At 72.1% G+C, this 56,796-nt stretch carries 47 protein-coding genes (1 of these 47 only partly in view); 17 read left to right on the top strand and 30 right to left on the bottom strand.

What is annotated here, in order from left to right; genetic code table 11:
* The 11 genes in view from ABZ484_RS10390 to ABZ484_RS10340 are tightly spaced (at most 58 nt apart) and all read right to left on the bottom strand, a layout consistent with a single transcriptional unit that may run on beyond the window.
* Window positions 1–193: the 5' portion of a GvpL/GvpF family gas vesicle protein gene (locus ABZ484_RS10390; RefSeq protein ID WP_358865473.1), read on the bottom strand. It extends 584 nt beyond the left edge of the window; 193 of the gene's 777 nt are visible here — the first part of the coding sequence; the start codon lies at window positions 191–193; its stop codon lies beyond the left edge, outside the window.
* Entirely contained in the window at window positions 190–546 is a 357-nt protein-coding gene (locus ABZ484_RS10385; protein WP_358865472.1) for a gas vesicle protein, read from the bottom strand. Before ABZ484_RS10385 ends, ABZ484_RS10390 begins: the two co-directional genes overlap by 4 nt.
* Window positions 543–1,730, bottom strand: a complete 1,188-nt coding sequence (locus ABZ484_RS10380) for an SRPBCC family protein (protein WP_358865471.1) — start codon at window positions 1,728–1,730, stop codon at window positions 543–545. Before ABZ484_RS10380 ends, ABZ484_RS10385 begins: the two co-directional genes overlap by 4 nt.
* Before the next feature lie 3 nt (window positions 1,731–1,733).
* Window positions 1,734–2,510 (bottom strand): hypothetical protein, encoded by a 777-nt coding sequence (locus ABZ484_RS10375; RefSeq protein WP_358865470.1) that lies wholly within the window; start codon window positions 2,508–2,510, stop codon window positions 1,734–1,736.
* Window positions 2,507–2,770, bottom strand: coding sequence for a gas vesicle protein GvpG (locus ABZ484_RS10370; RefSeq protein ID WP_358865469.1), 264 nt, complete (start codon window positions 2,768–2,770; stop codon window positions 2,507–2,509). Before ABZ484_RS10370 ends, ABZ484_RS10375 begins: the two co-directional genes overlap by 4 nt.
* Before the next feature lie 4 nt (window positions 2,771–2,774).
* A complete protein-coding gene (locus tag ABZ484_RS10365; RefSeq protein WP_358865468.1) occupies window positions 2,775–3,545 on the bottom strand; it encodes a GvpL/GvpF family gas vesicle protein in 771 nt (256 codons plus the stop codon).
* Window positions 3,542–3,976 (bottom strand): gas vesicle structural protein GvpA, encoded by a 435-nt coding sequence (locus tag ABZ484_RS10360; RefSeq protein ID WP_358865467.1) that lies wholly within the window; start codon window positions 3,974–3,976, stop codon window positions 3,542–3,544. The genes ABZ484_RS10365 and ABZ484_RS10360 overlap by 4 nt, the downstream gene beginning before the upstream one ends.
* Window positions 3,977–4,034: 58 nt before the next feature.
* Complete coding sequence (locus ABZ484_RS10355; protein ID WP_358865466.1) at window positions 4,035–4,481, bottom strand: gas vesicle protein; 447 nt, start codon at window positions 4,479–4,481, stop codon at window positions 4,035–4,037.
* Window positions 4,482–4,533: 52 nt separating this feature from the next.
* Window positions 4,534–5,511, bottom strand: coding sequence for a non-homologous end-joining DNA ligase (gene ligD, locus ABZ484_RS10350; RefSeq protein WP_358865465.1), 978 nt, complete (start codon window positions 5,509–5,511; stop codon window positions 4,534–4,536).
* Window positions 5,508–7,355, bottom strand: coding sequence for a transketolase (locus tag ABZ484_RS10345; RefSeq protein ID WP_358865464.1), 1,848 nt, complete (start codon window positions 7,353–7,355; stop codon window positions 5,508–5,510). Before ABZ484_RS10345 ends, ligD begins: the two co-directional genes overlap by 4 nt.
* Window positions 7,352–9,049: an FAD-dependent oxidoreductase gene (locus tag ABZ484_RS10340; protein ID WP_358865463.1), complete on the bottom strand. Its 1,698-nt coding sequence runs from the start codon at window positions 9,047–9,049 to the stop codon at window positions 7,352–7,354. The genes ABZ484_RS10345 and ABZ484_RS10340 overlap by 4 nt, the downstream gene beginning before the upstream one ends.
* A gap of 255 nt (window positions 9,050–9,304) precedes the next feature.
* Here ABZ484_RS10340 and ABZ484_RS10335 point away from each other — a divergent pair, with 255 nt between their 5' ends.
* Entirely contained in the window at window positions 9,305–10,261 is a 957-nt protein-coding gene (locus ABZ484_RS10335; protein WP_358865462.1) for an LLM class F420-dependent oxidoreductase, read from the top strand.
* Between the two features lie 26 nt (window positions 10,262–10,287).
* The gene (locus ABZ484_RS10330; RefSeq protein ID WP_358865461.1) at window positions 10,288–10,635 is read left to right on the top strand and encodes a VOC family protein; all 348 of its coding nucleotides are present in this window, start codon (window positions 10,288–10,290) and stop codon (window positions 10,633–10,635) included.
* Window positions 10,636–10,658: 23 nt separating this feature from the next.
* On the opposite strand, the gene ABZ484_RS10325 is transcribed toward ABZ484_RS10330, so the two are convergent.
* Complete coding sequence (locus ABZ484_RS10325; RefSeq protein WP_358865460.1) at window positions 10,659–12,623, bottom strand: DUF5107 domain-containing protein; 1,965 nt, start codon at window positions 12,621–12,623, stop codon at window positions 10,659–10,661.
* Between the two features lie 184 nt (window positions 12,624–12,807).
* On the opposite strand from ABZ484_RS10325, the gene ABZ484_RS10320 reads away from it, so the two are divergent.
* Entirely contained in the window at window positions 12,808–13,155 is a 348-nt protein-coding gene (locus ABZ484_RS10320; RefSeq protein ID WP_358865503.1) for a DUF6204 family protein, read from the top strand.
* On the opposite strand, the gene ABZ484_RS10315 is transcribed toward ABZ484_RS10320, so the two are convergent.
* The 7 genes from ABZ484_RS10315 to ABZ484_RS10285 all read right to left on the bottom strand — a co-directional run bounded on the left by ABZ484_RS10315 (window position 13,127) and on the right by ABZ484_RS10285 (window position 22,320).
* Entirely contained in the window at window positions 13,127–13,678 is a 552-nt protein-coding gene (locus ABZ484_RS10315) for a GNAT family protein (protein ID WP_358865459.1), read from the bottom strand. The two genes, ABZ484_RS10320 and ABZ484_RS10315, sit on opposite strands and share 29 nt — an antisense overlap.
* A 34-nt stretch (window positions 13,679–13,712) precedes the next feature.
* The gene (locus ABZ484_RS10310) at window positions 13,713–15,482 is read right to left on the bottom strand and encodes a CocE/NonD family hydrolase (protein WP_358865458.1); all 1,770 of its coding nucleotides are present in this window, start codon (window positions 15,480–15,482) and stop codon (window positions 13,713–13,715) included.
* A gap of 215 nt (window positions 15,483–15,697) precedes the next feature.
* Window positions 15,698–16,621, bottom strand: a complete 924-nt coding sequence (locus ABZ484_RS10305; protein ID WP_358865457.1) for an LD-carboxypeptidase — start codon at window positions 16,619–16,621, stop codon at window positions 15,698–15,700.
* The gene (locus tag ABZ484_RS10300; protein ID WP_358865456.1) at window positions 16,618–18,597 is read right to left on the bottom strand and encodes a prolyl oligopeptidase family serine peptidase; all 1,980 of its coding nucleotides are present in this window, start codon (window positions 18,595–18,597) and stop codon (window positions 16,618–16,620) included. Before ABZ484_RS10300 ends, ABZ484_RS10305 begins: the two co-directional genes overlap by 4 nt.
* A 4-nt stretch (window positions 18,598–18,601) precedes the next feature.
* Entirely contained in the window at window positions 18,602–19,906 is a 1,305-nt protein-coding gene (locus tag ABZ484_RS10295) for a M20/M25/M40 family metallo-hydrolase (RefSeq protein ID WP_358865455.1), read from the bottom strand.
* Window positions 19,899–20,732 (bottom strand): M55 family metallopeptidase, encoded by an 834-nt coding sequence (locus ABZ484_RS10290; protein ID WP_358865454.1) that lies wholly within the window; start codon window positions 20,730–20,732, stop codon window positions 19,899–19,901. The genes ABZ484_RS10295 and ABZ484_RS10290 overlap by 8 nt, the downstream gene beginning before the upstream one ends.
* Window positions 20,733–20,970: 238 nt before the next feature.
* Window positions 20,971–22,320 (bottom strand): PLP-dependent aminotransferase family protein, encoded by a 1,350-nt coding sequence (locus tag ABZ484_RS10285; protein WP_358865453.1) that lies wholly within the window; start codon window positions 22,318–22,320, stop codon window positions 20,971–20,973.
* Between the two features lie 203 nt (window positions 22,321–22,523).
* Between ABZ484_RS10285 and ABZ484_RS10280 the strand changes: the two genes are divergently transcribed.
* Complete coding sequence (locus ABZ484_RS10280) at window positions 22,524–23,171, top strand: LysE family translocator (protein ID WP_358865452.1); 648 nt, start codon at window positions 22,524–22,526, stop codon at window positions 23,169–23,171.
* Between the two features lie 50 nt (window positions 23,172–23,221).
* On the opposite strand, the gene ABZ484_RS10275 is transcribed toward ABZ484_RS10280, so the two are convergent.
* The 8 genes from ABZ484_RS10275 to ABZ484_RS10240 all read right to left on the bottom strand — a co-directional run bounded on the left by ABZ484_RS10275 (window position 23,222) and on the right by ABZ484_RS10240 (window position 37,351).
* Window positions 23,222–24,091, bottom strand: coding sequence for a class II glutamine amidotransferase (locus ABZ484_RS10275; RefSeq protein ID WP_358865451.1), 870 nt, complete (start codon window positions 24,089–24,091; stop codon window positions 23,222–23,224).
* A 15-nt stretch (window positions 24,092–24,106) separates the two neighbouring features.
* On the bottom strand, window positions 24,107–25,537 hold the full coding sequence (locus tag ABZ484_RS10270; RefSeq protein WP_358865450.1) for a glutamate decarboxylase: 1,431 nt from the start codon (window positions 25,535–25,537) through the stop codon (window positions 24,107–24,109).
* An 82-nt stretch (window positions 25,538–25,619) separates the two neighbouring features.
* Complete coding sequence (locus tag ABZ484_RS10265) at window positions 25,620–26,750, bottom strand: glycosyltransferase (RefSeq protein WP_358865449.1); 1,131 nt, start codon at window positions 26,748–26,750, stop codon at window positions 25,620–25,622.
* The gene (locus ABZ484_RS10260; protein WP_358865448.1) at window positions 26,747–29,623 is read right to left on the bottom strand and encodes a bifunctional glycosyltransferase family 2 protein/CDP-glycerol:glycerophosphate glycerophosphotransferase; all 2,877 of its coding nucleotides are present in this window, start codon (window positions 29,621–29,623) and stop codon (window positions 26,747–26,749) included. The genes ABZ484_RS10265 and ABZ484_RS10260 overlap by 4 nt, the downstream gene beginning before the upstream one ends.
* A gap of 159 nt (window positions 29,624–29,782) precedes the next feature.
* On the bottom strand, window positions 29,783–30,508 hold the full coding sequence (locus ABZ484_RS10255; RefSeq protein WP_358865447.1) for a methyltransferase domain-containing protein: 726 nt from the start codon (window positions 30,506–30,508) through the stop codon (window positions 29,783–29,785).
* Window positions 30,509–30,823: 315 nt separating this feature from the next.
* Window positions 30,824–33,316 carry a SpoIIE family protein phosphatase gene (locus ABZ484_RS10250; protein WP_358865446.1) on the bottom strand — a complete coding sequence of 831 codons (2,493 nt, stop codon included), beginning with the start codon at window positions 33,314–33,316 and terminating at the stop codon, window positions 30,824–30,826.
* Between the two features lie 950 nt (window positions 33,317–34,266).
* A complete protein-coding gene (locus ABZ484_RS10245; protein WP_358865445.1) occupies window positions 34,267–36,747 on the bottom strand; it encodes an MFS transporter in 2,481 nt (826 codons plus the stop codon).
* Window positions 36,748–36,907: 160 nt separating this feature from the next.
* Window positions 36,908–37,351, bottom strand: a complete 444-nt coding sequence (locus tag ABZ484_RS10240) for an SRPBCC family protein (protein ID WP_358865444.1) — start codon at window positions 37,349–37,351, stop codon at window positions 36,908–36,910.
* A gap of 198 nt (window positions 37,352–37,549) precedes the next feature.
* Here ABZ484_RS10240 and ABZ484_RS10235 point away from each other — a divergent pair, with 198 nt between their 5' ends.
* The 3 genes from ABZ484_RS10235 to ABZ484_RS10225 all read left to right on the top strand — a co-directional run bounded on the left by ABZ484_RS10235 (window position 37,550) and on the right by ABZ484_RS10225 (window position 40,807).
* Window positions 37,550–38,620 (top strand): Rv2578c family radical SAM protein, encoded by a 1,071-nt coding sequence (locus ABZ484_RS10235; RefSeq protein WP_358865502.1) that lies wholly within the window; start codon window positions 37,550–37,552, stop codon window positions 38,618–38,620.
* 135 nt (window positions 38,621–38,755) lie between these two features.
* Window positions 38,756–40,348 (top strand): alpha/beta hydrolase, encoded by a 1,593-nt coding sequence (locus tag ABZ484_RS10230; protein ID WP_358865443.1) that lies wholly within the window; start codon window positions 38,756–38,758, stop codon window positions 40,346–40,348.
* 60 nt (window positions 40,349–40,408) lie between these two features.
* Window positions 40,409–40,807: a RidA family protein gene (locus tag ABZ484_RS10225; protein ID WP_358865442.1), complete on the top strand. Its 399-nt coding sequence runs from the start codon at window positions 40,409–40,411 to the stop codon at window positions 40,805–40,807.
* A 44-nt stretch (window positions 40,808–40,851) separates the two neighbouring features.
* Here ABZ484_RS10225 and ABZ484_RS10220 read toward each other — a convergent pair whose 3' ends face one another.
* The gene (locus tag ABZ484_RS10220; RefSeq protein ID WP_358865441.1) at window positions 40,852–41,427 is read right to left on the bottom strand and encodes an adenylosuccinate lyase; all 576 of its coding nucleotides are present in this window, start codon (window positions 41,425–41,427) and stop codon (window positions 40,852–40,854) included.
* Window positions 41,428–41,802: 375 nt separating this feature from the next.
* Between ABZ484_RS10220 and ABZ484_RS10215 the strand changes: the two genes are divergently transcribed.
* The 9 genes from ABZ484_RS10215 to pssA all read left to right on the top strand — a co-directional run bounded on the left by ABZ484_RS10215 (window position 41,803) and on the right by pssA (window position 52,819).
* Window positions 41,803–43,608 (top strand): 3-hydroxybutyryl-CoA dehydrogenase, encoded by a 1,806-nt coding sequence (locus ABZ484_RS10215; RefSeq protein ID WP_358865440.1) that lies wholly within the window; start codon window positions 41,803–41,805, stop codon window positions 43,606–43,608.
* Window positions 43,609–43,744: 136 nt separating this feature from the next.
* A complete protein-coding gene (locus tag ABZ484_RS10210; RefSeq protein WP_358865439.1) occupies window positions 43,745–44,563 on the top strand; it encodes a TetR family transcriptional regulator in 819 nt (272 codons plus the stop codon).
* 475 nt (window positions 44,564–45,038) lie between these two features.
* Window positions 45,039–46,376, top strand: a complete 1,338-nt coding sequence (gene ccrA / locus ABZ484_RS10205) for a crotonyl-CoA carboxylase/reductase (protein ID WP_358865501.1) — start codon at window positions 45,039–45,041, stop codon at window positions 46,374–46,376.
* A 9-nt stretch (window positions 46,377–46,385) separates the two neighbouring features.
* Complete coding sequence (locus ABZ484_RS10200) at window positions 46,386–48,443, top strand: protein meaA (protein ID WP_358865438.1); 2,058 nt, start codon at window positions 46,386–46,388, stop codon at window positions 48,441–48,443.
* Window positions 48,440–49,414: a CoA ester lyase gene (locus ABZ484_RS10195; RefSeq protein ID WP_358865437.1), complete on the top strand. Its 975-nt coding sequence runs from the start codon at window positions 48,440–48,442 to the stop codon at window positions 49,412–49,414. The genes ABZ484_RS10200 and ABZ484_RS10195 overlap by 4 nt, the downstream gene beginning before the upstream one ends.
* Window positions 49,415–49,429: 15 nt before the next feature.
* A complete protein-coding gene (locus tag ABZ484_RS10190; RefSeq protein WP_358865436.1) occupies window positions 49,430–49,942 on the top strand; it encodes a MaoC family dehydratase in 513 nt (170 codons plus the stop codon).
* Between the two features lie 4 nt (window positions 49,943–49,946).
* On the top strand, window positions 49,947–51,152 hold the full coding sequence (locus ABZ484_RS10185) for an acyl-CoA dehydrogenase family protein (RefSeq protein WP_189899955.1): 1,206 nt from the start codon (window positions 49,947–49,949) through the stop codon (window positions 51,150–51,152).
* A 169-nt stretch (window positions 51,153–51,321) separates the two neighbouring features.
* Window positions 51,322–51,978: a phosphatidylserine decarboxylase gene (locus ABZ484_RS10180; RefSeq protein ID WP_358865435.1), complete on the top strand. Its 657-nt coding sequence runs from the start codon at window positions 51,322–51,324 to the stop codon at window positions 51,976–51,978.
* 22 nt (window positions 51,979–52,000) lie between these two features.
* On the top strand, window positions 52,001–52,819 hold the full coding sequence (gene pssA / locus ABZ484_RS10175; RefSeq protein ID WP_030170580.1) for a CDP-diacylglycerol--serine O-phosphatidyltransferase: 819 nt from the start codon (window positions 52,001–52,003) through the stop codon (window positions 52,817–52,819).
* A gap of 40 nt (window positions 52,820–52,859) precedes the next feature.
* Here the strand turns inward: pssA and ABZ484_RS10170 are convergent, their stop codons facing one another.
* The gene (locus ABZ484_RS10170; protein WP_358865434.1) at window positions 52,860–53,789 is read right to left on the bottom strand and encodes a helix-turn-helix transcriptional regulator; all 930 of its coding nucleotides are present in this window, start codon (window positions 53,787–53,789) and stop codon (window positions 52,860–52,862) included.
* Window positions 53,790–53,930: 141 nt separating this feature from the next.
* On the opposite strand from ABZ484_RS10170, the gene ABZ484_RS10165 reads away from it, so the two are divergent.
* Entirely contained in the window at window positions 53,931–54,797 is an 867-nt protein-coding gene (locus ABZ484_RS10165) for an oxidoreductase (protein ID WP_358865433.1), read from the top strand.
* Between the two features lie 561 nt (window positions 54,798–55,358).
* Here ABZ484_RS10165 and ABZ484_RS10160 read toward each other — a convergent pair.
* Window positions 55,359–56,510, bottom strand: a complete 1,152-nt coding sequence (locus ABZ484_RS10160) for a glycerate kinase (RefSeq protein WP_358865432.1) — start codon at window positions 56,508–56,510, stop codon at window positions 55,359–55,361.
* Window positions 56,511–56,796 lie beyond the last annotated feature (286 nt).

Genomic DNA, 56,796 nt, shown 5'->3' with positions numbered 1-56,796 from the left:
GCCAGTCCAGGTCCTCCAGATGGGCGCGCAGCGGCTCCTCGGCGAAGTCCCGTTCCGGCACCTCGCTGACGACGGCGATCAGGCCGTGGTGGGGCAGTTGCTTCACCGGCGCGCCGAGGACACCGGTCAGCTGTGCCTGGAGGGGCGCGCCGAGGGGGCGGCAGACGGCGTAGACGTACCGCAGTCCGGTCATGGTGCCTCCTTCGGGTGGACGCGGCCGCGAGTACGGTCGCCGCCCTGCTCCAGTTCCTCCAGCCGGGCCAGGCGCTCGCGCAACTCGGCGTTCTCCCTGGCGAGTTCGTCACGACGGGCCCGGGAGGAGAGCGCAGGGTCGCTCTCCCACCAGTCGATACCCATCTCCTTGGCCTTGTCGACCGAGGCGACGATGAGCCGGAGCTTGACGGTGAGCAGTTCGATGTCGAGCAGGTTGATCCGGATGTCGCCCGCGATGACGATTCCCTTGTCGAGCACCCGTTCGAGGATGTCGGCGAGGTTGGCGCCACTGCTCGGGCCGTACGGTTCGGGCAGCCGGCTCGGCGTCGTCATCGGCGGCTCCCGCCCTCGGCGTACTCCTCTTCCTCTTCCTCTTCCTCGTACTCCTCGTCGCTCCCGTCGTCGTCCTCGGGATACTCGTCGTCCGCGTACGTCCCTCGGCCCCTGGTCTCCTCCTGACCTTCGTCCTCCTCGTCCTCGTCCTCGTCCTCGTCTTCGTCCTCGTCCTCGTCTTCGTCCTCGTCTTCGTCCTCGTCCTTGTGTTCGTCCTCGTGTTCGTCCTCTTCCTCGTACTCGCCGTTCTCTTGGTCCTCTTCCCGGTCCTCTTCTTCCTCGTGCTCCCTCTCCTCCTCGGCGACCGCGTCCTCGTGGCTGCGCACGACCTCGCCGTCGCGGATCTCTCCGCGCCAGCTGTCCTCCGCCTCTCCCTTGAGGGTGATGAAGCGGGCGAAGTGCTTCAGGTCGAGCCGGACACGGCGGCCCTGGGCACGCCAGATGTTGCCGGTCTTCTCGAAGAAGCCGCTCGGGTAGTACTCCATGACCAGCAGGACGCGGGTGAGGTTCTCCTCCAGCCGGTGGAAGGAGACGACGCCCTTCGTGCTGCCCTTCGCGCCCTCCGACGTCCACTGGATGCGGTAGTCGGGTACCTGCTCGGTCGTCGTGGCCTTCCAGCTGCGGCTGGACCACCAGATCTTGGCCTGCCAGTCGGACGTGGTGTCGTCGGCGCGGCTCGCGCTCTTGACGCCCTTGGCGAAGGTGCTGAAGTCCTGGAACTGGGTCCACTGGTCGTAGGCGGTGCGCAGCGGCACGCCGACATCGATGTACTCCATGATGACGGTGGGCTTGTTGCCTCCGCGTCCCTTGCGCTTGCCCTTGCCGCCCCCGAGGCCTTTCAGCGCGCCCATGACGCTGTCCTTGGCGCGCGAGGCCCCGAGCTCCAGCACCGAGCGCACCGGACTCTTGCCTTCGGCGAGCTTGCGGCCGGCGTCGAGGGCGAGCTTGGCGAAGCCCGGGCTGTTGCCCTCGGCGATGTCGTTCAGTTTGCCGGTGGCATCACCGAGCTTGTGGCCGAAGCCGGCCAGCAGCCGCTCGGCCTGGGCGGCGACGTACTCCTGCGCCTCCGCCTTGAGCCGGTCGGCGGCCTCGCTGTGGGCCAGGCCCGCCAGCGGGCTCTCCTTCGTCGCCGCACCGGCCGCGCGGCCGGCGGCGTTCCTCGCGGAACCGAGGGTCTCGGTCATCGGTCACCGCCCTCCTTCGGCCTTCCGGGACCGCTCGGAGCGGCGTGCGCCACCGGCCGCGGCGGTCTCCTTCGCGGCCGGCTTCTTGCCGGCCGTCCCGCGAGCCGGGGCCTTCTTGGCCGCGCTCGCCGCCTTCTCACCGGGGGCCTTCTGCGCCGGCTTCCTGCCGGGCGCGCGGGCCCGGGCCTTCTGGGCGGTCTCCTTCGCCGGAGCCTTCCGCGTGCGCTGCCGCCGCGGCCCGCCGGACTCATCGGCCTCGCCGGACTCGCCGGACTCTTCGGCGGCCTCCGCCTCCTGGTCGGCCTCGCGGCCCTCCCGGTCGTCGTACTCGTCGTCGGACTCGTCCTCGTGCTCCGCCTCGGCCCCTTCCTCATGCTCGTTCTCGGGGTACTCGTCCTCGTGCCCGCGGTCCCGGGCCGCCCGCTCACCGCCGCGCCGCTTCCCCTCGCCGGAGTCGGGCACGACGCCGGCCAGCTCGTCGCGGACCTGTGCGGTTCGGCCGTGCAACCGGTCGGCGAGCGAGGTCATCTGCCGTTCGACCATGGCGCCGGAGGCGGCCTTGCCGACGCCCTGCAGATCCTGGCGCAGCTGGTCGCCGATCTCCTTGAACTGGGGGTTGTCCTTCAGCTGCTGGGTGACCAGGTCCGCCACCGCGCGCGGGCCGAGGTTCAGCTTCTTGCCCGCCACCAGGCTGCCCACGGCGACGGCCAGCTTCAGTTTCCTCGTACGTCCCAACAGGTATCCGGCCCCTACCGCGAGGCCGAGTCCCATCCTGTTCATCGTGCCGTCCCCTCACCTGTCCCAGGTCCCCCGCGCATGCCGACCTCCAGCCGGTCCAGAAGCTCGTCCTCCTGGCGGTCGAACTCCTCCTCCGTGATCTCGCCCGCTTCCAGCCGCTCTTCCAACCGTGCGAGTTCGGCCCGGACGGTGGCCGGGTCGTAGTAGACGCGCTCCGCCTCGCGCAGCACCTGCTTGATCGCCCAGCCGGCGCCGCGTGCCGGGGCGAGCGGCAGCAGCAGCACCTCCGAGATCAGTCCCATGGCGTCACCCCGCTCCCGCGTCGGCTCCCGCCGTGCTGGCCGCCGGCTCGGACGGGCCGGGCTCGACGAAGCTGTAGGGCGGCAGCGGCCCGTTGACCCGCACTTCCAGGTGGGGCATGTCCCTGCGAACCTGTTCGGCGGCGTCCAGGAACGACGCCGCCGCGTCCCGGTCGACCAGGAACGACGCGTTGACCAGCCAGCCGGTGGACTCCGGGCCCGAGCTGACCGCGGCCGCCACGGGCTCCAGCGCGCGCACGACCTGAGCGCCGTCCTCGCCCTCACGGGCCTTGACCGCGCCGGCGACCATCTCGCCGAGCCGCAGCCTGTCGTCGTAACTGCCGCCGCCCGCCTTCCGGTTGGCCTCGGCCTGCGCCCTGATGTCCGGGTTCTCGGCCATCACGAGGTGCAGTACGGCCTCCTCGACATGGCTGGCCTTGACGTTGTACTCGACCTTGCCGTCCAGCGCCCGCAGACGCTCGGTGTAGTGCTCGGCGCGTTCGGTGAGCACCCCGGTGACGCCGGCGTCGTCCGGGGCGACGCTGCCGAAGCGCATGGGCAGCACGCAGCCGGTGGCGCCGACCTCGCTGAGCACGTTCTGGTGGGCGAGCAGGTCCCTGCGCTTGGGCCGCAGATCCTCGGGGGCATCGCTGACGACGGCCGCCAGTTCGCCCGCCTTCAGCACGCGGACCGGCCGCGGCGGCTCGCCGACACCGGTCGTGTCCTGCGGCAGCGAAGGGTGCGAGGCGGCCGTGATTCCGTAGACGTACGTGCTCACTCCTGTTCCTCCCTCCTGCGCGACGGCGTCGCCTTACGGGCCCGCGGCCTGGACTCCTCCTCCTCGCCCGAGTGCTCCGACCGGGCCTGCTTGAAGGCGTCCGAAACGGTCTGGGCGGCGCCGGACAGCGCCCCCTTGGACTTGCCGCGCGCACCGGACTCGGTGACTTCGCCGACGATCTCAGGCAGGCCCGGGGTCTTGTGGGGGCCCGCTTCCAGGTCGAGCCGGTTGACGGCCTCGGCGAAGCGCAGATAGGTGTCCACACTGGCCACGACGACGCGTACGTCGATCTTCAGGATCTCGATGCCGACCAGGGAGACCCTCACGAACGCGTCGATCACCAGCCCCCTGTCGAGGACGAGTTCCAGTACGTCGTAGAGGCCGCTGCTGCCGCCTCCGCCACCGGACGTCTGTGCCGGGACAACGGTCATGCCGACCGTGCCTCCTTCTCTGAGTGTGGGATGGGTGATGTCCTCGCGTGCGGGCGGCCTAGCGGCCGCCGGACCGGTGCGCGTCGGCCCGGCCCCGTTCGTAGCGGCGCCCGCGCCGGTAGCCGGTGAGCTGACCCTCGGTGTCGAGTTCGACCTGGTAGCTCGCCATCAGGCTCATGGTGTCGGGCACACGGGCGAGTTCCAGGACCTCGACCTCCAGCGACCAGCCGTCCTCCGTCTGCTCGAAGGTCGTCACGGACTCGGCCGCCAGGCCGGTCAGCTCCTCGAACTGGGCGCGTGCCTCGCGCAGCACCTCCATGGGCCGAGGCCGGTGCGGGGCCGCACGGTGGTCGTTCGCACGCGTGTCGTTCTCGGTGTTGGTGCGTGGCTCCTGGGGTTCTTGAGATTCTTGTGGTTCTTGTGTTTTCTGCGAATGCTTCGGCTTTGCGGTGTCATGCGCTGAGTCGTGCGCCGCGTCGTGCGCTGTGTCGTCCTTGTTCGCCATGGCCACCTCTCCCCCTCCGTGTGGCCGCAGCTTCCCCGGCCAAACCTGCCCATCAGCCGCGCAGTGCGTCCAGGCGCCGTCGTGCCGGGCCCAGGGAACGGCCGCGGGTGGGCAGTCGGGCCCAGGGGCGGGTCCGGGCCTGGTCGACGGCGTCGGCGACGGTCCAGCGCCGCGGGCCGAGGTCCGGGGCGTCGAGCTGGTCCCAGGACAGGGGTACGGCGACGGGCGCGCCGGGCCGGGCGCGGACGGTGTAGGGGGCGACCGCGGTCTGGGCGTAGCCGTTGCGCTGCACGTCGAGGTAGAGGCGGTCGCCGCGGTCCTTCTTGCGGGCGGCCGTGGTGAACCGCTCGGGGTGACCGGCGGCCAGCAGCTCGGCGACGTCCCGGGCGAACTCCTGCACCTCGTCGAAGCCGTGGCGGCCGTCGAGGGGGACGACCACGTGCAGTCCGCGCGAGCCGGTCGTCATCGGCGCAGAGGGCAGTTCCAGCGTGTCGAGGAGCTCGCCCAGCCGCCGGGCCGCCTCCCGCACCGGTCCGAAGTCGTCGTCGGCGGGGTCGAGGTCGAAGACCATGCGGTCCGGCCGGTCGGGGTGCCCCGCGCGGGACAGCCAGCGATGCAGGGTCAGACAGGCCTGGTCCGCGAGGTAGACGAGGGTGGCGGTGTCGTCGCAGACGGTGTGCGTGACCGTGCCGCCCTCCTTGGCGACCTCGGCCCTTGTGATCCAGTCGGGGTAGTGCTCCGGGGTGTTCTTCTGCATGAACACCGGCCCGTCCAGGCCGTCCGGGTGCCGCTCCAGCATCAGTGGCCGGCCGCGCAGATGCGGCAGCAGGTACCGCGCGACCGACCGGTAGTAGTCGACGAGGTCGGCCTTCGTGTACTCCTTCGCGTGCTCCCCCTCCTTGTCGTTTCCCTCGGCGTCCTCACCGCCGTCGCCGTCGCGGCCGTCGCCGCCCGGGAAGAGGACCTTGTCCGGCCGGTGCACCTGCACGGTGCGCCGGCCGGCCCGTACCGCGCGGGCATCGCCGCTCACGGCACCACCGCCTCCTCCACCAGCAGCCGGGCGGAGGCCGCGATCGACTCGGCGTCGATGCCGGCCGCGTGCAGCTGCTCGGCCGGCGAGGCCGAGCCGGGCATCGTACGGACGGCGAGCCGGACCAGGCGCGGCGCCGGGCGCCCGTCGAGGAAGGCGTCGAGGACCGCGTCGCCGAGGCCGCCCTCCTCGCGGTGGTCCTCGACCGTGAGCAGGCAGCCGGTGTCCTGGGCGGCCTGCCGCAAGGTGGCCCGGTCGACGGGCTTGACGGAGTACAGGTCGATCACGCGGACCGCGATGCCCTCGCCGGCCAGGGCGTCGGCGGCGGCCAGCGCCTCGTGCAGGGTGACGCCGGCGGCGACGATCGTCAGCCGGTCCGCGGCGGAGGAGCGCAGCACCTTGCTGCCGCCGACGGGGAACTCCTCGTCCGGACCGTAGATCACCGGGCTCTCCCCGCGCGAGGTGCGCAGATAGCGGATGCCGTCCAGGCCGGCCATCTCGGCGACGAGTTTCGCGGCCTGGTTGGCGTCGCTCGGGTACAGCACGGTCGAGCCGTGCATCGCCCGCATCATCGCCAGGTCCTCCAGGCCCATCTGGCTGGGCCCGTCCTGGCCGATCGCGACGCCCGCGTGGGAGCCGTTGAGGTTGATGCCGGATCCGCTGACGGAGGCCATCCGCACGAAGTCGTAGGCCCGGGTGAGGAAGGCGGCGAAGGTGGAGGCGTACGGCACCCAGCCGCGCCGGGCGAAGCCGACCGCCGTCGCGATCATCTGCTGTTCGGCGATGTAGCACTCGAAGTAGCGGTCGGGGTGCTCCTTGTGGAAGAGCTCCGAACGGGTGGAGTCGCCGACCTCGCCGTCGAGGGCCACCACGTCGCCCCGCGCGGTGCCGAGCGCGGCGAGCGCCTGGCCGTAGGCGTCGCGGGTGGCGACCTCCTCGCCCGGGTCCCAGCGGGGCAGTTCGAGGCTGCCGTCCCCGACGGCGTGCAGCGCCCGGGCGGACGGCGGCTCGTGCACGCGGACCCGGATGCCGCGGACGCCGCCGAGTTCCTCGATCGCCTCGTCGGCGTGCTTGAGCGGCTTGCCGTGCAGCCCCTCGCGGTCCTCGGCCTCCTTGACGCCCTTGCCCTTGAGCGTGCGGGCGATGATCGCGGTGGGCTGTCCCTTCGTGGAGATCGCCTCGCCGTAGGCGCGGTCGACGGCGTCCACGTCGTGGCCGTCGATCTCGGCGGTGTGCCAGTCGAAGGCGCGGAAGCGGCGGGCGTAGGCGTCCAGGTCGTGGCCGTGCCGGGTGGGGCCGCGCTGGCCGAGCCGGTTGACGTCGACGATCAGGATCAGGTTGTCCAGGTGCTCGTACCCGGCGGTCTCGGCGGCCTCCCAGATCGACCCCTCGGCCATCTCGCTGTCCCCGCACAGCACCCACACCCGGTAGTCGGCGTGGTCGAGCCGCTTGCCGGCGAGCGCGATGCCGACGCCGATCGGCAGGCCCTGCCCCAGGGATCCGGTGGCGGTCTCCACCCACGGCAGCCGCTGCGGTGTGGGGTGCCCCTCCAGGCGGCTGCCCAGCTTGCGGAAGCCGAGCAGTTCTTCGTCGTCGATCGCGCCGGCCGCCTTGAAGGCGGCGTACAGGAGGGGGGAGGCGTGGCCCTTCGACAGCACGAAGCGGTCGTTGCCGGGGTGCTCCGGCCGGCCGAAGTCGTAGCGGAGGTGGTTCGCCAGCAGTACGGCCATCAGATCGGCGGCGGACATGGAGGACGTCGGGTGGCCGGAGCCCGCCGCCGCCGAGGCCCGCACGCTGTCGACACGCAACTGCTGTCCGAGATCGACGAGTTCGGCGGTGTTCATGAGTCTCCTTCCTCAGGGATGTCATCGCGCTTGACCGGGCCGGGGGCGGGATGGTGTTCGTGATGTCCGTGACCGGGACCGGGCTTCCCGGCGGGCTCCGGGCGCGGCCGGCTCCTGGCGGGCTCCCCGCCCGGCTGGTTCCTCGCGGGTTCGCCGCCCGGCTGGTTCCTCGCGGGTTCGCCGCCCGGCTGGTTCCTCGCGGGTTCGCCGCCCGGCTGGTTCCTCGCGGGCTCCCCGCTCGCCGCCTGGGCCTTCTCGGTGTTCTCGATGATCTCGGTGGCCCCCGTCCCCTCGGGTGCGCCGGACCGCCGGGAGCCGGTGCCCGCGGCGTCCGTTGCCTCCGGACCCGTTCCGGCCCCCACCTGCGCTCCCGCCCGCGGCCGCTCCGGTCCGCCCGCCACCCGCGCCAGTTCCGGGGAGGCGGACTCCAGCGGCACCGACCAGGACCGTACGAGCCCCAACTGGACGGCCTGGCGCGGCAGTACGGCGTTGAGCAGCCAGTCCGCCGCCACCCGTATCCGGTTGCCCGGCATCGCCGCGAGGTGGTAGCCGCGGGTGACGGCGCCGGCCGCCGGACCGGAGAGCGGGACGCCGAGCGGGTTGGCGGCGGCCTGGGCGCCGCCGAGGTCCACGACGAAGCCCAGATCGCGGTGGCGGTAGGGGCGCCGCGCGCAGGCACCGAGCGAGGCGGCGACGTTGATGGCGGCGATCTTGCCGTGCCGCCAGGCGTGCTGGGCGGTCATCGGGGTGCACGAGCCGGGCTTGTTCACATCGGGTACGGCGGCGGCGTCGCCCGCCGCGAACACCTCGGGCCGCCCCGGCACCTGGAGATAGGGGTCGACGACGATCCGTCCGCGCTCCAGCGGGTGCCCGGTGCTCTCCACGAGCGGGTCGGGCCGTACGCCCACGCACCACACCAGCGTGCGGGTCGGGACGAACTCGCCGTCCGTCAGCAGCACACCGTCGTGCGTGGCCTCCTTCACGGAGGTGCCCATGCGGACGTCCACGCCCCGTTCCCGCAGCACCCGGTCCGCGGTGCGCGAGAGCCGCTCGTCCAGCTCGGGCAGGACGCGGTCGGCGATGTCCAGGAGCATCCAGCGCGGCCGCATACCCTGCCGCAGCGGGTGCCGGCGCACCTGGGAGTCGGTGTACGTCTTGCCGTGCGCGGCGACCTCCGTGCCGGTGTAGCCGGCCCCGACGACGACGAAGGTGCAGCGGGCGGCGCAGCTGTCGCGGTCGGCGGCGGCAGCGGCGAGCTCGACCTGGCGGGTCACGTGGTCGCGCAGGTAGAGCGCCTCGGGCAGCCCGCGGAAGCCGTGCGCGTGCTCGGCGACGCCGGGGATCGGCAGCAGCTTGTTGACGCTGCCGACGGCCAGCACCAGCCGGTCGTACTCCAGCGTCCCGCCGGCGCCCTCGGGGTCGGTGTAGTGCACGGCGCGTGCGTCCATGTCGACGGCGTCGGCCTCGCCGAGGACCAGGCGTACGCCGGGCAGGGTGGCGGAGAGGGAGACGGCGACCCGGCGTGGCTCCAGGATGCCCACGGCCACCTGGGGCAGCAGCGGCACGTACAGGAAGTAGTCGGTCGGGTTCAGCAGGGTGACGTCGGCCTTGTTCCGGGACATCCGGGACAGGGTCTGGGCCGCACGGTAACCGGCGAAACCGGCACCGACGATCACGATGCGGGGTCGAGTCACGGGTTCGCCTCCGGCACTGTCGCGTGCTCGTACGGAACTAGGGCCTTCCGTTCGGGTCACGCCGGCCTCGCGGGCCCTGGCACCGCTCCCTGATCCGGCCTGATCCGAACGAAAGGCCCTAACCGCGTCCCCCCGGCCGTCCCGCCCAAACCCCGGGCGTCGCGGCCCCGGCCCGGGAGACACGGCGCCGGTTTCCGTCAGCGGGACCGGGTACTCGGGAGCGCGATCGACCCGCCCCCGTCGTGGAGGAGCCTCATGCCCGAGTACGGCTACCACCTGTCGTGCGAGCAGTACGGCCCGGCGGAACTCGTCGAGCAGGCGCGGATGGCCGAGCAGGCCGGGTTCCAGGCGCTGTGGATCTCGGACCACTACCACCCGTGGAACGACGCGCAGGGCCAGAGCCCGTTCGTGTGGTCGGTGATCGGGGCGCTGTCCGAGGCGGTGTCCCTGCCCGTGGAGACGGCCGTGACCTGTCCGACCGTGCGGATCCACCCGGCCGTGGTGGCGCAGGCCGCCGCGACCAGCGCGGTGATGACCGAGGGCCGGTTCCGGCTCGGCGTCGGCACCGGCGAGGCGCTCAACGAGCATATTCTCGGCGACCGGTGGCCGCCCGCGCAGGTGCGGATGGAGATGCTGGAGGAGGCGGTGCAGGTGATGCGCCGGCTGCTGACCGGGGAGGAGGTCAGCCACCACGGCGCGTACTACACGGTGGAGAACGCCCGGCTGTACACCGTCCCCGACGAACCCGTGCCGATCGACATCTCGGGCTTCGGCCCGAAGGCGACGTCGCTCGCGGCGCGCGTGGCCGACGGCTACATCACGATGATGCCGAACGAGGAGATGGTCACCCGGTACCGCAAGGGCGGCGGGGGCACCAAACTCGTCAGCGGCGGCACGAAGGTGTGCTTCGGCCACGACCGCGACGAATGCGTCCGTACCGTGCACGACCTGTGGTACAACGAGCAACTCCCGGGCGAGATGGGCCAGGTGCTGCCGACCCCCCGTCACTTCGAGCAGCTCAAGCCGCTGGTCACCGAGGACACGGTCCGCGAGAACGTGGTGTGCGGCGACGACGTGGACCAGCACGTGGCCGCGCTGAAGGAGTTCGCCGACGCGGGCTTCGACCGGGTCTACGTCAACCAGATCGGCGCCGACCAGCGCGGTTTCTTCGACTTCTACCGCACGAAGGTGCTGCCGCAGCTGCCGCACTGACAGGGGCCCCAACTAGGCTCGTCCGCATGGAGATTCTGGGAGCCAGCCTGCGCGTCTGCGTCGACGACCTGGAGACCGCCGTCCCCTTCTACGAACGCCTGGCGGGCGGCAGAGCCCTGCGTTTCGAACGCGGCGGCGTCCAGGTGGCGGCCGTCGGCTGCTTCCTGCTGATGAGCGGCCCCGAGTCGCAGCTGGAGGTGCTGCGCAAGGTGGCGGCGACGATCGCCGTCGAGGACGTCGACGAGGCCCACCGGGTCCTGACCGAACTCGGTGCCCGCATCGTGGCGGGCCCGGTCCCGACCCCGGTGGGCCGCAACCTCATCGCCGTGCACCCGGACGGCGCGGTGTACGAGTACGTGGACCGCCGCGGCTGAGCGACGGCGATCCACGTGACGCCTCACGAGGAGGACGGGCGCATCCGGAAGTCGTAGGCCGACGGCAGCTCCTCGCCGCAGATCCGGTCCCACACGCGGCCGAGCCGCTCGTCGCCCTCCCGCAGGTCGGCGACCTCGAAGCCCTCGTCGAAGACGGCCCGCGCCTCGGCGCGGCGCCCCTCGGCGAGCAGCAGCTCGGCCTCCAGCAGCCGGAACCGGCCGCGCTCGCGGGTGGACGGGTGCAGCCGCCGCCACACCGAACGCGCGTCGGCCGGGCGCCCTGCCCGTAGCAGCGCCTCGATCGCCTCCCGGCCGAGCGCGGCGGTGGCCGCCGTCCACGTCTCGCCGTCGTCCCGCCGCTCGTGGCACAGGTCGTCGAAGGCCTCGGCGTAGCGGTCGGCGGCCCGCTCGTGGTGGCCGGCCTCCTGGTCGGCGACGGCGAGGCAGCGCAGCAACGGCCAGACGGACGGAGCCAGTTCCAGCGCCCGTTCCCAGCTGCGCACCGCCTGCGCCCGGTCACCGGCGTGCCACTGGGCGACGCCGAGGTGGTACTCGGTGAGCGGGCCTGCCGGTGCCGTCTCCAGGAGGTCGCGCCAGTGCGGGGCGACCAGCGACTCGCCGGGCGGCCGGACCCGGCGCGGTTCGGGGAAGGAACCGGAGTGGAGCAGTTCCCGCCAGGGCTCCTGTTCCTCGCCGAGGGTGGACTCGGGGAAGGGCGTGCCCGGCAGTTTCCAGCCGGAGCGCAGCACTTCGAGGGCGCCCCAGCCGGATCCGGTGCCGAGGATCTCACCCGGTTCGGCGTCGGCGTACGGCCTCCAGGCGGCGTAGGCGGCCTCGACGTCGGCGCGGGGCAGGACGGCCTCCAGCCGTTCCTCGGTCCGCCGGACGGCGGTGTCCCACTCCCCCGCCGGCGGGGGCGCGTCCAGCGGGCCGTACGACTCCAGCCACGCCACCTCGCTCTCCGCCTCCAGCCGTACGTGTTCGAGCTGGGTGCGGGCGAGACCGGCCTGGATCTCGCAGTAGCCGCCGGTGCCGGGTTCGGTCAGCCACTGCTGCCAGCGGCGCCCGCCGGGGCCCGCGCCCCAGACGAACAGCTTGCGGCCGCGCAGCACGTCGGTGGAGGTCTGCACCAGTCCCTCGCCGGACTCGTCGAGGGCGGCGATCCAGCGGCGCCGTCCGTCGGGCACCTCGTAGAAGTAGTCGGCGGGGTAGGTGCTGTTGAGGGGGTACGTCCGGTCGACGCCGTCGTACGCCGGGACGGGCACCCGGCGCAGCCGGCGCTCGTAGCCGAAGTGCCAGGCCTCCTCGGCGGGGGCGAGCACCCGGCGCTCCTCGGGAACGGCGATGTTGGACCACCAGTAGGTCGGCGCCGGCCGCTCGTGCGGGTTGCGGATGCGCACGCCGACGTGCAGGAAGTCGGAGCCGTCCGGCAGCCACAGGTCGACCTGGAAGGGCAGGTCGCGCAGTCGTTCCCACTCCCACAGGCGCAGCATCTGGCCGCCGTCGGGGGCGGGCACGCGGGCGGCGTGCAGGGGCGAGCAGGAGAGGGTGGTGTGGCCGGTGGCGCCGATGTTCCACTCGATGCCGCCCGAGTACCAGGCGCCGTTGAGGGCGAAGTTGGCGGGCTGCGACACCGGGTTGCGGTAGAGGAGTTCCTGGCCCGTGGGCTTGTGCACGAGGGAGGCGACGCGGCCGCCGAGGCCGGGGAGCACGGTGGCACGCAGGCGGTCGTTCTCGAGGACGAGCGCGTCGAACCGGCGCGGCTCGCGCGCTCTGCCGTAGCCGTCGCGAACCCGGACCGGCAGCAGGCTGTGCAGCGGCGCGTAGCCGACCTGCCGCGCCATGTCGTGCGGCAGGTCGTTCCTGTCGCGGTCCTCGATGTGGTGGACCTCGTCGAGCGGGCGCAGCGCGGGCAGCGGGTTGTCCGGCCCGAGCGGCGCGGCGGGCAGCGTCAGTACCTCACGTCGGATCGTCGTCACAACGACCATGGAACCCGGTCGCCGGTGACCTGACCAGGGGCGGGACCGGTCAGGATTGCGCAAAGGCGCCGGGTCGAAAACCTGTGTGCGGGCCACCGCCGGGCGACGTACAGTCGGTCCTTCGGCAGCGCGGGCGCGCGGGTGATCAGGAGTGCGCCGCATGCCGGCGGACAGCGAGGAGCACGGAAGACCGATGAGCGAGCGGCACACCTACCGGGTGATCGTCCGGGGTACCTGGGACGGGCTGACCGAGCAGGCGCGGGCGCGGCTGCTCGCCGAGGCGGCCGACCACGGGATGACGAGCATGCGGTTCACTCAGGAGGGCTCGCTGTCGTACGAGCCGTCGCCGCTCAAGCACTTCTCCATGCGGTATGTGGTGGTCAGCGACGCGGAGGACGGCGAGGAGATGGCCGCCGCGATCGCGGAGGACCGCGCCGAGACGGCTCTGCGCGGCCTCGGCTACGGGTTCCGCGCACTGAGGTCGACCGTCACGGACCTGGACACCATCAAGATCAACCACAAGCCCGCATCTCGGCGGTGATCGCCCACCGTTCGTGGTCCCGCCAGGCTCCGTCGATGTAGAGCATGTCCGGCGAGTAGCCCTCCAGGCGGAAACCGCAGGAGCGGGCGAGGGCGATGGAGGCGGTGTTGCCCGGCTGGGCGTTGATCTCCAGCCGGTGCAGACCCATGGGCCCGAAGGCGTGGTCGACGACGAGGTTCAGGGCCTCCTTCATCAGCCCGCGCCCGGCGGCGTGCGCGAAGGCGCCGTAGCCGAGGGCGCCGCACTGGAAGGCGCCCTCGACGATGTTGTTGATGTTGATGTATCCGGCGATGCGGCCGGAGTCCTTCTCGCAGACCAGGAAACCGGCCCGCGCCGGATCGTCGATCAGCCGTCCCGCGTACGCCTGGTAGGCGTCGGCCGTGGCCGGCGGGAAGAGCCACGGGCGGTGCAGTTCCTGGCTCTCCCTGACGCGGTCGGTGAACTCCTCGGCGTCCTCCCGCGTGAAGTGGCGGATGCCGACGCGGGGGCCCTCGGCGAGGTAGCGGGATGCGGTGTGCGGCATCCCGCCACTCTATGCGGGCCCGTGCGCCCGCGACTCAGCCGGCCACGACCGGCAGCCGGAGCACCCCGGCCTGCCCGGGGGAGGCGGCCACCGTGACCGGTTTGACGCCCCGGTTCCCGAAGTAGGCGTCGTCGCTCGCCGCGATCACGAACCGCAGCCGGTGGCCCTGCTCGTAGCGGTGCACGACGCCCGGCAGGGTCACCGTGAAGGGCCGGGTCACGTCGGGCACGCGGACCGGTGCGACCAGCCGGTGCACCAGCGTCCGGGTACCGTCGGGTGCCACGTCGTACAGCTTGGCGAACAGGACGAGCTTGTCGGCGGCGTCGGACGAGCGCTGGGCGCGCTCCGCCGCCGGTGAGATCACCTTCAGCGTGGCCCTGGGCGCGCCGACCACGTCGACGGCGTGCGTCAGTGGTGCGCTGGTCCAGGCGAGGTAGGTGCCCGGGGTGTCGTACGGCGCGGGGTCGGGCAGGCCCAGGGCCCCGGCGAGTGAGCTCTCCGAATGGCTCGTGGGGATGGGCCAGTTGGTGTAGGTACGGCTGCCGCGCGCGACCTCGCCGCGGTCGGCGACGAGTTCTCCGTCGCCCGAGAGGTACAGCTTCCGGGAGAGGGCGGGGACGTGGCCGGCCGTGGCGTAGGTGTGGTCGGGGTCGGTGATCCAGTCCCGGTAGTAGGCGAAGTCGGGGCCGGTGTCGGTGTGCCGGTTCCGGTGCAGATAGCGGTCGAACCAGGCGAGGACGCGCTTGCCCACGTAGCTGGTCTCCAAGTTGCCCTGGGACAGGTTCAGTTCGCCGGCGGCCGGGTCGGTGAGGCCTCCGCTGTGGCCCCAGGACTGCCAGATCATCTTGGTCTCGGTGCCGCGGGCCTCGAGGGTCCGGTAGGTGGCGGTGGCCTCGTTGAGGTTGAACAGGCTGTCGGCCTGGCCCTGGATCAGCAGGGTGGGCGCCTTGACCCGGTCGAGGTAGGACACCGTGGAGACGCTGCGGGCGTAGGAGAGCAGCTGTCGTGTGCGGTCGGCGGGGTAGCTGCCGGAGTTGAGGGTGCGGATCGTGTCGCAGGCCCGGGTGACGAAGTGCAGGCAGGTGAGGGAGTTGACGCGGGAGGGGTCCAGGGCGGGCTGGGTCAGTGGCTGGCTCTCGCCCATGAGGTAGAAGGCGTTGGTCCACTGCCACTTGAAGGCGCCGGGCACAGCGGAGGCGCCGGCGGCGTTGTTCGGGTCGAGGGAGTAAGCCAGGTCGTTCCAGGTGATCATCGGGATCAGGGCGTCGACGCGGTGGTCCACGGCCGCCGTGGCCAGTTGGATCGCGCCGCCGTAGGAGCCGCCGATCATGCCGACGCGCGGGTCGCCGGCACCGTCGAGGGTGACGTAGTCGGCGCGGGTGCCGTCGTCGGCACTCCGGCCGCCGGCGAGGAAGTCGACCAGCCCGGAGGCGGCCCGGCCGTCGATGCCGGGGTCGTCCAGGGAGATCAGGCAGCCGGATCTGCCGAAGCCGAGGCCGGAGTAGACGAGGGCGACGTATCCGCGCTGGGCGAAGGCCTTGCCGATGGCGTCCGTCGAGCCGTCGTCCTTGCTGCCGCCGAACCCGTTGGTGGCGAGGACGGCGGGCGCCGGGTGGGCGCGGTCCACGCCGACGGGCCGGTACAGGTCGGCGTCGACGGTGCAGGTGCGCTCGCCGGCGCGGACGGTGAACTTCAGCGGTGTCACGCCGTACTGACCGTCGGCGGACGCGGGGGTGGTGAGCGTGAGGGGTGCGGTGAGCGCGGCCGAGAGGGCGAGGACGAGGGCGGCGCGGGATCTGGGCACACGACGGGACACAAGGCCTCCACACTGAGGGCAACCCGACTTACCGACCGGTAAGTACCGGCCGGAATCATGCTGTGACACGTGTCAGAGCGCGTCAATCGCTCGGACGGAGGTTTCTTGACGGAGATTCAGTGGAGTTCTTACGGTCCCCGCGGCGGCCTTCGGCCGACGGCACGGCAACGGGACGCCCCCGAGACGCGCCGCCGTCCTCGCGGTCAGCGCAGTGCGGGCGCGTCCAGCGTCAACGTGCCCGCGCCCGCGTCGAGTTCGGCCGCCACCCCGAAGGGAATCGTCAGCGCCCCTTCGCAGTGGCCGAACCCGAACTCCTCGGCGACGGGCACCCCGAGTCCGCCGAGCCGGTCGGCGAACAGGGCCCGCACCCGGTCGGGGTCGTCGCAGTCCCTCCACGACCCGAGCAGCACCCCGCGCACTCCGTCGAGCCAGCCGGCGCGCAGCAACTGGGTGAGATAGCGGTCCAGACGATACGTCTCCTCGCCCACGTCCTCCAGGCACAGCAGACCGCCGGCCCCCGAGGGCCGCGCGGCCGGGGTGCCGAGGTCGGCGGCGAGCAGGGCCAGGCAGCCGCCGAGGGTGACCCCCCGGGCGCGCCCGGGGACCAGGGTCGTGCCGCCGGAGGCGATGGTGCGGACCGTCTCGGGCTCGAACAGGGTCGCCTTCAGGTGCTCCTGCGCCCGGGTGTTCTTGACGAAGTCGACGCCGGCCGTCATCGGCCCGTGCAGGGTGACCAGGCCCAGGCGGCCGGCGAAGGCCTCGTGCAGCGCGGTGATGTCGCTGAAGCCGACGAACACCTTCGGTCCCGCCGCCCGCATCGCGTCCCAGTCGAGCAGGTCGACCATCCGCTGCACCCCGTAGCCGCCGCGGGCGCACAGCACCGCATCCACCGCCGGATCGCACCACGCGCGCTGGAGGTCGGCGGCGCGGTCGGCGTCGGTGCCCGCCAGGTAGTCGAACGTGCCGTGCCGGTCCAGCACATGAGGGGCCACCACCGGCTCCAGGTCCCAGCCCCGCAGCACGTCGAGGCCGGCCTGGAGCCGTTCCTCGGGCACCGGCCCGCTCGGCGCGACGACGGCCACCCGAGCGCCGGAGGCGAGCCGCGCGGGGCGCAGGAGTTCCTTCATGTGTCGAGCTCCAGGGTCGGGATGCCTGCCGTGGCCAGGCCGAACACCTGAGCGTACAGCGACAGCTCCGCCTCCAGGGCCCGCACCATGGTCCCGGCCCGCCGGAACCCGTGCCCCTCGCCCTCGAACGTGAGATACGCGTGCGGCACCCCCCGTCCCTCGAGCCGGGACAGGAACCGCTCGCACTGCACCGGAGGGCAGATCACGTCGTCCAGGCCCTGGAGCAGCAGGAAGGGAGCCGTGATCCGGTCGGCGTGCTCGGCGGGCGAGCGTTCGGCGTACCGCTCCGGCACCTCGGCCAGCGGTCCGACGAGGCTCTCCAGGTACTGCGACTCGAAGTCGTGCGTCTCCCCCGTGCCCCAGCCGGTCAGGTCGAGGATCGGGTAGATGATCGTGCCGCAGGCGTAGACGTCGGTGGCGGCCAGGGAGGCGGCGGTGGTCCAGCCGCCCGCGCTGCCGCCCCGGATCGCGAGCCGCGCGCGGTCGGCGGTGCCCTCCTCGGCGAGCGCCAGGGCGACGGCCGCGCAGTCCTCGACGTCGACGACGCCCCACTGCTCGCGCAGCCGGTTGCGGTACTCCCGGCCGTGCCCGGTCGAGCCGCCGTAGTTGACCTCGGCGACGCCGACGCCCCGCGAGGTGAAGTAGGCGATCTCCAGGTCGAGTACGAGCGGGGCCCGGCTGGTGGGGCCGCCGTGCGCCCACACGACGTAGGGCGGCAGCTCGCCGTCGGGCGCCCGGCACCCGGGGTTGCGAGGCGGGTAGATGTGGGCGTGGACGTCACGGCCTCCCGGCCCGGAGAACGTGCGGATCAGCGGCTCGGGACAGTAGGCGGGGTCGACCGCGTCCTCGTGGGCGGCGCCGATCACCCGGGTGCGCCCGGTCCGGGTGTCCAGCTCCACGACCTCGTAGGAGCTGCTCGGACCGGCCCCGACCGCCACCACTCGCTCGCCGTGCGCCGCGAGCGTGGCGTCGAACTCGCTCCAGGGGCCCACCGCGTCGACGACCTCGCCGGTCTCCGGGTCGAGTATGCCGAGGGTGGCGGCGCCCCGGCCGTGCAGGACGGCGATCAGCCCGCTGTCCAGGGGCGCGAACCAGCGCTGGCCGACCTTCCACAGCGGCCCGCCGAACTCCTCCTCGCGGGGGCACAGCGGCCGCGAGCCGCGGTGGGGATCGGCCTGGTACAGGTTCCACCAGCCGCTGCGGTCGCTGACGTACAGCAGCGAACCGTCGGCGGCCCACTCGGCCTGGGGAATGGACTCCTCGGGGCCGCCGCCGCAGGTCCAGCTCTCGCCGAAGGTGCCGTCCTCCGTGACCTCGGCCATCACCAGTTCCGTGCCGTCCCACGGCATCCGGGGATGGTCCCAGGCCAGCCACACCGCCCGCCGTCCGTCGGGCGAGAGACGGGGGCCGGTCACGAACCGGTGCCGTTCGCCGGTGAGTTCACGCACCGCGCCACGGTCCTCGGCCGCCGAGCCGTCCAGCGGTACGGCGGCCAGGACGCGCCGTACGTCGCCGGGTCCCTCACCGGTGAACTCCTCCAGCACACACCAGACCTCGCCCCGCTCCGGGACCAGCTGCGGGTCGGCCCAGCGCAGTCCGCCGCCGATGGACGAGAGGGGCGTGAGCGGCCGCGGCTCGCCGCCGGGCTCGTAGCGGTAGAGCCGCTGGTCGGCGAAGTTCACGAACACCACCAGCGGCGTGCCGTCCTGGACCGTCCCGGCCCACGGCCGGCCGCCGTACTCGATGACCCGGCTGCGCACGTTCCACGGCGCGGACAGGACCGACTCCTCAGTCCCGTCGGGATGCCGCCGCATCAACGTCCGCCGGCCGCCTTCGGCGGGCCGTGGCTCGGTCCACCACACCTCGTCGCCGACGAAACCCACGAACTCCGGCCTGCCGTCGTGCGCGGCGGCGAGGGCCGCGTCGATCGGCGACGGCCAGGAACCGTACGGCAGGGTCTGCACGTTCTCCCCCATGTGGTCAGGCGGTCCGCAGGAAGCGGTCCAGGACACGGACACCGAAGTGCAGCGCCTCGACGGGGACCCGTTCGTCGACGCCGTGGAAGAGGGCGTTGTAGTCGAAGCCCTCGGGCAGTTTCAGCGGCGAGAAGCCGTAGCCGGTGATGCCGAGCCGCGAGAACTGCTTGGCGTCGGTGCCGCCCGCCATGCAGTACGGCACCACGTGCCCCTCGGGCGCGAACTCCTCGACGGCGGCGCGCATCGCCCGATACGTCGACGAGTCGACCGGCGCCTGGAGTGCCACCTCCCGGTGGTGGAACTCCCAGTCCACGTCCGGGCCGGTCAGCTGGTCGAGGGTGGCGCGGAACTCCTCCTCGCCGCCGGGCAGATACCGCCCGTCGACATGGGCGACGGCCTCCCCCGGGATGACGTTGATCTTGTAACCGGCGTCGAACATGGTGGGGTTGGCGCTGTTGCGCAGGGTGGCCTCGACGAGCCGGGCGGCCGGGCCGAGCTTCTCCAGCAGCGCGTCCACGTTCCGCAGGTCGGCCTCCACGCCGTACAGGGCGGCGAGTTCGGTGAGGGCCGCTCGGACGGTCGGGGTGAGGCGCAGCGGCCACTCGTGGGCGCCGATCCGGGCGACGGCGGCGGCGAGCCGGGTCACCGCGTTCTCCTTGTTGACCTTGGAACCGTGGCCCGCCCGGCCGCGCGCGGTCAGCTTCAGCCAGGCGGTGCCTCGCTCACCGGCCGCGATGGGGTAGATCTGCCGTCCGGCGCCGTCGTGGAAGGTGTAGGCCCCGGACTCGCTGACGCCCTCGGTGCAGCCCTCGAACAACTCCGGGTGCTCGTCTGCCAGGAAGCCGGAGCCGTCCTCGGCACTGGCCTCCTCGTCCGCCGTGAACGCGATCACCACATCGCGGCGCGGCCGCACACCCAGCCGGGCCCAGGAGCGGACCACGGCGAGGATCATCGCGTCCATGTTCTTCATGTCCACCGCGCCGCGGCCCCACACGACGCCGTCGCGGATCTCGCCGGAGAACGGGTGCACGCTCCAGTCCGCGGCCTGAGCGGGCACCACGTCCAGGTGGCCGTGGACGAGCAGCGCGGGCGCCGACGGGTCGGTGCCCTCGACCCGGGCGACCACGTTGGTCCGGCCCGGGGTGCGCTCCAGCATCAGCGGCTCCAGGCCGGCGCCGGAGAGCTGTTCGGCGGCGTACTCGGCGGCCGGGCGCTCCCGGCAGTCGCCGCCGCCCCGGTTGGTGGTGTCGATACGGATCAGGTCGGACGTGAACCGGACGACCTCGTCCAGCGCCGGCGCGTCAGCCATACTGCTCCTCCACCGCGGACGAGGCGATCGTGGTGACCGCCTTGAAGGTCCGGATTCCCTCGAACATGGTGTCGCTGGTGTACGCCACCTTGCGCTCGCCGACACGGGCCACGCCGGGGACGACGGTGGCGGCCATGGCGAGGTGCTCGGCGTCGAACTCCAGCGCGATCGTGAACGGCCCGCCGCTCACCGGCTCATGACGGGCCGCCAGGGACACCGCCTCCTTGGCCGCCGCGCGGATGTCGGCGGCGGTGCGGGCCGGCGTGCGGCACACGGCCGCGTACCGCGACACATGGTCCTTCACCGCGACCTTCAGCGCCTCGGGGGCGTACCCGAGCGCGTCCTCGCAGGCCACGTCGTCGCCGGTGACCAGGACGACCGGCACACCGTACTCGGCGACCACGTGCGCGTTGAGCAGGCCCTCGCTGGCCCGTACGTCGTTCAGCCACACCCCGGTGATGGAGTTGGCCAGGTAGGTGTGGGCGAGCACGCCCTCCATGCCGGCGCCCGCGTGGTAGCCGACGAAGGCGATTCCGTCCACGTCACCGTGCTGCACGCCCTCCACCATCGAGAGCGACTTGTGCCGCCCGGTGAGCATCTGCGCCCGCTCGTCCAGCCGTTCGAGCAGCAGATTGCGCATGGACCAATGGGCCTCGTTGATGAGGACCTCGTCGGCGCCGCCGTCGAAGAAGCCCAGCACGGCCGCGTTGACATCGGAGGTGAACATCGACCGGCACCGCTCCCACTGCGGTGTCCCCGGCAGCACGTCGGCGGGCCAGGTCACCCCCGTGGCGCCTTCCATGTCGGCGCTGATGAGGATCTTCATGGCTCGAAACCGTACGCGCTGCCCGGCCGCCTCGGCCAGAGCTGTGGATAACTGTCGGTGGTCCGGACCACTGAAGTCCCCTCGTACGGTCTACGACCAGGCCTTTCCACGGAAACGACCGGCCGTGGGACCGCCCTCTGAACCGACGTCCTGCTCCCGTGGAGCGCCGGGACCACCACGTCGCCGGGCTCTGCGATGCCCCACGGACGCGTACCACTGGTATCGCCTGCAGCAGTCGTCAATCGGTGACGAGGTCCTCCGGCGCGGACCGGGCGAGTTCGGCGAGAACGCCGAGCGCCTGGGAGAGGACGTCCGGCCGGGGCGAGGCCAGGCCCACGCGGATCGCGTTGGGGGCGTGGCCGCCGCCGACGGTGAACGCGGCGGCGGGCACCACCCCGATGCCGTGCCGTGCGGCGGCGGCCACGAACGTGTCCGCGCGCCACGGGCGGGGCAACTGCCACCAGCAGTGGTAGGAGCGCGGATCGCTCCGCACCGCGAAACCGGCGAGGTACCGGGCCGCGATCTCCTGCCGGGCCGCCGCTTCCCGTTGCTTGGCGTCCACCAGCTTCTTCACGGTGCCGTCCTGCTGCCAGTGATGGGCGGCCTCCAGGGCGAAGCGCATGGGGGCCCAGCCGCCCGACCGGAGGGCGGCGGCGATCTCGCTCGCCATGGCCTCGGGCGCCACCGCGAAGCCGAGAGTCAGACCGGGGGCGATGCGCTTGGACAGGCTGTCGATCAGTACGGTCCGCTCGGGGGCGTAGGCGGCGAGTGGAGGCAGTTCGTCGCGCAGGAACGCCCAGACGGCGTCCTCGACCGCGGGGATCCCGAGCCGCGGCAGCAGGTCGGCCAGCCGCTCCATCCGCTGCGTGGGCATGCTGAGCGAGAGCGGGTTGTGCAGCCTCGGCTGCACGTAGACGGCGTGCAGCGGGGCGGCGGCATGGGCCTCCTCCACGGCCTCCGGGATCAGTCCGGCCCCGTCCATGGCCAGCGGGACGAGGGTGATGCCGAGGCGGGCGGCGACGGCCTTGACGACGGGATACGTCAACTCCTCGACGCCGAGGCGTCCGCCCTGCGGCACCAGGGCGGTGATGACGGCGGAGACGGCCTGCCGCCCATTGCCCGCGAACAGGATCCGTGCGGGGTCGGCGCGCCAGCCCCCGCAGGCGAGGATGTCGGCGGCGGACGCCTGGACGGCCGGGAGGCCGGCCGCGCCGACCGGTCGCAGGGCGTGCCCGAGGGCGTCGGGCCGCGACAGTCCTGCGAGGCCCTCGGCGAGGAGTGCGCTCTGCTCGGGTACGACCGGATAGTTGAGCTCCAGGTCGATCCGGCCGACCGCCGGTTCCGTGAGCGCGGGGGCAATGACCCCGGACTCCGCCCACGCCGCGCGCACGAACGTGCCGCGTCCCACCTCACCCAGCGTCAGGCCACGGCGGGCCAGTTCCTGGTACACGCGCGTGGCTGTGGAATTGGCGATGCCGTGCTGCCGCGCGAACTCGCGCTGCGGGGGAAGGCGGTCGCCCGGCCGCAGGGAACCGGACGCGATCTCCGCCGCGACCGCATCGGCGACGCTCTGATAGTCCTTCGACAAGACGCGCTCCCCTGGTCCGTCCGGCGGCCTCCACTCAAGCACACCATTGCACTCAGTGCAATATTTTTATTGCACCGAGCCGTCGATCGCAATAGCCTTCCCACATTGCCCCGACAGCATGAAGGGTGCACGCGAGGCCCCGGCCCACCGCCTGGCCATGTCGCAGAACGGCAGTGCAATGTACCTACGGAAAAGGGGCATTCATGGTTGAACTCAGCGGGATCCTCGGCGTGACGGTGGTGGCGCTCGGCATGGTGCTCACCCCCGGGCCGAACATGATCTACCTCGTCTCGCGCAGCATCACCCAGGGCAGACACGCCGGGATGATCTCCCTCGGCGGTGTGGCACTGGGCTTCATGGTGTACCTGGTCGCCACGAACGTGGGGCTGTCGGTGGTCTTCCTCGCCGTTCCCGAGCTGTACGTCGCGGTGAAACTGGCCGGCGCCGCCTACCTCGCCCTTCTGGCCTGGAACGCCCTGAAGCCGGGCGGCGTCTCCGTCTTCGCCCCGCAGGACGTGCCGCACGATTCACCGCGCAGGCTGTTCGCCATGGGCCTGATGACGAACCTGCTCAACCCGAAGATCGCCGTCATGTACCTTTCCCTCATCCCCCAGTTCATCGACCTGGACAGGGGCCACGTCCTCCTCCAGGGCCTCGTCCTCGGCTCGATCCAGATCGTGGTGAGCGTCGCGGTCAACATGACCATCGTGCTCGCCGCCGGCACGATCGCCGTCTTCCTCTCCCGCCGTCCCTCCTGGCTGAAGGTGCAGCGCTACCTGATGGGCACGGTGCTCGGCGCCCTCGCCGTCTCCCTCGCCGTCGACACGTCGGGCCCCGCCCACTCCGGCTGACCGGACGGCGCGACAGCGGATGCCGGACCGAACGTCCCGGGACAGCACACCTAGGCGGCCTGTTGGGAAGCGGCCGCTGCGGGGCGCAGGTCGTCCAGGGCGAGCTGGTGCGCCGGCGGGTCGGGCAGCACGACACGGTGGGTGGTGCGCAGGTCGGCGCCCACGGCGATCAGTTCGCCCGGCTCCATCAGGCGCCAGTCGGGGTTGTCGTCCATGCGTTCGCTGGCGACGACCACGGCGGGACGGTCGGCCAGAGGGGCGCAGTGCACCCGCATGCGACCGTGGCTGCCGCTGTGGTCCAGGTGCCGCGTGCCGTACGGGCCGCCCGCCGGGCGCTGGAGGACGTACAGCTCGTGCGTGGCGGGGTAGCGCAACGCCCACAGCCGGTCGGGGGTGATGAGGACGAGATTGAGGGCGTAGACCGGCAGGTTCCCGGCGATCCAGCGGGCGGCGTGCTCGATGCCGGCGGAGACGTCACCGCCGTGGCGCCGGGTCTCCCGGGTGATGAGGGCGAAGAACCGCTCGGAGTCGGTGTCCCCGCGGACCAGGGTCCGGTCCTCGCCCAGGTGGTCGTCGAGCCGGTCGAGGCCCTCGATGACCCCGTTGTGCGCGAACAGCCGCCCGTCCTGCTCGAAGGGGTGGGTGTTGCGGGCGTCCAGGCTGCCGGTGGAGGCGTAGCGCACATGGGCGAGGAAGGTGGCGGACTCCACCTGACGGGCGTCCTCGGCGAAGGCGCGGTCCGCGTAGGCCGCGATCGGGGCCTTGTCCACGTGCGGCGTGCCGTCGGCGGAGAAGTAGCCGAGACCGGTGCCGTCGGGGTCGCGGTGGCTCTGCCGGCTGAGGCTGTCGGGGGCGTCGAGGAGCCAGAACGTGGCGTGGGTGCGCCGTGGGGCGCTGCTGAGGCCGAACAGGCGGCACATCGGGTACCTCCTCGGTCAGTGGCGCCCCGGGCGGCGTACGTTCTTCGTCTCCGCGCCATGGGCGAAGTTGTTGGTGTCGTCGGCGCTGCGGTGCGGCTCCGGCTGCTTCTCCAGCCGGGTCAGGACGCGGCGCAGGTCCTCCAGGAGCAGGTCGGCCAGGTCGTGGCTGAAGCCGTTGCGGACCACGATGCGCAGCACGGCGAGGTCGGTCCGGTCCTTCGGGAAGGTGTACGCGGGCACCAGCCAGCCGCGTTCCCGGAGTGCGGCGGAGACGTCGAAGACGCTGAAGTTGCCCACGTCCTCGCGCACCCGGAAGGCGAAGACGGGGATCTCGTCGCCGCGGGTGATCAGTTCGAACGGGCCGAGTGCCGCGATCTCGTCGGCCAGCCGGGTGGCGACGTCACGGCAGGTCTGCTGCACCTTCCGGTAGCCGTCGAAACCCAGCCGCAGGAAGGTGTAGTACTGGGCGACGACCTGGGCGCCCGGCCGGGAGAAGTTCAGCGCGAAGGTCGGCATGTCGCCGCCGAGGTAGTTGACGTGGAAGACCAGATCGTCGGGGAGGGCCTCCTGGTCGCGCCACAGGGCCCAGCCGACTCCGGGCATGACCAGCCCGTACTTGTGGCCGGAGGTGTTGATGGAGGCGACCCGCGGGAGCCGGAAGTCCCACACCAGCTCCGGGTCGAGGAAGGGGGCGATCATCCCGCCGGACGCGCCGTCGACGTGGATAGGAATGTCCAGGCCGGTACGGGACTGCAGGTCGTCCAGGGCCGCGGCGATGTCGGCGACCGGCTCGTAGCTGCCGTCGAAGGTGGAGCCGAGGACGGCGACGACCCCGATGGTGTTCTCGTCGCACAGCTCGACCGCCTTCTCGGGCGTGAGGTGGAACCGGTCCCCCTCCATCGGCACATAGCGCGGCTCGACCTCGAAGTAGTCGGCGAACTTGTCCCAGCAGATCTGCACGTTGATGCCCATGACCAGGTTGGGCCGCTCGGTGGACTTGCCCTCGGCGCGGCGCCGGTGCTGCCAGCGCCGCTTGAGGGCCAGTCCGCCGAGCATCGCCGCCTCGCTCGATCCGGTCGTCGAGCAGCCGATCGCGTGCCGCGGGTCCTCGGCGTGCCACAGCCGGGCGAGCATGTGGACGCAGCGCAGCTCGAGCTCCGCGGTCTGCGGATACTCGTCCTTGTCGATCATGTTCTTCTGGGCGCACTCGTCCATCAGCCGCAGGGCCTGCGGCTCGGCCCAGGTGGAGACGAACGTCGCCAGGTTCTGCCGGGCGTTGCCGTCGAGCATCAGCTCGTCGTGCACCACCTGGTAGGCGGTGTCCGGCTCCATCTCCCCCTCCGGCATCGCGTACCGCGGCACCCGCAGGGGCTCCCGGCTGAAGAGCGGATTGACCGCCAGGTCCCGGCTCTCACCGCGGTGGTCAGGGGAATGCCTCACGGTCATGCGCTCCGTCCTCCATGCGTCGTCGGTGTCGCCGATGGATCTTCGCGTGGGCGAGTGCCCGGGCCGTCACCAGGCGGCCGGTTCAGCGCTCCAGGAAGTCGAAGAGCTCTTCCCAGCGGTCGGTGATCGTCTCCGGGTCGAACCGCCGTGCGCTGCGCAGGGCCTGCTCACCCATGGAGTCGCGCAGCTGTTCGTCGGACATCAACCGGACCAGATGGCGGGCGAGTTCGAAGGTGTTGCCGGGCCGGGCCAGCAGCCCGTCCTCCTCGTGGCCGACGATCTCGCGCACACCGGGCGCGCAGTCGAACGCCACACAGGGCACGCCGCAGGCCATCGCCTCGAGCAGCACCAGCGGGAAGCCCTCGCCGCGCGAGGACTGCACGAACACGGAGGAGGCGCGCAGCGCCCCGGGCACGTCGTCGGTCTGCCCGGCGAAGTCCACCGAGTCCTCCAGCCCGAGGTCCGCGCACCGCTGCCGCAGCTCCGCCTCGGCCTCTCCCCTGCCGTAGATGCGCAGGGTCCAGCCGGGCTGCCGCTGCGCGGCCTCGGCCCAGGCGTCCAGGAGCAGGTCGACACCCTTCTCGTGGGAGAGCCGGCCGATGCTCGCGACCACCTTCTCGGTGCGCTGCGACGGGGTGTCGGGCACGATCGGCAACGGGTTCGGCATGAACCCGAGGTTGTTCAGGCCCTCGCCGACCCAGCGGTCGGCGTCCTCCTGAGTGAGCGCCAGCAGCCGGTCGACGTCCTTGAAGTACTTCTTCACCCGTGCGAACCGGGCGGTCTTGCGGCACGTCTCGAAGGACTCGTGGGTCATGCCGATGACACGGTGTCCGGCGGTGTCCGCGAGCGCCACCCACTCCATCGCCCACACCTGCGCGACAATGATCACCGCCCCGGGCCGGGCGGCGCGGAACAGCGTCGTGAGGCGGGCGGCGGCGGTGCGCATATGGGCCTCGTGCCGGCGCACGGCCGGGTCGGCGGAGCCCAGCAGGCGGCGCGCCCGGGGACGGCCGGACGGCCGGCGGGCGTACAGCGTCTCCGTCCGGTACGGGGGCTCGCCGAGGTCCATCGGATGGTGGGCGGGGGCGATGCCGACGACGGTGACCCGGTGGCCCCGGTCGGCCAGCATCCGGGCCATCTGGGTCTGCCAGCGGCCCACGCCGCCGAGTTCGTCGACCTCGTTGGCCACAAAGAAGATGTCGCGCTGGGTCATCGGGCCTCTCCCGCGGGGCCGAAGAAACGGTCCACGATCTGCGCCGCGGCGTCCCCGCGGTCGTACTCACCGTACTTGTCCACGAACTCCTTCAGCCGCGCCTCGTGGGCCGCGCCCACGGTGCTCAGGTCGCCGAGCACGTCGAAGAGTTCCTCGGCGGTGCGCGGGACGGGACCCGGCGCCTCGGCGAGCAGGTCGAAGTAGGTGCCCCGGGTGTCCTGGGCGTACTCCTCCCAGTCGTGTGCGTAGAACACGATGGGCCGCTGGAGCAGGGCGTAGTCGAACATCACGGAGGAGTAGTCGGTGATCAGGGCGTCGGCGAGCAGCATCAGCGGGGTGATGTCCGGCTCCGCGCTGACGTCGATCACGCGTCCGGCCACCGACGGGGGCAGGGTGAGACGGTTGAGGTAGTGCGCCCGCACGAGCAGGGTCCAGTCGTCGCCGAAGCGGGCGGCGAAGCCCTCCACGTCGAACGGGAACTCGAAGTCCTTCACACGGCCGTCGGAACGGGCGCGGAACGTGGGCGCGTACAGCAGGACCCGCCGGTCCGGGTCAATGCCGAGGCGTTCGGCGAGCCGCTGCGCCTCGGGGTCGGGCGCGGCGCCCTGCCGGGCCCGCACCAGGGCGTCGTTGCGCGGATAGCCGGTGCGCAGCAGCTTGTCCTCGGGGATGCGGTAGGCGCGGGCCAGGGTGCGCACGTCGTGCTCGCTGCGCACCACGAAGTGGTCGAAGCGGTCCAGGGCCTGCTGGTAGGAGCGTTGTTCGGGCTCGGACAGCATCCGCAGGCCGGGCTCGTCGAAGCCCATCCGCTTCAGCGCGGAGCCGTGCCAGGTCTGGATGTACGTGGTCTCCGGGCGCTTGGTCAGGCGCAGCGGGTAGCCCTGGTTGTCGATCCAGTACTCGGCCTGGGCGAGCGCCTTGAGGTAGCCCCACGACCAGCGGCGCACCAGCTCCGCGTCCTTCGGGAAGCCCTGGGGGCGCTCACCGGCGTAGGACCAGATCGGGGTGATCGGCGTGCCGCGGCGCCGCAGCTCCTCGTAGATCGCGCGCGGGCTGTCGCTGTACTGCTTGCCGAGGTGGCTCTCGAAGACGACGGTGCCCTTGCGGACGGGCAGCCTGGTCAGCATGTGCTCGTAGACCTGGAGTTTGCGGGTGCCGGAGTTCAGGTCCCGGCGCAGGGCCCGGAGTTTGCGGTAGGCGCCCTTGGCGGCGCGCGCGGGGCGGCCGTGCAGGTTGCGCTCCACGGCGGCGCGCCCGGTGCGGGCCAGCCGGCTGTGCTGGGTGAGCCGGAAGGCCAGGTGTCCCTTGGCGGACACCTGGGCCTGGAGCCGGTCCGCCATGAGCCGGGTGAGCCGCGGCCGGACGGGGACGTCCTCGGCGTGCTCCAGGTCGACGGCGCCGACGGTGAGCCGGCTGGTGGTCCGCTTGCCGTCCACGGTGAGGTGCAGCCGCACGTCCCAGACGTCGTCGACGATGCCGAGCGGCCTGAGCCGCCGGGCCAGCGGCACCTCGGCCCGCCAGGCGATCGTGTCGCCCTGGTGGCGCGGGGCGGGCACCGGGAAGGTGAAGGTCTGCAGGCTGCGTCGGCGGGCGCGGAACTCCAGCTCGGCGGTGAGCTTCGCGTCCGGGGCGATGGTGTGCAGCGGGTTGACGACCTCGCCCGCGAGCACCACCTCGCCGCCGCGCGCGACGTACTCGGTGAGCCGGTTGCGCAGGTACATCTGGTGGAGCCGCTTGGCGTGGTAGCCGAGCGTGGTGACGTCCAGGACGGAGCGCATCTCCTCGTCGTCGAGGTAGCGGTCGGTCCAGTAGATCCGGCCGTCCCGCTCGGTCAGCGGTGCGGAGATCTTGTTCCGGTTGAGCAGCGTGTCGATGGCCGGCATCAGGTCGGCCCAGTCCTCGCGCAGCAGCAGCTGGGCGCAGATGGCGTGGACGCGGTCGAGTTCGGCGTAGGCGGCCTCGGGGAAGTCCTGGACGTAGCCACGGGCCAGCTCGGCGAAGCGGTGCCGGTAGTCGTCGTCGAGGAACGGCAGTTCCCGCAGGTACAGCACCAGGTCGTGCTTGAGGAACTTGATGTCCTTGCGCAGCTTCAGCTCGTCCTGCCCCTGGCGGTCCAGGATGGCGTCGATACGGCGGTGGATCTCGACGCGGTCCGCGAAGTTGCTGATCTCGTTGCGCCGGTTGCTGATCGACTTCACGGTCGTCTTCTGGACCACGTTCCAGAAGTAGACCGTGTTGGGGATGAGCGTGATCCGGCGCGCGGCCAGGTAGGCCTGGGCCGAGAAGAGCAGGTCCTCGTAGTGGATGCCGCGCGGGAAGGCGAGGTCGTTGCCGAGGAGGAAGTCGCGCCGGTAGCACTTGTTCGTCGACAGGGTGTCGAAGACGAACAGGTCCGGCAGCTCGGCGACGGAGTCGAGGGTGCGGGTCTCGCGGTACAGCCAGGGGTACCACTGGACCCGCTTGTCGTGCCGGCTGTCGGTGTGAACCCGGACACACAGGGCGGAGACGAGGTCGGCGTCGGTGCGGTCGGCGGCCTCGACCATGTTGCGGCACGCGTTGCGCTCGAGTGTGTCGTCGCTGTCCAGGAACATCACGTACCGGCCGCGGGCCACCTTCACGCCCTGGTTGCGAGGCTCTCCGCAGCCGCCGCTGTTCTCGGGCAGCCGGATGGCGCGGACCTTGTCGGGGTGGGCCGCGGCGAGCGCCTGCGCGACCTCGTAGGAGCCGTCCGTCGAGCAGTCGTCGGCGATGATCACCTCGACATTGCGCAGTGTTTGCTCAAGGACGGAACCTACGGCCGTCGGAAGTCTCTCTTCGTCGTTGTAGACGATGACGACAACACTGACGTCCGGATCGGGCGCGACGGTCGACACGGCCACCTCTCGTCTCTGTTCCGTTCGGCGTGCGGTGGAAGTGGACGTAACCCTACAGGCTGTAGGGAGCGCACCGATCCCCACCCCCTCCAAACTACGCCAATGCGACAATACGCCGCCCCACTGACACGCAGACCGCCCCCCGCCCCCGGGCGCCCCTCACCGGGCGCGGCCGGCCACGAGCCACTTCGAGGGCAGTTCGATCCGGTGGCCGTCGGGTGCGAACTCCGTGGTCGCGAGGGGGAGTTCGCCGTCGTCGAGCACGGTGAGGCCGGCCGCGCGCAGATACCGTGGCACGGCGGCGTCGGCCACCTCACCGGGGGCGATGCCGTGCCGGAAGACCGGGGCGAGCTTGGCCGGTGGGCCGGCGGGGTCCTGTGCCAGCCGGCCCAGGACCGGCCGGGCCGTCTCGGACAGCTCGACGAGGAAGACCCGGCCGCGCTCGCCGGCGAGGACGGCGAGGCAGTCCACGAGCGACTGCCGGTCGTCCGGATCGCACTGGTGCAGTACGCCGCGCATGTAGACGTTGGCGTCACCGAGCTCGGCGTGCAGACTCTCGGCCTCGGCCTTGTCGGCCGCGTCCAGGACCCGGTACGACGCCCGTCCGCCGGGGTCGGCGTGCCGGGCGTGCTCGATGGCCGCGGCGGCGATGTCGGCGCCGACCACGCGCGGGAAGCGGCCGGCGAGGAAGCGGGTCTGGGTGCCGTTGCCGCACCCGAGGTCGACGAGAGGCAGTTCCGGCTCGGCGAGGTGCGGTGCGAACAGCGGGAGCTGGAGACCGGCGGTCAGCGCCGGCTCGGAGTCCCAGAACACCGCCCCCGGCTCGTCGGGCACCTCGGCCCAGAACCCCTCCCACGCCTGACGGTACCGACTGGTCACGCTCATGCCCAACTCCCCTGTGTACGGCGGTGATCCGTCCTAAGTGACGGGCCAGTACGGTCTATCGCGCACAGTTCCCGGTCACAAGCGCCCGACGCGTTCCTTCACGGCCGAGCGCGAGTCGCACACGCCGGTGCACCAGCCGCGCATGTCGGGTGGTGCATGGGCGTACGTGGGGGCGCGCGGGGGTGGTTCGAGGCGCGCGCGGGATACGACGCGTGCGCGGGGTCGGGCGTTGCGCAGGGTGTGGTGTGTGCGCACTGTGGGGAGTGTGCGTGGGTTGGGTGTGCGCTCAGGGTGGGTGTGCGCGCAGGGCCCGGCTCAGCGGCGGGGCAGGGTGAGTTCGAACCAGACCGTCTTGCCGGTGGGGGTGCGGGTGGTGCCCCACTCGCGGGCCAGGGTGCTGACCACGCGCAGGCCACGGCCCGACTCGTCGGTGGGACCGGCGCTCAGCAGGGTCGGCAGGTCGTGGTCGTCGTCCTCGACCTCGCACAGCAGCGTGTCGCCGCGGACCAGACGCAGCTCGACGGGCCGGCCGTGGGAGTGCCGTACCGCGTTGGTGACCAGCTCGCTGACCAGCAGCTCGGCGGGGTCGGCCAGCCGGGCCAGCCCCCAGGTGTGGAGCTGCTCGCGGACCGCCGCGCGGGCGCGTCCCACCTGTGCCGGGTCCCGGCTCAGGCGCCACTCGGCCACGTCCTCCGGCTCGATGCCGCCCAGCCGGACCAGCAGCAGGGCCACGTCGTCCTTGCGGCCCCCGCGGGTGGCCAGCGCGCGGATGATCGTGTCGCAGGCGTCGTCCATGGACGCGGCCGGGTGGGCGGCGGACTCGCACAGGGTGGCGAGCCCCACACCGATGTCCTCGCCGCGCACCTCGACCAGCCCGTCGGTGCACATCACCAGCCGGTCGCCCGGCCGCACCCGCACCCGTACCGCCTCGAAGGGCACCCCGCCCACGCCGATGGGTGCCCCCGTGGGCAGCTCCAGCAGCTCGCTGCGGCCGTCCTCGGCGCGCACCAGGACGGGCGGGATGTGGCCCGCGTTGGCGAGGAGCAGTTCGCCCGCGATGGGATCGTAGACGGCGTAGAGGCAGGTCGCGAGGTAGGTGTCGCCGAGCCGCTGGGCCAGGTCGTCGAGGTTGCGCAGCAGTTGTGCGGGCGGCAGGTCGAGCGCCGCCATGGTCTGCACGGCCGTGCGCAACTGCCCCATCATCGCCGCCGAGTTCAGCCCATGGCCCATCACGTCGCCGACGACGAGCGCGGTGCGGGCGCCGGGCAGCTTCACCGAGTCGAACCAGTCGCCGCCGACCCGGCCGAGCAGCGTGCCCGGCAGATAGCGGGTGGCGATGTCGCAGCCCGCCATCCGCGGCGGGATGTGCGGCAGCATGCTGTCCTGGAGGGTCTCGGCGACGCTCTCCTGGTACGTGTACATGCGGGCGTTGTCGAGCACGAGACCGGCGCGTGCGGCGAGTTCGGCGCCGGTCACCCGGTCCATGTCGTTGAACTCGGCCCGCTCGGGGTGGCGCAGCAGGATCATGAAGCCGAGGACGACGTTGCGCGCCTTCAGGGGGACGACGAGCATCGAGCGGTGGGTGATCAGCGGCCGGATGTCGCGCTTCTCGAACTGCGAGGCGATGGCGTGACCCATCTCCTCGCTGATGCGCGGCACGAGCACGGGCTCGCCGCTCGTCATGCACTGGAAGAACGGCGTGTGCGCGGGGAACGGCATGGCCTCGCCGACCGGCACCACGTCGTCCCAGCGGCCGGGCTCGTCGGTGTGCTCCAGGGCCACCCGGTGCCACATGGTGGTCGTGTCGGGGACACCCTCGGGGAACCCCTCCCCGGCGACGACCTGCTCGCGCAGATAGGTGCCGGCGACATCGGTGAAGCGCGGTACGACGGCCTTGCTGACCTCGACGATGGTCCGCGCGAGGTCGAGCGAGGTGCCGATCCGGCCGCTGACCTCGTTGAGGAACTCCAGGTGTTCGCGGACGGCCGCGTACTCCAGGTCGACGCCCTCGTCGTCGGTGGCTTCCTGCGGCACGGGCAGGCCCTGCGCGACGGCCCGTGCGGCCCGCTCCCGGCGGGCCCGGCGCTCGGCGCGGCGGGCCACGCCCCAGTCGGGGGTGACGGGCACCCGGTCGTTCTGGCTGAACTCCAGGACCGGATAGCCCAGTTCGAGGACCTGCGCGACGATCCGGGCGCTCTCGTCGACGCTCATGCTGGGCATGATCTCCGGCAGCCTGCGGGCCAGCTCCTCGGCGCCGGGGAAGTCGGTGTGCAGGGCGAAGGCCGGCGCGATCCGCTCGAACGCGAGGGCCGTGTCCGGCCCGCCGGGATCGTCGGCCTCTCCGGGGCGCAGTCCGTCCGCGTCGGCGGCGAGCACCAGCAGCCGCTCCCGGCCGGGGCCGACCAGCGGGTACGCCCACCACAGGACGTCGAGGCGGTCCCGGCCCGGCACGGTGAGCCGGGCGCGGCCCGCCGCGGGGTAGGACAGCCGCCCGTCGAGTGAGGTCTCCAGGCCGGGTCCGAGCCCGTCGTGAACGGCGGACGCGGGATGCCGGGCGTCGTCGGGCTCGTCGGCCAGGGCGCCGGAGACCGGCAGCAGGTCCACGGCCGGGCGGCCGATGGCCTCCTCCTTGCCGGTGCCGAACAGCCGCCCCGCGCCTCGGCTCCAGTGCGACACCAGGCCGTCGTGGTCGACCACGACCACGGCGAGCGGGACCCGGCCGGCCGCCGTGGCGTCCGCCGCCGGCGCACCGCTCCCGCCTCCCGGTCGGCGGCCGGGAGGTACGTCCCCTTCGGTGCCACGGTCCATGGCACAGGCCCCTCTCCCCACGGCTCCGCAAGATCTCTTCCCCCCCGGCCACCACGGTACGGCGCGGACCCGTCGCGATGTGTGGCAATACCGGAATTGTTGTCACGGCACCCGCGCCGGGCACACCCCCACGCCCACCCCGCCCCTCCGGCCGAATCCCCAGCCCCCGAGCCCACCGGCAAACCGACACACCGCCCCTCAGGACACGGCCCCGCCGGCCGGCCCCGCGACCACGACCCCGCCGACCGACACCCCGACCCCCAGACACGCCTCGCCGGACGAACCCCAGGGCCAAGCACGCCGGCAAACCGGCACACCGGCCCCGCGGCAGCACCTCTCCACCGGCACCCCGGTCCGGCCCCGGGCGCCCTTTTCCGGACAGCCCCCAGGTCCGGGTACGCCCACCGACCAGTACCCCGGCCACGACCACAGCCCCACCGACCGACACCCCGGCCCCAGGCACACCGCTCGGAATCAGCCGCCAGGTCCGGGCGCGCCCACCGACCAGCCCCGGCCACGGCCACAGCCCCGCATGACCGACACCCCGGCACCCAAGGACACCCCGTCGGCCACACCCGGCCTCGGTCACAACCTGCCGACCGGCAGCCCCGCCCCCGGGCGCGCCTCGCCGGCCGGCGCCACGGCTCGCCGGCCGCGTGCCGTCCGGCCGGCGCCCCAGGGCTCCCGGCACGCTCCGTCGGCCGGCCCCTCTGCCTCCGGGCCCGATCCGCAGGGCGGCATCCCCGCCGCCCAGGCACGCCCGTCGGCCAAGACCTCGGCCCCGGCCGCAACCCGCCGACCGGCACCCCCGCCCCGGCCGCAACCCGCCGACCGCCACCCCCGCCCCCGGGCGCGCCCCGGCGACCTGCACCCGCTCCCTGGACACGGCGCCCTTCGGCCGACCCTCCCCCGGCCCCGGCCACGTTCGCCCGGCCCCCTCGATGGCCCGGTCAGTCCTCGTGGCCGAGTTGGAGGTCCCGTTCGGTGCGGCCACCGCCCGCCACCTGGAGGACCGTGGCGACCGGGGGGTAGCCGGCCGCGATCACCGTGTACTCGCCGGAGGAGAGGTCCACGAAGCGGAACGTTCCGTCCGGTCCGGTGGTGAGGGTGTCGACGACGTTTCCGGCCGCGTCGAGCAGGGTGACGCGCGCGTCCTCCACGGGCCGCCCACCCCCGGCCCGTACCGTGCCGCGCAGCACGGCGCCGCCCGCCAGTTCCACGTCCTGGCGGGTCTCCCGCGAGGCCTGCACGCTGACAGGGAGTGCGGTCGGGCGGAAGGCGGGGGCGCTGGCGGCCAGGGTGTACTCCCCGGCGACCAGCTCGGTGATGACGTAGCCGCCCTCACGTCCGCTGCGGGTGCCGGCGACGACCTCGCCGTGCACGTTGGTCAGGGTGACGGCGGCGTCCCGCACGGGGGTGCCGTCCGCGGTGCACACGGTGCCCGCGAGGCGTCCGGCACCGCCGAGGACGACGTCGAGTTCGACGGGCCGCTCGCCGACGGTCACGGAGACCGCCTGCGGCTGGTGCCCTCCGGCGGCGGCGATCAGGACGTACGCCCCGGAGCCCGGCGTGGACAGCGCGTACCGCCCGTCCTCACCGCTCGCCCCCCGCCCGATCTGCTGGCCGCCGACGTCGATGAGGGTGAGCGCCGCACGGGGCACGACGGTGCCGTCCGCGTGCTGCACGGTGCCGCAGACGGGGATTCCGGCCGGGTACGGCGAACGCGCCTGCGGCACGCCCGGGGCCGAGACGCCGGTGGCCGGTGCGGCGGGCTCCGTCCCGTAGGCGGGCTCCGTCCCGTAGGCGGGCGCGCCCTCGTACGCGGGTGCGGCGGGGGTGTTGTGGGACACCAGAGGTTTCTCCTTGAGGAAGAAGGCGATGAGCAGGCCGAGCACCAGGACCGGCACGAGATACAGGAAGATCCGCGGCATGGCGTCGGCGTACGCCTGGACATAGGCGTCGCGCAGGGCCGGCGGCAGTGTGCGCACCACCTGAGGGGTGATCGACTCGGGGTCGGGCAGGCCGGCGCCCGCGCGCGCGGGAAGGCGGTCGTGCAGGGCGTCGGTGAGCCGGTCGGCGAAGAGGGTGCCGAAGACGGCGGCGCCGACGCTGCCGCCGATCTGCCGGAAGTAGTTGTTGGCGCTGGTCGCCGTGCCGAGGTCGGCGGGGCGCACGGAGTTCTGCACGGCGAGCACCAGGACCGGCATGACCAGGCCGATGCCGGCGCCGAGCACGGCCATCCAGACGCTGTACTCCAGCCGGGTGGTGCCGATCTCCAGGCGGGACAGCAGCCACATGCCGACGGCGGACAGGGCGCAGCCGAGGACCGGGTAGATCCGGTAGCGGCCGGTGTGGCTGATGAGCTGCCCGGAGAGGATCGACGCGCCCACGACGCCGCCCATCATGGGCAGCATCAGCAGTCCGGACTCGGTGGCCGAGGCGCCGTCGGCCATCTGCAGGAAGGTCGGCAGATAGCTGGCCGCGCCGAACAGCGCCACGCCGACGACGAGCCCGACCAGGCCGCTGATGTTGAAGACGGAGTCCCGGAACAGCCGCAGCGGGATGAGGGGTTCGGCGGCGTAGTGCTCGGCGACCACGAAGAGGACGGCGGCCGCGGCGGCTCCGGCGCCGAGGCCGATGATGACGTGCGAGCCCCAGGCGTACTCGGTGCCGCCCCAGCTGGTCAGCAGCACCAGGCAGGTCGAGGAGGCGGCGAGCAGCAGGGTGCCCGGCACGTCGAAGCGGGCCTTGACCCGGGTCCTGGGCAGTTTGAGGACGACCGTGACGACGGCGAAGGTGACCAGGCCGAAGGGCACGTTGATGTAGAAGCACCAGCGCCAGGACAGATGGTCGGTGAAGTACCCGCCGAGCAGCGGCCCGGCGACGGAGGCGAGGCCGAAGGCGGCGCCGATGAGTCCCATGAACCGGCCGCGCTCGCGGGGCGGCACGATGTCCGCGATGATGGCCTGCACCCCGATCATCAGCCCGCCCGCGCCGATGCCCTGCACGGCCCGGAAGGCGATCATCTGGTCCATGGTCTGGGCCCGGCCGGCGAGCGCCGAGCCGATGACGAAGACGCCGATGGCGAACTGGAACACGCCCTTGCGGCCGATGAGATCGCCCAGTTTGCCGTAGACGGGCAGCCCGACGGTGGCCGTGAGCAGGTAGGCGGTGATCGCCCAGGACATCTTGTCCAGGCCGTGCAGCTCGCCGACGATCTTGGGCAGCGCGGTGGCCACGATCATCTGGTCGAGCGCGGCGAGCAGCAGCGCGAGCATCAGCCCGAGGAAGACCAGCCGCACCCGGCGGGGGCCGAGACGAGGGACGGCGTCCGGCGGTGCGGCCGGCGTCCGCGCGGCCGTCGCCGCGGCGGCGGTGTCCGGGGGCGGCGGCACGACCGGTTCGTCCTGCACCAGAGTGATCCCGCCCACGCGCCTCTCCCTCGTCGCTTGTGCCGCGTCATGTCCACGCGTACCGCGACAACTACGTACAAGCGCGACGAGTTACGGCGTTGGGCAAGGCTGTGGGGAGATCACTCGAACCGGTGAGGGGCCAACAGGGCCCGTCGAGGGGTGAGTTGCGACCCCTGATCTACTTCTCGACCTCGGCGGCGAGCTTGGCGAGCACGGCGTCGTAGATCCGGGCGAGGCCCTTGGGTGCGAACGTCTTCTCGAAGAAGCCGCCGATACCGCCGGCGCCCTTCCAGGTGGTGGTGACGACGACCCGGGAGCGGTCCTCGCCGGCCGGGGTGACCCGCCAGGTGGTGACCATGGAGGAGTTGCGGTCCTTCTCGACGAGCTCGCCGTCGGTGGGCTCGCTCACCTCCAGGAGGCAGTCGCGGATCCGCTTGCTGGTGGCCTGGAGCTTCCAGTGGACGAGGGTGCCCTCGCCGTCCCCGCCCTCGCGCACCTCGTACTCGCTGAAGTGCTCGGGCAGCAGCCGTTCACGGGTGCCGCTGTAGTCGGCGAGGGCGTCGAACACCTTCTCCGCGTCCGCCGCGACGACCCGCTCCGTAGTGGCCTCGACCTGCGCCATGGGGTTCCTCCAGGACATCCGTTCTCGGGGTTGGGACACAGCCAACCACCCCGCTCCCGGGACCCCAAATCGGGGTCCGGCAAGTGATCGGATCCGGCGACCCGGGCGATCAGGAACGGCGGCCGAGCGATCGCCCGCACGATCAAGGGAACACATGTTCTATTCTGCTGTCCAGTGCCACCGAACAAGGGAGGCGTGATGCGCTGGGACAACCTCACAGCGGACTCCGGGGGCTCCGGAGCCCCTGAACACAGCCGGGCCGACGCCGCACTGTTCGGCGCGGACGCGGTGACCACCCGCACCTTCGACACGCCCGAGTTCGCCGGGATCACCTTCCACGAGATCCGGGCCCGCTCGATCATCAACCGCGTGCCGGGCGCCTCCCGGATGCCGTTCGAGTGGACCGTCAACCCCTACCGGGGCTGCACGCACGCGTGCGTGTACTGCTTCGCGCGCAAGACGCACAGCTATCTGGACCTGGACACCGGGCTCGGCTTCGACACCCAGATCGTGGTCAAGGTGAACGCGCCGGAGCTGCTGCGCCGCCAGCTGGCCTCGCGCCGCTGGCCGGGCGAGCACATCGCGATGGGCACCAACGTCGACTGCTACCAGCGGGCCGAGGGCCGCTACCGCCTGATGCCGGGCATCCTGGCCGCCCTGCGCGACCACGCGAACCCGTTCTCGATCCTGACCAAGGGCACGCTCATCCTGCGCGACCTGGACCTGCTGACGCAGGCGGCCGAGGTCACCGACGTGGGCATCTCCGTCTCCGTCGGCTTCACCGACCCCGAGCTGTGGCGCACCGTGGAGCCGGGCACGCCCGCGCCGGAACGCCGCCTGGACGTCGTCCGCACCCTCGGCGAGCACGGGATCGGCTGCGGGGTCCTTATGGCCCCGGTGATCCCGTTCCTCAGCGACCACCCGGACCGGCTGCGGGCGACGGTACGGGCGATCGCGGCGGCCGGGGCCACCTCGGTCACCCCGCTGACGCTGCATCTGCGGCCCGGCGCCCGCGAGTGGTTCATGGCCTGGCTCGGCCGGCACCACCCGCATCTGGTGCGCCGTTACGAGCGCCTGTACGCCGAGGGCGCCTACGCCCCGAAGTGGTACCAGCGCCGGATCACCCGTCAGGTGCACGACCTGGCGCAGGAGTACGGCATCGGGCCCACGCGCGCGGGCATGCCGCGGCGCATCCGCCCGGCGGAGCCGGACACCGGCGCACCGCATCCGCCCTCGATGTCCGAGCCGGTCCAACTCACGCTCATCTGAGGTCGTTCGAGCGCATCGCACGGCCCAATCGGGTCAACAATCGTCGGAACGCGTTCTTACATGGGTGCTTTCCGGGACGATGCGGCGAGGATCGCCAGACCAGCGGTCCGCAGCCTCTCCGTCCTGGGAGGACGCATGAGAAAACGCGCCGCCGCGCTGTTCGGCGCCGCCGCCGTCGTCGCCGGTTCCGTCACGGCCGTCCCCGCCGACGCGAGCCCGTCGCACCCCGCGGCCGCCGTCCGGGCCCCCGCGGTCAGCTGGAGGAAGTGCGGCACCACCGACCATCCGACCCTGCAGTGCGGATCCCTGAAGGTGCCGCTGGACCACCGGCACCCGGCCGGGCGGCAGATCACCCTGGCGCTGTCCCGCGTCCCGCACACCGCGAAGACCTACCAGGGGCCCCTGCTGGTCAACCCGGGCGGCCCCGGCGGCAGCGGGCTCTCGCTCGCCTCCTTCGTGGCCTCCTCGCTGCCCAAGGCGGTCGCGGCGCAGTACGACGTCATCGGCTTCGACCCGCGCGGGGTGGGCGCCAGCGAACCGGCCATGACGTGCGACCCCGACTACTTCAAGCCGGTGCGTCCGGACTCGGTGCCGAGCACCCCCGCGCTGGAGAGGGCCAACCTCGCGCGCGTGAAGTCCTACGCCGCCGCCTGCGGCCGTAAGTACGCGAGCCTGCTGCCGCACATCGACACCGTCGACGCGGCCACGGACATGGACTCGATCCGCCGGGCCCTCGGCGCACGGAAGATCAACTACTTCGGCTACTCCTACGGCACCTACCTCGGCGCGGTGTACGCCAAGCTCTTCCCCGGGCGGGTGCGCCGCCTGGTCCTGGACTCGGTCGTCGACCCGAACGGAGTCTGGTACGACGACAACCTCCAGCAGGACTACGCCTTCAACGACCGCCACCGCGCCCTCATGGCGTGGATCGCCAAGTACGACGCGACGTACCGGCTGGGCACGGATCCGGCGGCGGTCGAGGCCAAGTGGTACAGGATGCGGGCTGCGCTCGCCCGCCACCCCGCGGACGGCAGGGTCGGCGCCTCCGAACTGGAGGACACCTACATCCCGGGCGGCTATTACAACGGCTACTGGCCCGCCCTCGCCCGGGCGTTCGCGGCGTACGTCAACGAGGGGAAGACCGGGCCGCTCGTCCAGGCCTACGCCGACTACGGCGCCGTCGACGCCGCGGGCGCCAACGGCTACGGCGTCTACACCTCGGTGCAGTGCCGTGACACCTCCTGGCCCCACGACTGGACGCGGTGGCGCGCGGACAACTGGGCGGTGTACGGCAAGGCACCGTTCATGGCCTGGAACAACGCCTGGTACAACGCACCCTGCGCCTTCTGGCCGGCCGCGTCCCGGCGGCCGGTGGACATCGCCAACGACGAACTGCCGCCGGTCCTGTTGTTCCAGGCGACCGACGACGCGGCGACCCCCTACGAGGGAGGGGTGAGGGTCCATCACCTCCTGGCCGGCTCCCGCCTGGTCGTCGAGCGGGGCGGCGGCAACCACGGCATCACGCTGAGCGGGAACGGCTGCCTGGACGGGTACCTGACGCGGTATCTGACGGACGGCACGGTGCCGCACGGCCGGGCCGGCGCGGCGGACGCGGTGTGCGGGAAGCTGCCCGATCCGAAGCCCGAGCGCACGAAGGCGGCGGTCCCCTCCTCGTCCGGCGCGTCGCGCGGTGCGACGCTGCACGGGCTGGTGGGCTTCCGCGGCTGATCCGGCCGCCGGGGGCGGGGGCCGTGCCCGGTTGTCAGACCCGTGGTCCACCATGGAGCCATGACCGAACCGACCCGGATCCCCGCCCCCGAAGGGGTCGCCCCCGCCGCGCAGTACACCCATGTCGTCATGGGCACCGGCCGCTTCGTCGCGGTCTCCGGCCAGCTCCCGCTGGACGAGGACGGCAAGCTCGTCGGGGAGAACGACCCGGCGGCCCAGGCCCGCCAGGTCTTCGAGAACCTCCGCCGCTGCCTCGCCGCCGCCGGGGCGAGCTTCGACGACGTCGTCAAACTCACCTACTTCCTCACGGACATGAGCCACATGCCGGCCGTCCGCGAGGCCCGCACGGCCCACATACCGGACGACCGCCTGCCCGCCTCCTCGGCGGTCCAGGTGGCCGCCCTCGTCCGCCCGGAGTTCCTGATGGAGATCGAGGCGTTCGCGGTGGTGGCCGAGTAGGGCGGGTCCGGCCGCCAGGGGCCGTGCCGCGGCCGGGCTGGCGGTCAGCGCTGCTTCGGGATCCGGGCCAGCGCCCGTACCGCGGCCTCGGCGAGGGCCGGGTGGGCCAGGGCCTCACCGAGGACGGGGCGGGCCCGTGCGTCGCCGAGTGCGCCGAGGCCCTCGACGCAGGCGAGGGCCACCCGGCGGTAGGGGTCGTGCGGGCGCAGCCGGCGTTCCAGGGTGGTGATCAGCGCGGGGACGGACTCGGGGGCGCGCAGTTCCACCAGGAGGCGCACGGGGTGCAGCGCGTAGGCGACGCGCAGTTCGTTGGTGGCCAGGGCCGCCGCCGCCCGGGCGGTGCGGGGATCGCCGAGGCGGGCCAGGGCACGGGCGGCGTCGGCGCAGCGCTGCGGGTCACGGTGGTTCAGGAGCAGGACCAGGGACTCGAAGGCGCGCCGGTCGCCCGCGAGCCCCAGCCGGAAGGCCGCGAGCTCCCTGGCCCACAGTGGCTGCCCCGGCGCCGTGAGAACCTCGGCCAGCTCCTCCGGGTCGTCGGTGGCCTCCAGCCGCCGGTACGCCGCCGTGCCGCCCGACTCCTGTCGTAAGCGCTCCGTGAGCGATCGCAACTCTTCGTCCACGAAGCCCACCCTAGGCGCCGAGCCACTCGCACGGGACCTACATCACAAACTCGGGGGGCTGGCGCGCTCGTTACCCGCGGGTTAAGCTCAGACGAGCGAGTTACCCGCTCGCACCACCTCGCAGCGGCCTGGTGACGCAGCCGCCGCGAGGGTTGTCGGTTCGGTACCTCAGGTACCGCAGTACGACTCGGCTTGGGGACAGAGCCGGTCGGCATCCCGCCACCGCCCGGGCGTGTGCACGCCCACGGCGATCGGCACCGGGCGTGTGCGCTCGCAGCCCGGTCACACCCGCATCCCTTTCCTCGCACCCGGTGCGCGCTCCTTCGCGCACCGGGGCGCGCTCCCAGTCGTCACCCTCATTCCTGGAGTCCCACGATGGCCACTCCCCTCTCCGACACCACTCTGTCCCCGCTGAAGACGATCGCCGTCGTCGGTCTCGGCACCATGGGCACCGGCATCACCGAAGTCCTCGCCCGGGCCGGCCGCGAGGTCGTCGGCATCGACATCAGCGAGGCGGCGGCCGCCCGGTCCGTCGCCGCCCTGGAGGTCTCCACCGCCCATGCCGTCGAGCGCGGCCGGCTCACCGCGCAGGAGCGCGCCGACCTCCTCGCCCGGGTGCGCACCTCCACCGCGCTGACCGCGGCGGCCGACGCCGACCTCGTCATCGAGGTGGCACCGGAGTCGTACGAGATCAAGCAGCAGATCTTCCGCGAGCTGGACGGCGTCGTGCGGCCCGGGACGATCCTGGCGACCGGCACCAACGCCCTGTCCGTGACCCGCCTGGCCGCCGACTCGGCGCGCCCCGAGCGGGTGCTCGGCCTGCACTTCTTCAACCCCGCGCCGGCGATGAAGCTGGTCGAGGTGGTCTCCTGCGTGCTGACCGCGCCGCAGGCCGTCGCCGCCGTCACCGACCTCGCCGTGGAACTGGGCAAGGAGCCCGTCGCGGTCGGCGACCGGCCCGGGTTCGTCGCGGACGGACTGCTGTTCGGCTATCTCAACCAGGCCGCCGCGATGTACGAGGCGAAGTACGCCTCACGCGAGGACATCGACGCCGCGATGCGGCTGGGCTGCGGGCTGCCGATGGGTCCCCTCGCCCTGCTCGACCTGATCGGCGTCGACACCGCGCGCACGGTCCTGGAGGCCATGTACGCCGAGTCGCGCGACCGGCTGCACGCGCCCGCGCCGATCCTCAAGCAGCTCAGCGAGGCGGGCCTGACCGGCCGCAAGGCGGGCCGCGGGTTCTACACCTACGAGGCCCCGGGCAGCGGCACCGTCGTGCGGGACGCGCTGACCCCGCTGGACGGCGACACCCTCACTCCCGGCCGTCCCGTCCGCTCCGTCGGCGTCGCCGGTTCGGGGACCATGGCCTCCGGCATCGCGGAGGTGTTCGCGAAGGCCGGGTACGAGGTGGTGCTCGCCGCGCGCAGCCCGGAGAAGGCACAGGCCGCGAAGGCCCGTATCGGCAAGTCTCTTTCCCGATCCGTCGACAAGGGGCGGCTGACCGCCGAGGCGGCCGCGCAGACCCTGGACCGGATCACGGCGACGGGCAGCTACGACGACTTCGCCGACGTGGACCTGGCCCTGGAGGCCGTCGCCGAGGACCTGGCGGTCAAGCAGCAGTTGTTCGCGACGCTGGACAAGGTCTGCAAGCCGGGCGCGGTGCTCGCGACCACCACCTCCTCGCTGCCGGTGGTCGCCTGTGCACGGGCCACCTCACGCCCGCAGGACGTGATCGGCATGCACTTCTTCAACCCGGCGCCGGCGATGAAGCTGGTCGAGGTGGTGCGCACGGTGCTGACGGCGGACGACGTCCACGCGACGGTCCGCGAGGTGTGCGCGAAGGTCAGGAAGCACCCCGTGGACTGCGGCGACCGCGCGGGCTTCATCGTCAACGCGCTGCTGTTCCCGTACCTCAACAACGCGATCAAGATGGTGCAGGAGCACTACGCGTCCCTGGACGACATCGACGCGGCCATGAGGCTCGGCGGCGGCTATCCGATGGGTCCCTTCGAGTTGCTGGACGTGGTCGGCCTGGACGTGTCACTGGCGATCGAGAAGGTCCTGCACCGCGAGTTCCGCGACCCGGGCCTGGCCCCGGCGCCGCTGCTGGAGCACCTGGTGGCCGCGGGCTGCCTCGGCCGCAAGACGGGCCGCGGTTTCCGCGAATATGCCCGCCGCTGACCGCGGCGGGGACCGGTTCCGGGCGGGGCGGGAGTGGGGCGGTCTGCTGGAGCCCGCCGCCCCGCCCGCGCCCGCCGGGGACGGGGGACGCCGGGGACCTGCGCACCGGGCCGCACGCATGCAGTACGTTCAGGGCATGTCCCAGCCCGCCAAGTCCTCACGCACACCAGCCACGCCCGACGCGCCGGAGAGCGCCGCGGGCTCCCGCGCGGCCGCCCAGCGGCTCAAGATGCGCCGGGAACTGGCCGCCGCCGCGATGGAGCTGTTCGCGACCAAGGGGTACGAGGCGACCACGGTCGACGAGATCGCCGCGGCGGCGGGGGTCGCCCGCCGCACCTTCTTCCGCCACTTCCGCTCCAAGGAAGAGGCGATCTTCCCCGACCACGACGACACCCTGATCCGCGCCGAGGCGGTGCTCAACGCCGCCCCCGCGCACGAGCACCCGCTCGACACGGTGTGCCGGGGCATCAAGGAAGTCATGAAGATGTACGCGGCCCAGCCGGAGATCTCGGTCGCACGCTACAAGCTGACCCGCGAGGTGCCCACGCTGCGCGAGGCGGAGATCGCCTCGGTGGCCCGCTACGAGCGTCTGTTCACCCGCTATCTGCTGGGCCACTTCGACGAGCGCGCGCACGCGGACGACGCCAACGACGACCCGCTGCTGGCCGAGGTCGCCGCCTCGGCGGTGGTCACCGCGCACAACCATGTGCTGCGCCGCTGGCTGCGGGCGGGCGGTCAGGGGGACGTGGAGGCGCAGCTGGACCACGCCTTCGCCATCGTCCGCAAGACCTTCGGGACCGGGATCGGGGCCGGCCGCACGACCGCCTCCCAGCCCGCCCCCACCTCCCCGGCGGCGGTGTCCCGGCAGGGCGAGGTCCTGGTGACGGTCGCCCGCACCGACGCCCCGCTGGACGAGGTGATGCGGACCATCGAGGAGGCGCTGAAGGAGCGCTGACCGCCGCGCGACGGCCCTGGAAGGCCGGGACGCGCTGTGAGAACGGCCACCCTGCGGGGTGGCCGTTTTGGCATGTCAGGGGCCCTTTTCACCCGGCGCCGGGATTCCGTTCGATCGATCATCGCTCATTTGTTGCGTAAAGATTTCGTCTGAGCGGAAGTTATGGCACTCAGTGCCTTGCCAGCTGACACGGGGTGTCATACGTTGAAGGAGTCCGGGCGACCGGCGTGCAGCGACCGCACCGCATGCCGGCTGTCCCGGCGGGCCCCTGGCCCGCACGCCCGGACGCCTGCGTCACAGGCAACCTCCCGCGCCACAAAGCGCTGCCAGAGCACCACCGCCGAACCGACGGCACCCCAGCCGAACCGACGGCACCCCCGCCGAACCGATGGCACCTCACCACCCTCAGCAGCACCGACGTAACCCTCAGCGCCCCTCCCTCAGGGCGCTCACCGCCGGAGGCATCACCGTGACCGTGAAGGACATCCTGGACGCGATCCAGTCGAAGGACGCCACGTCCGCCGACTTCGCCGCACTGCCGCTCCCCGAGTCGTACCGCGCGATCACCGTGCACAAGGACGAGACGGAGATGTTCGCGGGGCTGGACAGCCGCGACAAGGACCCGCGCAAGTCGATCCACCTGGACGACGTGCCGGTGCCCGAGCTGGGCCCGGGCGAGGCCCTGGTGGCCGTCATGGCGTCGTCGGTCAACTACAACTCGGTGTGGACCTCGATCTTCGAGCCGCTGTCCACGTTCGGGTTCCTGGAGCGCTACGGCCGCACCAACGAGCTGGCCAAGCGCCACGACCTGCCGTACCACATCATCGGCTCCGACCTCGCGGGCGTCGTCCTGCGCACCGGCCCGGGCGTGAACGCCTGGCGGCCCGGCGACGAGGTCGTCGCGCACTGCCTCTCCGTCGAGCTGGAGTCCTCCGACGGCCACAACGACACCATGCTCGACCCCGAGCAGCGGATCTGGGGCTTCGAGACCAACTTCGGCGGCCTCGCCGAGATCGCCCTGGTGAAGTCCAACCAGCTGATGCCGAAGCCCGCGCACCTGTCGTGGGAGGAGGCGGCGGCCCCGGGCCTGGTCAACTCCACCGCCTACCGCCAGCTGGTCTCCCGCAACGGCGCCGGCATGAAGCAGGGCGACAACGTGCTCATCTGGGGCGCGAGCGGCGGCCTCGGCTCGTACGCCACCCAGTTCGCCCTCGCCGGCGGCGCCAACCCGATCTGCGTCGTGTCCTCGCCGCAGAAGGCGGAGATCTGCCGCTCGATGGGCGCCGAGGCGATCATCGACCGCACCGCCGAGAACTACAGGTTCTGGAAGGACGAGCAGACCCAGGACCCGAAGGAGTGGAAGCGCTTCGGCAAGCGCATCCGCGAGCTCACCGGCGGCGAGGACATCGACATCGTCTTCGAGCACCCCGGCCGTGAGACCTTCGGCGCGAGCGTCTACGTCACCCGCAAGGGCGGCACCATCACCACCTGCGCCTCCACCTCGGGCTACATGCACGAGTACGACAACCGCTACCTGTGGATGTCCCTGAAGCGGATCATCGGCTCGCACTTCGCCAACTACCGCGAGGCCTGGGAGGCCAACCGCCTCATCGCCAAGGGCAAGATCCACCCGACGCTCTCCAGGGTCTACTCCCTGGAGGACACCGGCCAGGCCGCCTACGACGTCCACCGCAACCTCCACCAGGGCAAGGTCGGCGTGCTCTGCATGGCCCCCGAGGAGGGCCTGGGCGTGCGCGACGAGGAGATGCGCGCCCGGCACATCGACGCCATCAACCGCTTCCGGAACATCTGAGAGGCGTCCATGAGCGAGCGTCAGCCTGCCGGAGCCGCGCCGGCGCACAGGGAACGGGACCGGCCGTGGCTCATGCGGACCTACGCCGGCCACTCCACGGCCGAGGCGTCCAACGAGCTGTACCGGCGCAATCTCGCCAAGGGCCAGACCGGTCTGTCGGTGGCGTTCGACCTGCCGACGCAGACCGGCTACGACTCCGACCACGTCCTCGCCCGCGGCGAGGTGGGCCGGGTGGGCGTGCCGATCGCCCACCTCGGTGACATGCGCCGCCTGTTCCAGGACATCCCCCTGGAGCAGATGAACACCTCGATGACGATCAACGCCACGGCCATGTGGCTGCTGGCGCTCTACCAGGTCGTCGCCGAGGAGCAGGGCGCGGACATCACCAAGCTCCAGGGCACGACCCAGAACGACATCGTCAAGGAGTACCTGTCCCGGGGAACCCATGTCTTCCCGCCGGGACCCTCGCTCCGGCTGACGACGGACATGATCGCGTACACGGTCTCCCACATCCCCAAGTGGAACCCGATCAACATCTGCAGCTACCACCTCCAGGAGGCCGGCGCCACACCGGTGCAGGAGATCGCGTACGCGATGTCCACCGCGATCGCCGTCCTGGACGCGGTGCGCGACTCCGGCCAGGTGCCGCAGGAGCGCATGGGCGACGTGGTCGCCCGCATCTCCTTCTTCGTCAACGCGGGCGTCCGCTTCGTCGAGGAGATGTGCAAGATGCGGGCCTTCGGCCGGATCTGGGACCGGATCACGCGCGAGCGCTACGGCATCGAGGACCCCAGGCAGCGCCGGTTCCGCTACGGCGTCCAGGTCAACTCGCTCGGCCTGACCGAGGCCCAGCCGGAGAACAACGTCCAGCGGATCGTGCTGGAGATGCTGGCCGTCACCCTCTCCAAGGACGCACGCGCGCGTGCCGTGCAGCTGCCGGCCTGGAACGAGGCGCTCGGCCTGCCCCGCCCCTGGGACCAGCAGTGGTCGCTGCGCATCCAGCAGGTGCTCGCCTACGAGAGCGACCTGCTGGAGTACGACGACATCTTCGAGGGCTCGAAGGTGATCGAGGCGAAGGTGGACCAGCTGGTCGATGCGGTGCTCGCCGAGATCGACCACATCCAGGACCTGGGCGGCGCGATGGCCGCCGTGGAGTCCGGCTATCTGAAGTCGCAGCTGGTCGCCTCGCACGCCGAGCGCCGGGCCCGTATCGAGTCCGGTCAGGAGAAGATCGTCGGCGTCAACATCTTCGAGGGGACGGAGCCGAACCCGCTCACGGCCGACCTGGACACCGCGATCCAGACGGTCGACCCGGCGGTCGAGGCCCGTGTCATCGCCTCGCTCCAGCGCTGGCGCGACACCCGCTACCAGCCGCCCTTCAACCACCCGCGCCCCTGCAAGGCGCTGGAGCGGCTGAAGGAGGCGGCCAAGGGCACGGACAACCTCATGGAGGCCACCCTGGAGTGCGCCCGCGCGGGTGTCACGACCGGGGAGTGGGCCGGGGCCCTCCGGGAGGTGTTCGGCGAGTTCCGGGCGCCCACCGGGGTCTCCTCCGCGCCCGTCGCGGTGGCTCCCGAAGAGGGCTCGGCCCTGGCCGACGTCCGCCGGAAGGTGGACGCCACCGCCCGCGACCTCGGCGTCGGCAAGCTGCGGTTCCTGGTCGGCAAGCCCGGCCTGGACGGGCACTCCAACGGCGCCGAGCAGATCGCCGTCCGCGCCCGGGACGCCGGGTTCGAGGTGGTCTACCAGGGCATACGGCTGACGCCCGAACAGATCGTGGACGCGGCCCTCGCCGAGGACGTGCACGCGGTCGGCCTGTCCATCCTCTCCGGCTCGCACGCCCAGCTGGTGCCGGACGTGCTGGAGCGGCTCCGTGTGGCCGGTGCCACAGATATACCCGTGATCGCGGGTGGCATCATCCCGAACGGTGACGCCGAGCAGCTCATGGCCGCCGGAGTGGCCGCCGTCTTCACCCCGAAGGACTTCGACATCACCGGAATCATCGGCCGCATCGTCGACGAGATCCGCAAAGCGAACAAGCTCGACCCCCTGGAGGTCCCCGCATGACCAGCCCTGCTCCCCAGGTCAACCGACTGCGCCCGCGGCGCTCCTGCCTGGCCGTACCGGGCAGCAACCCCCGCTTCCTGGAGAAGGCGCAGGGCCTGCCCGCCGACCAGGTCTTCCTGGACCTGGAGGACGCGTGCGCGCCGCTGGCCAAGCCGGAGGCCCGGCACACCATCGTCAAGTTCCTCAACGAGGGTGACTGGACGGGCAAGACCAGGGTGGTGCGCGTCAACGACTGGACGACCGAGTGGACGTACCGGGACGTCGTGACGGTGGTCGAGGGAGCCGGCCCCAATCTTGACTGCATCATGCTGCCGAAGGTGCAGGACGCACAGCAGGTCGTCGCTCTCGATCTGCTGTTGACGCAGATCGAGAAGACGATGGGCTTCGAGGTGGGCCGCATCGGCATCGAGGCCCAGATCGAGAACGCCCAGGGCCTCAACAACGTCAACGAGATCGCCCAGGCGTCCCCGCGCATCGAGACGATCATCTTCGGCCCGGCCGACTTCATGGCGTCGATCAACATGAAGTCCCTCGTCGTGGGCGAGCAGCCGCCCGGCTACCCGGCGGACGCCTACCACTACATCCTGATGAAGATCCTGATGGCCGCCCGCGCCAACAACCTCCAGGCGATCGACGGCCCCTACCTCCAGATCCGCAACGTCGACGGCTTCCGCGAGGTGGCCGGCCGTGCCGCCGCGCTCGGCTTCGACGGCAAGTGGGTGCTGCACCCCGGCCAGGTGGACGCCGCCAACGAGGTGTTCTCGCCCTCCCAGGAGGACTACGACCACGCCGAGCTGATCCTGGACGCGTACGAGTACTGCACGTCCGAGGCGGGCGGCAAGAAGGGCTCCGCGATGCTCGGCGACGAGATGATCGACGAGGCCAGCTGCAAGATGGCACTGGTCATCGCGGGCAAGGGACGCGCCGCCGGCATGACCCGTACGTCGAAGTTCGAGACCCCCGTCGACTAAGGAGCCCTGAGCGCGATGCAGTTCGGACGGACCTACGAGGAGTTCGAGGTCGGCGCGGTGTACCGGCACTGGCCGGGCAAGACGGTCACCGAGTACGACGACCACCTGTTCTGTCTCCTCACCATGAACCACCACCCGCTCCACATGGACGCGAACTACGCGGAGCGGACGACGGACTTCGGCAAGAACGTCGTCGTCGGCAACTACATCTACTCCCTGCTGCTCGGCATGTCGGTGCCGGACGTGTCGGGGAAGGCGATCGCCAACCTGGAGATCGAGTCGCTGAGGCACGTGGCGCCCACCTTCCACGGCGACACGATCTACGGCGAGACGACGGTGCTGGACAAGTGGCCGTCGAAGTCGAAGAACGACCGCGGCATCGTCCACGTCGAGACCAAGGGCTACAAGCAGGACGGCACCCTGGTGTGCGTGTTCCGCCGCAAGGTCATGGTGCCGACCGAGACGTACATCAAGGAGCGCGGCGGCGAGCAGCCGGGCCGCCCGGAGCTGAAGCAGCAGGAGAACTAGAGCCATGGCCCGTCTCGCCCAGACCGCCGGTCTGACCGACGTCCAGCAGGAGATCGTCTCCACCGTCCGCGACTTTGTCGACAAGGAGATCATCCCGGTCGCGACCGGCCTGGAGCACCGCGACGAGTACCCGCAGCAGATCGTGGACGGCCTGAAGGAACTGGGCCTGTTCGGCCTGATGATCCCCGAGGAGTACGGGGGCCTGGGCGAGTCGCTGCTGACGTACGCGCTGTGCGTGGAGGAGATCGCGCGCGGCTGGATGTCGGTGTCCGGCATCATCAACACCCACTTCATCGTCGCGTACATGCTCAAGCAGCACGGCACGCAGGAGCAGAAGGACTACTTCCTGCCGAAGATGGCCCTCGGTGACATCCGGGGCGCGTTCTCGATGTCGGAGCCGGCGCTGGGCTCGGATGTGTCGGCGATCACATCGAAGGCCGTCAAGGACGGCGACGAGTACGTCCTGACCGGCCAGAAGATGTGGCTGACCAACGGCGGCACCTCCTCGCTGGTCGCGGTCCTGGTCCGCAGTGACGAGGGTCACCCCGAGGGCACCGCGCCGCACAAGTCGATGACGACCTTCCTGGTGGAGAAGGAGCCCGGTTTCGGCGAGGTCCGCCCCGGCCTCACCATCCCGGGCAAGATCGACAAGATGGGCTACAAGGGCGTCGACACCACCGAGCTGATCATGGACGGCCTGCGGATTCCGGCCGACCGGGTGCTCGGCGGCACCACCGGCCGGGGTTTTTACCAGATGATGGACGGCGTCGAGGTCGGCCGGGTCAACGTGGCGGCGCGTGGCTGCGGCGTCGCCCAGCGCGCCTTCGAGCTGGGCGTCCAGTACGCCCAGCAGCGGCACACCTTCGGCAAGCCGATCGCCCAGCATCAGGCCATTCAGTTCAAACTCGCCGAGATGGCCACCAAGGTCGAGGCCGCGCATGCCATGATGGTCAACGCGGCCCGGAAGAAGGACTCGGGCCAGCGCAACGACCTCGAGGCCGGGATGGCGAAGTACCTGGCCTCGGAGTACTGCAAGGAGGTCGTCGAGGACGCCTTCCGCATCCACGGCGGCTACGGCTTCTCGAAGGAGTACGAGATCGAGCGCCTCTACCGCGAGGCCCCCATGCTGCTCATCGGTGAAGGTACCGCCGAGATCCAGAAAATGATCATCGGCCGCAGACTGCTCGAAGAGTATCGGTTCCAGGGCTGATTGTCCGCATACGGGGTGTTTTCGTCGAGAAGAAGATCACACCCCGTCAACGGTTCTCGGCCGCCGACTCGGCTTCCCGGCTTACCCAGTTGTGGCCCTTAACCGCTACGATCGCGGAAAGCCGCCGTCCCCCGTCGAAGCGCGGCATCATCCGCTACGAAGGTCATCCATGCCCCACAGCCAAACCTCTGCACCTCGCGACAGCCTCGCCGGCGTACGCCTCGCGCGCGGAGCATCGCCGTGGCTTCTGCCGACCGTCGCCACGGCGGCCGTCAGCCTGGTCCGCGCCCGCCGCTCCGGTGCGGCCAGGGCCGTAGCCGTCCCCGCCACCGCGCTGGCGGCGGGGATGCTGTGGTTCTTCCGCGACCCGGAGCGCGAGATCGCCCGGGGCCGGGTCATCTCGCCCGCCGACGGCGTGGTGCAGAGCATCATGCCCTGGAAGGACGGCCGCACCCGCGTCGCGATCTTCATGAGCCCGCTGAACGTCCACGTCAACCGCGCCCCGCTCTCCGGCACGGTCACGTCGGTCGAGCACATCCCCGGCGGGTTCGTTCCGGCGTTCAACAAGGAGAGCGAGAACAACGAGCGGGTCGTCTGGCACTTCGACACCGAGCTCGGCGACATCGAGATGATCCAGATCGCCGGCGCGGTGGCCCGCCGTATCGTCCCCTACGTCCCGTCGGGCACCAAGGTCGAGCAGGGCGACCGGATCGGTCTGATCCGCTTCGGCTCGCGTGTCGACCTCTACCTGCCCGAGGGCGTGGAGGTCGCGGTCGAGGTCGGCCAGAAGACCGTGGCTGGGGTGACTCGCATTGACCGTGATTGATCCCGACACCCAGGCCGGCTGGGTGCCCGAGGCCGACGACGTGGACGACGAGGAGGAGATGCCCCTCTCGCTGCGCCTGTCGATAGCGGACACCCTCACCCTGGGCAACGCCACGTGCGGCTTCATGGCGGTGTACTTCACCACCACCGGCATCCTGATCCCGCACCTCACCGGCAGCAGTGAGTCGGGCATGGCCCGGCACAGCGCCGCCACGGCCGTCATCCTGATGCTGTGCGCGGCGGTGTTCGACCTGTTCGACGGCCTGGTCGCGAGGAAGCTGCGCTCCTCCCCCATGGGCGCGGAGCTGGACAACCTCTCGGACCTGATCAGCTTCGGCCTGGCCCCGGCGTACTTCGTCCTCGTCTACGGCATGGTCGCGGACGACGCCCACCAGAGGGTGGCCGCGCTGGGCGCGATCGTGGTGCTGCTGGCGGTGGTGCTGCGGCTGGCGAGATTCTCCTGCGTGACGATGAAAGACGGCATGTTCCAGGGCATGCCCTCGCCCTTCGGCGCGCTGACGGTGGTGTCCATCGTGCTGCTGGAGCTGCCCTTCGTGGCGACGCTGCTGGCGATCCTGGGCACGGCATGGCTGATGGTGAGCCGCGTGGAGTACCCCAAGCCGCGGGGGCGCCTGGCGGTGGCGATGCTCTCCTGGATCGTGCTGTCGATGGGCCTGCTCGCCGCCTGGGCGTTCGACGCCCCGAGCGGCCAGCTGCTCCTCCAGACCGGCTGCGCGCTCCAGCTGGTCATGGGCGCGGTGATCCCGCTGTTCGCCACGGCGCGCCGGGTGAACAACTTCCGGGACAACCGTCGCGAGGCACGGGCGGCACAGCTGCCGTAGCGGTCACGTACGGCGCGGAACGGGCGAGGGCCCCTGAACCTCACGGTTCGGGGGCCCTTCCGCTGTCCGGGGCGTGGTCGTCCCGCTGGTCGTGCTCCGGTGCGGCGAGGCTGCCGAGGATTCTCAGCAGCTCGGCGCTGCGGCTGCCCGGCTCGGCGTGGAAGACCACCAGGGTCAGGCCGTCGGTGCCGTCGATGGTCAGTTTGTCCGAATGCAGCTCGATGTCGCCGACCCGCGGATGGCACAGCCGTCTGACCAGGCCGCGCCGCGGCAGTACGTCGTGGCGACCCCACAGCCGGCGGAACCGGTCGCTGCGCACCGACAGCTCACCGACCAGTTCCCGCAGCGCCGGATCGTCGACGTCCGGCCCCACCCGGGCCCGCAGGGTGGCCACGGCCTCCTCGGTGGCCTCCTCCCAGTCGCGCCTCAGCTCCCGCTCGGCGGGGTCGAGGAAGACGGCCCGCAGAAGGTTGACGCCGGGGGCGTAGTTCGGCGACAGGGCGGCGCACAAGCGGTTCACCGCGAGGACGTCCGTGAGCCTGCTCTGCACGTAGGCCGGGTTGTCGGTCCAGCCGTCGATGAGCTGGAGGATGCTCACCGGCACGGCCGCCGCCCGCGCGGCCGCGCCGCGCCCGGCACCACGGGACCGGCCGCCACCCATCCCCCGCGTACCGGACGGACGGGCGCCGGACGGGCGCGGCTGCGCCAGGCCGAACAGGTGAGCGGTGGCGTCGGCGTCCAGTCCCAGGACCCGGGCGATCGCCTCCAGGACCTGGACCGACGGGTTGCGGTCCCGGCCCTGCTCCAGGCGCAGGTAGTAGTCCGAGCTGATCCCGGCGAGCATCGCCACTTCCTCGCGGCGCAGCCCCGGCACCCGCCTCAGGCCACCGCCGCGCAGGCCGACGTCCTCCGGCCGTACCAGCCCCCGGCGGGCGCGCAGGAACTCCCCGAGCACGTTCGTACCGTCCATGCCCTCACCGTACGGCCGCGGCCCGGCACGTTCCTGTCCCTGCCAGTCCCAGGAACGGCGGGGCACTGCCGCCGCTCCCGGTCTCGGCCCACGCTGGACAGCACACGAGAGCACGACAGCACGACACGGAAGGCACCACGCATGCCCGCGAACCTCGGCGGAACCCTCACCCCGGCCCAGGGCCTGACCCTCACCCGCATCGGCTACGGCGCCATGCAGCTGGCCGGACCGAACGTCTTCGGCCCGCCCAGGGACCGCGACCGGGCCGTCGCGGTGCTGCGCGCCGCGGTGGAGGCCGGGATCACCCACATCGACACCGCGGACTTCTACGGCCCGGCGGTCGTCAACGAACTGATCAAGGAGGCGCTGCACCCCTACCCGGCGGACCTGCGCATCATCACGAAGGTCGGCGCCCGCAGGGGCCCGGACGGAAGCTGGCGCCAGATCCTGGACCCGGCCGACCTGAAGGCCCAGGTGCACGACAACCTCGGCCGTCTGGGCGTGGACGCGCTGGACGTGGTCAACCTCCGGCTCGGCGCCCACGACACGCCGACCGAGGACTCCCTGGCGGAGCAGTTCGGCGCCCTCGCCGAGCTGCGGCAGCAGGGGCTGATCCGCCACCTGGGCCTGAGTGCCGTCTCCGCCCGGCAGCTCGCCGAGGCCCAGGCGATCGCGCCCGTCGTCACGGTCCAGAACCTCTACAACCTCGCCCACCGCCAGGACGACGACCTGCTCGACCTGTGCGCCGCGCAGAACATCGTCTTCGTGCCGTACTTCCCGCTGGGCGGCTTCACACCGCTCCAGTCGGAGACCCTCACGAAGGTCGCCGCCCGCCTGGACGCCTCCCCGCAGCAGACCGCCCTGGCCTGGCTCCTCCAGCGCTCCCCCGCCATCGCCCTCATCCCCGGCACCTCCTCGGTGTCCCATCTGCGCGAGAACATCGCGTCGGCGGACCTCACCCTGCCCGCCGACGCGACCGAGGAGCTGAACGGGATCGGGAGGAGGTGAGCGGACGCGGGAGCCGGGGGGTCACGCACGGACCCTGCGGCGCCCGGGGGGAGGAAGGCGGGAACGCACAGGTCCTGCGGGACCCGGGGGGAGAGAAGAAGTACCGGCCCAGCGGACGCGGGGCTACGGAGCCGGGCGGATCGCGGACCCCGCGAGGGGCGCGGACATTGTGAGGCGCGAGGCCGCACAGGAACAGGCGAGCCGGGGCACAGGACGCCAGGGGCTGGGGCACAGGACGCCAGGGGCTGAGGGCTCAGGGCTGAGGCCTCCAGGAACCGAGCGCCGCCCGCGGGCCCGAGCAGGCACGGGCGCCAGGACCCCCTCGGGCCGAGCAAGTACCCGGCCCGAGGGGCCCCGCAAGGGGCCGAGCAGGCACACGGCCCGCGCGGGACTTCCGCGGCCCGGGCAAGCACCCGACACGAGGGGCCCTGCCGTTCGGGCCGAGGAGACAGAGGGCCTGGGCGACACCCGCGTGCCGAGGGCGCGGCGGGGCTGAGGGTGCCCAGCCTCTTTCGGTGCCCGCTCCGGGGCCGGCGGGCCGGTTCGCTCAGCCGGGGGCTGTCAGAGGAGGAAGTCCCGGGCGATGTGTTCCGCCACGCGTTCCAGGATCGGGCCGGCGTCGGCGATGCACTTCGCCACGTCGGGCTCCACTTCGGTCAGGGCGTACGCCCGGCGGATGCCGGCCCTGCCGAGGACCTCCGGGGCCAGCGCCAGGCGCCCGCAGACCGCGACGACCTCCTTGTCCGCGGCGCGGGCCGCCGCCGCGACCCCCGCCGGGGCCTTGCCGTGCAGGGTCTGCTCGTCCAGCGAGCCCTCACCGGTGATCACCAGGAACGCCCGCGCCAGTGCCGGCGCGAACCCGAGCACGTCCAGCATGACCTCGATGCCGGCCCGGAACCGGGCGCCGAGGATCAGCGCGCCGTACCCGATGCCGCCCGCGGCCCCGGCCCCGGGAGACGCCGCGTACTCGGCCGCCCTGGCCCCGATCGCCTCCTCCAGGACCTTCGCGTAGTGCGCGAGCGCCGCGTCCAGCGTCTCCACGTCCTCCGGGGACGCGCCCTTCTGCGGACCGTAGACCGCGGGCGCGCCCTTCGGTCCGGTCAGCGGGTTGTCGACGTCGCTGGCGAGCACGAGCTCGACGGAGGCGAGCCGGGGGTCGAGGCCGGACAGGTCGGCGTGGGCGAGATCCGCCAGTCCCCCGCCACCCGGCGGGATCGGCTCACCGGCCGCGGTCGAGAACCGGGCGCCGAGCGCGGACAGCATCCCCGCGCCCCCGTCCGTGGTCGCACTGCCGCCGACGCCGAACACGATCGTCCGCGCCCCCGCGTCCAGCGCGGCGCGCAGCAGTTCGCCGGAGCCGTACGTCGACGCCGTGAGCGGCGCGAGGACACCGGCCGGCAGCCGCTGCAACCCGCTGGCCTCCGCCATCTCCACCACCGCGGTGTCGCCGCGCAGCGCGAACGCCGCCGTCACCTCGTCGCCGAGGGGACCGGCGACCCGTACCTCACGGCGCTCGAACCCGGCCGCGACCGCCGCGTCCACGGTCCCGTCGCCGCCGTCGGCCACGGGCAGCGCCTCGACCCGGAGGTCCGGCACGACCCGGCGCAGCCCGGCCGTCACCCGCTCGGCGACCTGTACGGCCGTGAGCGAGCCCTTGAACTTGTCCGCGGCAACCAGCACCCCGAGGGTGCCGTGCACTGCAGCGTCCGCCACCTTGCAATCCCCTTGCTCTCCGGGCCCCGCACGTCAGGGGGCCAGTCGCGCCGCTGCGACCATAACCGGCGACCGTTCCCCGCGCCATGCCCCGCCCGCTCCCTGAGAAGCACCGGGGACGGCCGAGGATGTCCGAGGACGGCCGGGGACGGCCGGGGACGGCCGGGGACGTCGCGGGGGAAAGCGGGTACACCGGTCCTATGACCCCTGCGGGCACCGATCCGGGCCGCGCCGACCGCCCGGCATCCGCCGACCACCCGACGCTCACCGACCACCCGACGCTCGC

It is taken from the genome of Streptomyces sp. NPDC006393 (assembly GCF_040628575.1).
In the GTDB taxonomy this organism is placed as follows: domain Bacteria; phylum Actinomycetota; class Actinomycetes; order Streptomycetales; family Streptomycetaceae; genus Streptomyces.
Note: the sequence above shows the minus strand (reverse complement) of the source record. Positions and strands in the feature narration are given on the sequence as shown.

What these genes read in the sequence shown, in the direction of transcription:
- ABZ484_RS10385 (WP_358865472.1), bottom strand. Translation starts at nt 546, where the DNA reads ATGACGACGCCGAGCCGGCTGCCCGAACCGTACGGCCCGAGCAGTGGC.
- ABZ484_RS10380 (WP_358865471.1), bottom strand. Translation starts at nt 1,730, where the DNA reads ATGACCGAGACCCTCGGTTCCGCGAGGAACGCCGCCGGCCGCGCGGCC.
- ABZ484_RS10375 (WP_358865470.1), bottom strand. Translation starts at nt 2,510, where the DNA reads ATGAACAGGATGGGACTCGGCCTCGCGGTAGGGGCCGGATACCTGTTG.
- ABZ484_RS10370 (WP_358865469.1), bottom strand. Translation starts at nt 2,770, where the DNA reads ATGGGACTGATCTCGGAGGTGCTGCTGCTGCCGCTCGCCCCGGCACGC.
- ABZ484_RS10360 (WP_358865467.1), bottom strand. Translation starts at nt 3,976, where the DNA reads ATGACCGTTGTCCCGGCACAGACGTCCGGTGGCGGAGGCGGCAGCAGC.
- ABZ484_RS10355 (WP_358865466.1), bottom strand. Translation starts at nt 4,481, where the DNA reads ATGGCGAACAAGGACGACACAGCGCACGACGCGGCGCACGACTCAGCG.
- ABZ484_RS10345 (WP_358865464.1), bottom strand. Translation starts at nt 7,355, where the DNA reads ATGAACACCGCCGAACTCGTCGATCTCGGACAGCAGTTGCGTGTCGAC.
- ABZ484_RS10335 (WP_358865462.1), top strand. Translation starts at nt 9,305, where the DNA reads ATGCCCGAGTACGGCTACCACCTGTCGTGCGAGCAGTACGGCCCGGCG.
- ABZ484_RS10330 (WP_358865461.1), top strand. Translation starts at nt 10,288, where the DNA reads ATGGAGATTCTGGGAGCCAGCCTGCGCGTCTGCGTCGACGACCTGGAG.
- ABZ484_RS10325 (WP_358865460.1), bottom strand. Translation starts at nt 12,623, where the DNA reads ATGGTCGTTGTGACGACGATCCGACGTGAGGTACTGACGCTGCCCGCC.
- ABZ484_RS10320 (WP_358865503.1), top strand. Translation starts at nt 12,808, where the DNA reads ATGAGCGAGCGGCACACCTACCGGGTGATCGTCCGGGGTACCTGGGAC.
- ABZ484_RS10315 (WP_358865459.1), bottom strand. Translation starts at nt 13,678, where the DNA reads ATGCCGCACACCGCATCCCGCTACCTCGCCGAGGGCCCCCGCGTCGGC.
- ABZ484_RS10305 (WP_358865457.1), bottom strand. Translation starts at nt 16,621, where the DNA reads ATGAAGGAACTCCTGCGCCCCGCGCGGCTCGCCTCCGGCGCTCGGGTG.
- ABZ484_RS10300 (WP_358865456.1), bottom strand. Translation starts at nt 18,597, where the DNA reads ATGGGGGAGAACGTGCAGACCCTGCCGTACGGTTCCTGGCCGTCGCCG.
- ABZ484_RS10295 (WP_358865455.1), bottom strand. Translation starts at nt 19,906, where the DNA reads ATGGCTGACGCGCCGGCGCTGGACGAGGTCGTCCGGTTCACGTCCGAC.
- ABZ484_RS10290 (WP_358865454.1), bottom strand. Translation starts at nt 20,732, where the DNA reads ATGAAGATCCTCATCAGCGCCGACATGGAAGGCGCCACGGGGGTGACC.
- ABZ484_RS10280 (WP_358865452.1), top strand. Translation starts at nt 22,524, where the DNA reads ATGGTTGAACTCAGCGGGATCCTCGGCGTGACGGTGGTGGCGCTCGGC.
- ABZ484_RS10275 (WP_358865451.1), bottom strand. Translation starts at nt 24,091, where the DNA reads ATGTGCCGCCTGTTCGGCCTCAGCAGCGCCCCACGGCGCACCCACGCC.
- ABZ484_RS10270 (WP_358865450.1), bottom strand. Translation starts at nt 25,537, where the DNA reads ATGACCGTGAGGCATTCCCCTGACCACCGCGGTGAGAGCCGGGACCTG.
- ABZ484_RS10265 (WP_358865449.1), bottom strand. Translation starts at nt 26,750, where the DNA reads ATGACCCAGCGCGACATCTTCTTTGTGGCCAACGAGGTCGACGAACTC.
- ABZ484_RS10255 (WP_358865447.1), bottom strand. Translation starts at nt 30,508, where the DNA reads ATGAGCGTGACCAGTCGGTACCGTCAGGCGTGGGAGGGGTTCTGGGCC.
- ABZ484_RS10250 (WP_358865446.1), bottom strand. Translation starts at nt 33,316, where the DNA reads ATGGACCGTGGCACCGAAGGGGACGTACCTCCCGGCCGCCGACCGGGA.
- ABZ484_RS10240 (WP_358865444.1), bottom strand. Translation starts at nt 37,351, where the DNA reads ATGGCGCAGGTCGAGGCCACTACGGAGCGGGTCGTCGCGGCGGACGCG.
- ABZ484_RS10235 (WP_358865502.1), top strand. Translation starts at nt 37,550, where the DNA reads ATGCGCTGGGACAACCTCACAGCGGACTCCGGGGGCTCCGGAGCCCCT.
- ABZ484_RS10230 (WP_358865443.1), top strand. Translation starts at nt 38,756, where the DNA reads ATGAGAAAACGCGCCGCCGCGCTGTTCGGCGCCGCCGCCGTCGTCGCC.
- ABZ484_RS10225 (WP_358865442.1), top strand. Translation starts at nt 40,409, where the DNA reads ATGACCGAACCGACCCGGATCCCCGCCCCCGAAGGGGTCGCCCCCGCC.
- ABZ484_RS10215 (WP_358865440.1), top strand. Translation starts at nt 41,803, where the DNA reads ATGGCCACTCCCCTCTCCGACACCACTCTGTCCCCGCTGAAGACGATC.
- ABZ484_RS10210 (WP_358865439.1), top strand. Translation starts at nt 43,745, where the DNA reads ATGTCCCAGCCCGCCAAGTCCTCACGCACACCAGCCACGCCCGACGCG.
- ABZ484_RS10200 (WP_358865438.1), top strand. Translation starts at nt 46,386, where the DNA reads ATGAGCGAGCGTCAGCCTGCCGGAGCCGCGCCGGCGCACAGGGAACGG.
- ABZ484_RS10195 (WP_358865437.1), top strand. Translation starts at nt 48,440, where the DNA reads ATGACCAGCCCTGCTCCCCAGGTCAACCGACTGCGCCCGCGGCGCTCC.
- ABZ484_RS10190 (WP_358865436.1), top strand. Translation starts at nt 49,430, where the DNA reads ATGCAGTTCGGACGGACCTACGAGGAGTTCGAGGTCGGCGCGGTGTAC.
- ABZ484_RS10185 (WP_189899955.1), top strand. Translation starts at nt 49,947, where the DNA reads ATGGCCCGTCTCGCCCAGACCGCCGGTCTGACCGACGTCCAGCAGGAG.
- ABZ484_RS10180 (WP_358865435.1), top strand. Translation starts at nt 51,322, where the DNA reads ATGCCCCACAGCCAAACCTCTGCACCTCGCGACAGCCTCGCCGGCGTA.
- ABZ484_RS10170 (WP_358865434.1), bottom strand. Translation starts at nt 53,789, where the DNA reads ATGGACGGTACGAACGTGCTCGGGGAGTTCCTGCGCGCCCGCCGGGGG.
- ABZ484_RS10165 (WP_358865433.1), top strand. Translation starts at nt 53,931, where the DNA reads ATGCCCGCGAACCTCGGCGGAACCCTCACCCCGGCCCAGGGCCTGACC.